Origin of the sequence: Tractidigestivibacter montrealensis (genome assembly GCF_024741235.1) — a bacterium.
GTDB classification, from domain to species: domain Bacteria; phylum Actinomycetota; class Coriobacteriia; order Coriobacteriales; family Atopobiaceae; genus Tractidigestivibacter; species Tractidigestivibacter montrealensis.
Map to the genome: position 1 here is coordinate 1 of NZ_JANSKA010000004.1, position 57045 is coordinate 57045.

53 protein-coding genes and 1 tRNA gene (1 of these 54 only partly in view) are annotated in these 57045 nt (G+C 60.3%); 46 read left to right on the forward strand and 8 right to left on the reverse strand.

Features of this window, described 5'->3' with window-relative positions; all coding sequences use genetic code 11:
* Positions 1-386 precede the first annotated feature (386 nt).
* Genes NVS32_RS06295 through NVS32_RS06305 form a run of 3 tightly spaced genes read right to left on the reverse strand, consistent with a single transcriptional unit; the run spans position 387 to position 3132 of the window.
* A complete protein-coding gene (locus NVS32_RS06295; RefSeq protein ID WP_118100494.1) occupies positions 387-1874 on the reverse strand; it encodes a glycoside hydrolase family 1 protein in 1488 nt (495 codons plus the stop codon).
* Positions 1871-2803, reverse strand: a complete 933-nt coding sequence (murQ, locus tag NVS32_RS06300) for an N-acetylmuramic acid 6-phosphate etherase (RefSeq protein WP_233541028.1) — start codon at positions 2801-2803, stop codon at positions 1871-1873. The genes NVS32_RS06295 and murQ overlap by 4 nt, the downstream gene beginning before the upstream one ends.
* Positions 2800-3132 carry a PTS lactose/cellobiose transporter subunit IIA gene (locus tag NVS32_RS06305; protein ID WP_118100493.1) on the reverse strand — a complete coding sequence of 111 codons (333 nt, stop codon included), beginning with the start codon at positions 3130-3132 and terminating at the stop codon, positions 2800-2802. The genes murQ and NVS32_RS06305 overlap by 4 nt, the downstream gene beginning before the upstream one ends.
* Before the next feature lie 393 nt (positions 3133-3525).
* On the opposite strand from NVS32_RS06305, the gene NVS32_RS06310 reads away from it, so the two are divergent.
* The 28 genes from NVS32_RS06310 (at position 3526) to NVS32_RS06445 (ending at position 30819) form a co-directional block, all read left to right on the forward strand.
* Complete coding sequence (locus NVS32_RS06310) at positions 3526-4371, forward strand: MurR/RpiR family transcriptional regulator (protein ID WP_118110908.1); 846 nt, start codon at positions 3526-3528, stop codon at positions 4369-4371.
* A gap of 46 nt (positions 4372-4417) precedes the next feature.
* A complete protein-coding gene (locus NVS32_RS06315; protein ID WP_118100491.1) occupies positions 4418-4720 on the forward strand; it encodes a PTS sugar transporter subunit IIB in 303 nt (100 codons plus the stop codon).
* A 60-nt stretch (positions 4721-4780) separates the two neighbouring features.
* The gene (locus tag NVS32_RS06320) at positions 4781-6079 is read left to right on the forward strand and encodes a PTS sugar transporter subunit IIC (protein WP_118100490.1); all 1299 of its coding nucleotides are present in this window, start codon (positions 4781-4783) and stop codon (positions 6077-6079) included.
* A 94-nt stretch (positions 6080-6173) separates the two neighbouring features.
* On the forward strand, positions 6174-7274 hold the full coding sequence (locus NVS32_RS06325; protein WP_258499086.1) for a DUF871 domain-containing protein: 1101 nt from the start codon (positions 6174-6176) through the stop codon (positions 7272-7274).
* Positions 7271-8188, forward strand: a complete 918-nt coding sequence (locus NVS32_RS06330; protein WP_158559518.1) for an N-acetylglucosamine kinase — start codon at positions 7271-7273, stop codon at positions 8186-8188. The genes NVS32_RS06325 and NVS32_RS06330 overlap by 4 nt, the downstream gene beginning before the upstream one ends.
* 2 nt (positions 8189-8190) lie before the next feature.
* Entirely contained in the window at positions 8191-9375 is a 1185-nt protein-coding gene (gene anmK, locus NVS32_RS06335) for an anhydro-N-acetylmuramic acid kinase AnmK (RefSeq protein WP_118100487.1), read from the forward strand.
* On the forward strand, positions 9376-9768 hold the full coding sequence (locus NVS32_RS06340) for a hypothetical protein (RefSeq protein WP_118100486.1): 393 nt from the start codon (positions 9376-9378) through the stop codon (positions 9766-9768).
* 148 nt (positions 9769-9916) lie between these two features.
* Positions 9917-10156, forward strand: a complete 240-nt coding sequence (locus NVS32_RS06345; RefSeq protein WP_233519095.1) for an alpha/beta hydrolase family protein — start codon at positions 9917-9919, stop codon at positions 10154-10156.
* Positions 10157-10162: 6 nt separating this feature from the next.
* Positions 10163-10441: an alpha/beta hydrolase family protein gene (locus NVS32_RS06350; RefSeq protein WP_233519094.1), complete on the forward strand. Its 279-nt coding sequence runs from the start codon at positions 10163-10165 to the stop codon at positions 10439-10441.
* A gap of 392 nt (positions 10442-10833) precedes the next feature.
* Positions 10834-11583: an SDR family NAD(P)-dependent oxidoreductase gene (locus NVS32_RS06355; protein ID WP_032111482.1), complete on the forward strand. Its 750-nt coding sequence runs from the start codon at positions 10834-10836 to the stop codon at positions 11581-11583.
* A 163-nt stretch (positions 11584-11746) separates the two neighbouring features.
* A complete protein-coding gene (gene tmk / locus NVS32_RS06360) occupies positions 11747-12421 on the forward strand; it encodes a dTMP kinase (protein WP_032111483.1) in 675 nt (224 codons plus the stop codon).
* A complete protein-coding gene (locus tag NVS32_RS06365; protein ID WP_258499087.1) occupies positions 12408-13571 on the forward strand; it encodes a DNA polymerase III subunit in 1164 nt (387 codons plus the stop codon). Before tmk ends, NVS32_RS06365 begins: the two co-directional genes overlap by 14 nt.
* The gene (locus NVS32_RS06370) at positions 13550-15151 is read left to right on the forward strand and encodes a PSP1 domain-containing protein (RefSeq protein ID WP_032111484.1); all 1602 of its coding nucleotides are present in this window, start codon (positions 13550-13552) and stop codon (positions 15149-15151) included. The genes NVS32_RS06365 and NVS32_RS06370 overlap by 22 nt, the downstream gene beginning before the upstream one ends.
* Before the next feature lie 221 nt (positions 15152-15372).
* Positions 15373-15801, forward strand: coding sequence for a 6-pyruvoyl trahydropterin synthase family protein (locus NVS32_RS06375; protein ID WP_032111485.1), 429 nt, complete (start codon positions 15373-15375; stop codon positions 15799-15801).
* 258 nt (positions 15802-16059) lie between these two features.
* Positions 16060-17121 carry a glycoside hydrolase family 5 protein gene (locus NVS32_RS06380; protein WP_117652066.1) on the forward strand — a complete coding sequence of 354 codons (1062 nt, stop codon included), beginning with the start codon at positions 16060-16062 and terminating at the stop codon, positions 17119-17121.
* Positions 17118-17993 carry a 16S rRNA (cytidine(1402)-2'-O)-methyltransferase gene (gene rsmI / locus NVS32_RS06385; RefSeq protein WP_117652067.1) on the forward strand — a complete coding sequence of 292 codons (876 nt, stop codon included), beginning with the start codon at positions 17118-17120 and terminating at the stop codon, positions 17991-17993. Before NVS32_RS06380 ends, rsmI begins: the two co-directional genes overlap by 4 nt.
* Positions 17994-18112: 119 nt before the next feature.
* Positions 18113-19714 (forward strand): methionine--tRNA ligase, encoded by a 1602-nt coding sequence (gene metG, locus NVS32_RS06390; protein ID WP_117652068.1) that lies wholly within the window; start codon positions 18113-18115, stop codon positions 19712-19714.
* A 5-nt stretch (positions 19715-19719) separates the two neighbouring features.
* Entirely contained in the window at positions 19720-20580 is an 861-nt protein-coding gene (gene rsmA / locus NVS32_RS06395) for a 16S rRNA (adenine(1518)-N(6)/adenine(1519)-N(6))-dimethyltransferase RsmA (protein WP_117652069.1), read from the forward strand.
* The gene (locus NVS32_RS06400) at positions 20573-21586 is read left to right on the forward strand and encodes a TatD family hydrolase (RefSeq protein WP_258499088.1); all 1014 of its coding nucleotides are present in this window, start codon (positions 20573-20575) and stop codon (positions 21584-21586) included. The genes rsmA and NVS32_RS06400 overlap by 8 nt, the downstream gene beginning before the upstream one ends.
* A gap of 557 nt (positions 21587-22143) precedes the next feature.
* Complete coding sequence (locus NVS32_RS06405) at positions 22144-22902, forward strand: ComFC family protein (RefSeq protein WP_117652071.1); 759 nt, start codon at positions 22144-22146, stop codon at positions 22900-22902.
* A gap of 695 nt (positions 22903-23597) precedes the next feature.
* Positions 23598-24188 (forward strand): ribosome hibernation-promoting factor, HPF/YfiA family, encoded by a 591-nt coding sequence (gene hpf / locus NVS32_RS06410; RefSeq protein WP_117652072.1) that lies wholly within the window; start codon positions 23598-23600, stop codon positions 24186-24188.
* Positions 24189-24206: 18 nt separating this feature from the next.
* Positions 24207-25301, forward strand: a complete 1095-nt coding sequence (locus NVS32_RS06415; RefSeq protein WP_258499089.1) for a DegV family protein — start codon at positions 24207-24209, stop codon at positions 25299-25301.
* Between the two features lie 76 nt (positions 25302-25377).
* The gene (locus tag NVS32_RS06420) at positions 25378-26472 is read left to right on the forward strand and encodes an NAD(P)-dependent oxidoreductase (protein WP_258499090.1); all 1095 of its coding nucleotides are present in this window, start codon (positions 25378-25380) and stop codon (positions 26470-26472) included.
* A gap of 6 nt (positions 26473-26478) precedes the next feature.
* Complete coding sequence (locus NVS32_RS06425; protein WP_117652075.1) at positions 26479-26958, forward strand: hypothetical protein; 480 nt, start codon at positions 26479-26481, stop codon at positions 26956-26958.
* Positions 26959-27741 carry an NYN domain-containing protein gene (locus NVS32_RS06430; RefSeq protein WP_117652076.1) on the forward strand — a complete coding sequence of 261 codons (783 nt, stop codon included), beginning with the start codon at positions 26959-26961 and terminating at the stop codon, positions 27739-27741.
* A 27-nt stretch (positions 27742-27768) separates the two neighbouring features.
* Positions 27769-28359 (forward strand): hypothetical protein, encoded by a 591-nt coding sequence (locus tag NVS32_RS06435; protein WP_117652077.1) that lies wholly within the window; start codon positions 27769-27771, stop codon positions 28357-28359.
* 214 nt (positions 28360-28573) lie between these two features.
* On the forward strand, positions 28574-29485 hold the full coding sequence (locus NVS32_RS06440) for a SurA N-terminal domain-containing protein (protein ID WP_258499091.1): 912 nt from the start codon (positions 28574-28576) through the stop codon (positions 29483-29485).
* A 143-nt stretch (positions 29486-29628) separates the two neighbouring features.
* The gene (locus NVS32_RS06445; protein ID WP_117652078.1) at positions 29629-30819 is read left to right on the forward strand and encodes a purine-nucleoside phosphorylase; all 1191 of its coding nucleotides are present in this window, start codon (positions 29629-29631) and stop codon (positions 30817-30819) included.
* A 208-nt stretch (positions 30820-31027) separates the two neighbouring features.
* Here the strand turns inward: NVS32_RS06445 and NVS32_RS06450 are convergent, their stop codons facing one another.
* Positions 31028-31837: a spermidine synthase gene (locus NVS32_RS06450; RefSeq protein WP_042089268.1), complete on the reverse strand. Its 810-nt coding sequence runs from the start codon at positions 31835-31837 to the stop codon at positions 31028-31030.
* A 469-nt stretch (positions 31838-32306) separates the two neighbouring features.
* Between NVS32_RS06450 and NVS32_RS06455 the strand changes: the two genes are divergently transcribed.
* The 13 genes from NVS32_RS06455 to NVS32_RS06510 all read left to right on the forward strand — a co-directional run bounded on the left by NVS32_RS06455 (position 32307) and on the right by NVS32_RS06510 (position 45054).
* Positions 32307-32382, forward strand: a tRNA-Thr gene (locus NVS32_RS06455).
* Between the two features lie 780 nt (positions 32383-33162).
* A complete protein-coding gene (locus NVS32_RS06460; RefSeq protein WP_081920150.1) occupies positions 33163-35274 on the forward strand; it encodes a BglG family transcription antiterminator in 2112 nt (703 codons plus the stop codon).
* Entirely contained in the window at positions 35271-35714 is a 444-nt protein-coding gene (locus NVS32_RS06465; RefSeq protein WP_118078058.1) for a hypothetical protein, read from the forward strand. Before NVS32_RS06460 ends, NVS32_RS06465 begins: the two co-directional genes overlap by 4 nt.
* A gap of 76 nt (positions 35715-35790) precedes the next feature.
* On the forward strand, positions 35791-36252 hold the full coding sequence (locus NVS32_RS06470; protein ID WP_032111496.1) for a PTS sugar transporter subunit IIA: 462 nt from the start codon (positions 35791-35793) through the stop codon (positions 36250-36252).
* Between the two features lie 42 nt (positions 36253-36294).
* Entirely contained in the window at positions 36295-36600 is a 306-nt protein-coding gene (locus tag NVS32_RS06475) for a PTS sugar transporter subunit IIB (RefSeq protein ID WP_032111497.1), read from the forward strand.
* Positions 36601-36637: 37 nt separating this feature from the next.
* The gene (locus tag NVS32_RS06480; RefSeq protein ID WP_032111499.1) at positions 36638-38074 is read left to right on the forward strand and encodes a PTS transporter subunit IIC; all 1437 of its coding nucleotides are present in this window, start codon (positions 36638-36640) and stop codon (positions 38072-38074) included.
* Between the two features lie 104 nt (positions 38075-38178).
* Positions 38179-39231: a 2-hydroxyacid dehydrogenase gene (locus tag NVS32_RS06485; RefSeq protein WP_032111500.1), complete on the forward strand. Its 1053-nt coding sequence runs from the start codon at positions 38179-38181 to the stop codon at positions 39229-39231.
* Between the two features lie 50 nt (positions 39232-39281).
* Positions 39282-39947, forward strand: coding sequence for a class II aldolase/adducin family protein (locus NVS32_RS06490; protein ID WP_032111501.1), 666 nt, complete (start codon positions 39282-39284; stop codon positions 39945-39947).
* A gap of 61 nt (positions 39948-40008) precedes the next feature.
* On the forward strand, positions 40009-41034 hold the full coding sequence (locus NVS32_RS06495; RefSeq protein ID WP_032111917.1) for an alcohol dehydrogenase catalytic domain-containing protein: 1026 nt from the start codon (positions 40009-40011) through the stop codon (positions 41032-41034).
* Between the two features lie 18 nt (positions 41035-41052).
* A complete protein-coding gene (locus tag NVS32_RS06500; protein WP_258499092.1) occupies positions 41053-42210 on the forward strand; it encodes an iron-containing alcohol dehydrogenase in 1158 nt (385 codons plus the stop codon).
* Positions 42211-42254: 44 nt separating this feature from the next.
* Complete coding sequence (locus NVS32_RS06505; RefSeq protein WP_032111503.1) at positions 42255-43454, forward strand: mandelate racemase/muconate lactonizing enzyme family protein; 1200 nt, start codon at positions 42255-42257, stop codon at positions 43452-43454.
* 280 nt (positions 43455-43734) lie between these two features.
* On the forward strand, positions 43735-43929 hold the full coding sequence (locus NVS32_RS11040; protein WP_353615717.1) for a hypothetical protein: 195 nt from the start codon (positions 43735-43737) through the stop codon (positions 43927-43929).
* 474 nt (positions 43930-44403) lie between these two features.
* Positions 44404-45054 (forward strand): cupin domain-containing protein, encoded by a 651-nt coding sequence (locus tag NVS32_RS06510; protein ID WP_258499093.1) that lies wholly within the window; start codon positions 44404-44406, stop codon positions 45052-45054.
* 188 nt (positions 45055-45242) lie between these two features.
* On the opposite strand, the gene NVS32_RS11045 is transcribed toward NVS32_RS06510, so the two are convergent.
* From NVS32_RS11045 to NVS32_RS06525, 3 genes are read right to left on the reverse strand one after another with little or no spacing between them, the layout of a single operon-like run.
* Positions 45243-46592 (reverse strand): ATP-binding protein, encoded by a 1350-nt coding sequence (locus NVS32_RS11045; protein ID WP_258499094.1) that lies wholly within the window; start codon positions 46590-46592, stop codon positions 45243-45245.
* Positions 46589-47917 (reverse strand): ATP-binding protein, encoded by a 1329-nt coding sequence (locus tag NVS32_RS06520; RefSeq protein WP_258499095.1) that lies wholly within the window; start codon positions 47915-47917, stop codon positions 46589-46591. The genes NVS32_RS11045 and NVS32_RS06520 overlap by 4 nt, the downstream gene beginning before the upstream one ends.
* Positions 47917-48627, reverse strand: coding sequence for a LytR/AlgR family response regulator transcription factor (locus tag NVS32_RS06525; protein ID WP_059054830.1), 711 nt, complete (start codon positions 48625-48627; stop codon positions 47917-47919). The genes NVS32_RS06520 and NVS32_RS06525 overlap by 1 nt, the downstream gene beginning before the upstream one ends.
* 364 nt (positions 48628-48991) lie before the next feature.
* On the opposite strand from NVS32_RS06525, the gene NVS32_RS06530 reads away from it, so the two are divergent.
* Together NVS32_RS06530 and NVS32_RS06535 are read left to right on the forward strand one after the other, a co-directional pair.
* Complete coding sequence (locus tag NVS32_RS06530) at positions 48992-51484, forward strand: glycoside hydrolase family 3 C-terminal domain-containing protein (protein ID WP_258499096.1); 2493 nt, start codon at positions 48992-48994, stop codon at positions 51482-51484.
* 95 nt (positions 51485-51579) lie between these two features.
* Positions 51580-52110 carry a GtrA domain-containing protein gene (locus NVS32_RS06535; RefSeq protein ID WP_258499097.1) on the forward strand — a complete coding sequence of 177 codons (531 nt, stop codon included), beginning with the start codon at positions 51580-51582 and terminating at the stop codon, positions 52108-52110.
* 237 nt (positions 52111-52347) lie between these two features.
* Here NVS32_RS06535 and NVS32_RS06540 read toward each other — a convergent pair whose 3' ends face one another.
* Positions 52348-52863 carry a DUF5626 family protein gene (locus tag NVS32_RS06540; protein WP_143712640.1) on the reverse strand — a complete coding sequence of 172 codons (516 nt, stop codon included), beginning with the start codon at positions 52861-52863 and terminating at the stop codon, positions 52348-52350.
* A 600-nt stretch (positions 52864-53463) separates the two neighbouring features.
* Here NVS32_RS06540 and uvrA point away from each other — a divergent pair.
* The 3 genes in view from uvrA to murJ are tightly spaced (at most 2 nt apart) and all read left to right on the forward strand, a layout consistent with a single transcriptional unit that may run on beyond the window.
* The gene (uvrA, locus tag NVS32_RS06545; RefSeq protein WP_258499098.1) at positions 53464-56340 is read left to right on the forward strand and encodes an excinuclease ABC subunit UvrA; all 2877 of its coding nucleotides are present in this window, start codon (positions 53464-53466) and stop codon (positions 56338-56340) included.
* A gap of 2 nt (positions 56341-56342) precedes the next feature.
* On the forward strand, positions 56343-56846 hold the full coding sequence (gene ybaK, locus NVS32_RS06550) for a Cys-tRNA(Pro) deacylase (RefSeq protein ID WP_258499099.1): 504 nt from the start codon (positions 56343-56345) through the stop codon (positions 56844-56846).
* Positions 56843-57045: the 5' portion of a murein biosynthesis integral membrane protein MurJ gene (gene murJ / locus NVS32_RS06555; RefSeq protein ID WP_258499100.1), read on the forward strand. 1501 nt of this gene lie beyond the right edge of the window; only the first 203 of its 1704 coding nucleotides appear in the window; it begins with the start codon at positions 56843-56845; its stop codon lies beyond the right edge, outside the window. The genes ybaK and murJ overlap by 4 nt, the downstream gene beginning before the upstream one ends.

Consider the following 57045-nt stretch of genomic DNA (forward strand, 5'->3'; position numbering starts at 1 on the left):
ATTGTACTGCGGGTAGAGCCCGTGGGAGACCAGGACGCCGCTGGCCGACTGGGGGTGTTTTCGCCACGGGAGGGGCCCCGCGCCGAGCGCGGGGCCCCTCTCCGTTTTTCGAGTGGAAATGCGGAGCCGCAGATTCCTCATTCTGTACAAACGCTGTTCGTTCAGGAAATCAAAGCTTGCTTCTTGGACGTGTCTTTAAGCAGACTTCGCGGCTGGCTTGGTGTGTCAATTGGGTGAGTCGATGGCGCCTGCGCCTTTGTTTCATTGCCTGCTTTCGCGCCCTTGTGCACTTTTTGGTTATCGCGCATTTGCACTGGTAAAAAATAGCGGTTCGGACATCCTTCGTTTCTGCTAGGTGTCCGAGTCGCCTGAGCAAGGCTGAGATATTAGCGCTTTTCAGAGGCAGACTTCTTCTTTCGGTGGTAGTCCTGAATGAAGCTCTTGTACCACCAGAAGCTGTCCTTTCGGGTACGCTCGTAACTTCCGTTGCCTTCGTTATCTGCGTCTACGTAGATGACCCCATAGCGTTTCTCCATTTCACAGCTTCCTGCTGAGACAATGTCGATGATTCCCCAAACGATGTAGCCGAGCACGTCCACGCCATCATTCTGTGCTTTGATTACCTGTTTTAAATGCTGCGAAAGGTAATCAATGCGATATTGGTCATGAATGCGCTTCTCGCCATCTTCTATTTCAATTCTGTCGCGTGCTCCCAGTCCGCCTTCTACTACGAAGACTGGCTTTTCAACGCGGTCATATAGCGTGTTAAGTGCCGTACGAAGACCCACTGGGTCTATCTGCCAACCCCACTCTGATGCCTGAAGGTAGGGGTTTACCGTTGAACACACGAGGTTTCCTGCCGTTTGGGGGCTATTCTCGTCGCAGGACACAACAGAAGACTGATAGTACGAGATACCCACAAAGTCACATGTATTGTTGGCAAGCAGATCGAAGTCCTCGTTTTCCATCATTACGGTGATGCCGTTCTTGTCAAAGAACCGCTTTGCATATGAGGGGTAATAGCCGCGCGCTAGGACGTCTACGGCAAACCACTGGTTTATCTGCTCATCTTGCACCAGCCGGAGGTTGTCTTCCGGCGATGGTGTATTGGCGTAGTAGCAGAAGTCTGCAACCATGCACCCGCTCTTGCATCTAGGCGCTATGCTCCGCTGAAGTTGAATGACGCGGGCGCTTGCCACAAATTGGTTGTGCAGAGACTGAAAGACCTCCGAGAGGTCGTAAGGAGCATTCTCCGGTTTGAGAAGTCCTATGCCGTTCCACGGGCTGAAGTATCCCGCATTGATTTCGTTGAATGGCAGGTAGTAGTTGATGTATTCCCCCCAGCGAGAGAATACGAATTGAGCCAACCTAAGATACGCGTCTATGGTTGCCCTGTTAAGCCAGCCCCCGTCACTGAGCACCAAGTCAATTGGCATGGCATAGTGCGTAAGGGTGAGAAAGACCTGCATGCCTGCCTTGCGTACCAGCTGAAACACCTTGTCATAATAGGCAACGCCTTCGGGGCTTGGGTTGTTCTCGTGACCAGTGGGATAGAGTCGCGCCCAGCTGATAGAGAAGCGATAGATATCAATCCCAAGCTCTTTGAGAAGTCCGATGTCCTCCTCGCAGTGGGAGATGCCCTCTGTCCCCCTCCTGAAGGGGTAGTTTCCGTCGAATCCCGAGCCAAGGGCCTCTTCCACCATTCTTTTGGTGAGAAGGCGCGTTTCCGTCGTTGCCTTGCTGGTTCTTGGCCGAAAAGGACGAACGTCTTGCGTGTCCGGACCCTTGCCGACCATGTCAGGGCCACCCTCATACTGGCTTGCAGATGTTGCCCCTCCCCAGAGAAGGGTTCTCTTTGGGACCTTGAAACTCATGCCAGCTGCCTTTCGATGCTGGCATTCTTTGCCGCCTGACGCACGTGCCCCCTCGCTTTTCGCAAGGCTGCTCGCGCGGACTCTGCATCACAGCCGAGCAGGAGCATGGTAATTGCGAGCTTTGCGTTCCCGTCTGCTTCATCCAGTTTCTCACTCGCAACATCGGGAGTGCAACCGCAGGCCTCGCATACAATGCCCTGGGCCCTCGCACGGAGCTTCTCGTTGTTTTGCTGCACATCGACCATGAGGTTCTCGTATGCCTTGCCTATCCCCACCATGCTTCCAGTAGAGATCATATTCAGGATGAGCTTCTGAGCCGTTCCGGCTTTGAGGCGAGTGGAACCCGTGAGCACCTCTGGACCAGTAACTGCCTCGATTGCCAGATCAGCCTCAGCGGAGATCTTGGAGTTTGGGTTGCAGGCAATGGAGACGGTCTTGCATCCAAGTGAGCGTGCGTATCGGAGCGCTCCGACCACATAGGGCGTGCGTCCGCTTGCGGCTAGGCCAATGACTATGTCCTTGTCGCACAGGCTCTTGTTCTTGAGGTCCTCTTCGCCGGACTTCTCTGAGTCTTCGGCACCTTCGCGGGCCTTTACGAAAGCATTCTTGCCGCCCGCGATGATTCCCACAACTACGTCTGGCGAAACGCCAAATGTCGGCGGGCACTCCACGGCATCCAGCAGGCCGAGCCTTCCACTTGTGCCAGCACCTACGTAGATAATTCTTCCGCCTGCGCTGAGGCTCTTTGTAGACCAGTTAATCGCTTGTGCTACCTGAGGAAGCACCGCGTGAACCGCGTCTACTGCGTGGCGGTCCTCCCGGTTCATTGCCTCCACTATTTGGAGAGGGGAGAAAGTGTCCAGCTCCATGGTGTCTGGGTTCCTCTGCTCCGTCAGAAGGCGACCCAGGTCTGGCAATACCATGCTCATGCTCGCTCCTTCATGTCCTTTGCCCTCAGTGCGTAGAGGTCAATTAGCTCCTGGATAAGTTCAATGGCAAGGATGGAAGTCATCAGATGGTCTTGGGAGTGAATGAGCAGGATGTCGAGAGGCAGCTCCTCGCCACGGGCAGCTCTCGTGATGAGGTCGGTTTGAATGGCGTGCGCCTTGTTCGACGCCTCCTGAGCATCTGCCATCGTTGCTTTGGCCTGGTCGAAATCTCCCTGCTTGGCAAAGTCGAGCGCCTCGTAGGCTTTGCTCCGCGCCTCTCCGGACATGGCAATGATCTCGAATGAGGTCTGCACACTCTTCTCGTCCATAGGCGATATTCCCTCCTAGATATAACTGTCGCCTTTCCTGCTGAGATGAGAATACGCATCGCATTCCCAACGAACAAACTGCCTGTTTGCTCCTGGGGGGCGCTCTCCTTACTCCTTGGACGTATCGGGGAGAATTTGATGACAACGTTGGAGTCATGCAATTAAACCGCAGGTGAACGCTGTATTTCTAGGGCATTGGGCTTCGGATAACGTCGATACCTACCCATCTGACCATACATTTTGCTGACATGTTGAGTCTTGTCTCACGTGCCGTCCATCGGTGCTCAAAAGCCGTCCAGGGGGTGGTACTTTCAAAATTGAAATAAAATATCAGAAATGGACAAAAGTCGTGACATGATAATTCCACATCGGTACAACGTTAGAGGACAGGCGATGGAACAACGCGATGTCATTGCACTCTTAAAAGAGAATAGGGACAGCGCAACAGTCACGGAAAGAAACGCAATTGACTACGTTCTCTCGCATCCAGAGGAAGTTATGGGCATGAGCATCCACGAACTCGCAGATGCTTCGTTCGTGTCATCCTCAACGATTTCTCGTATGTGCAGGCATTTGGGATTGAGCGGTTATCGGCAGTTTCAGCGGTCTTTGGTGTTCGAGCTTGCACGGAGAAGAGACAGCGAGAGGACATCGATAGGGGACATAAGCCCAAAGGATTCGGTCAGGCAGACGATCCTCAAAGTAACCAGGAAGAACATGGAGTCTCTCGCAATCACAGAGAAGCTCAATGATGTAGAGGCCATCGAAACATGCGTTGCTATGATGAGTGACTCGGAGACCATCAACTTGTTTGGGATGGGCTCCTCGCTGCTGAGCGCGCGTGACCTGTATTACAAGCTCATTCGCGCCAACGTTCGCTGCAACATCAACGACGACTGGCATGTTCAACTGGTGAATGCGACAAACATGGGAGAGGGTGACCTTGCGATTGCCTTCAGCTATTCGGGGCTTACGCACGAGGTCATCAGTTGCTCAAGAAGGGCAAAGAAGCGCGGAGCGAGGCTCATCGCCATTACTCGTGCAGGGCATGACTCGGAGCTTGTGCGCCTGGCAGACCAAACCCTTTATGTTGCATCGACGGAGTCGATATTTCGAAGCTCGGCCAGCGCGTCGAGGATTTCTCAGCTGGACATTGTCGACATCCTCTTCACGGCGTATGTGAACAGAAACTATGAGCGATGCTCCGAATGGTTCGAACGCAACTATATCGAGAGGTAGAGCGGTATAGGGTCTCGCGGCTCGCGGGATCCGGAAGGGAACAGAAATGAAGGAATACAAGATCTTGCTGGTCTGCTCGGGTGGAATGTCAACCTCTGTGCTCATGAACAAGATGGAGAAGTACGCCCAGGAGAAGGGCATCTCTCTTGCTGTTGACGCCTGTGGCACCGGTAACTATGAGGACGAGGCGAAAGACTACGACATCATTCTCCTGGGGCCTCAGATTGCATACCGAAAGGCACAGATTGCGGGTACCGTGAATATCCCGGTCGTGCCAATCGCGCCTCAGGACTATGCGTTTGGCAATGTTGAAAACATCCTCAAGGGAGTCGACAAGGTTCTCGGGTAACACCACCTTTAGCACCACCACCAAGCTGAAAAATGAATACATGAACGAACAGGAGGACGTATGGAGAAGTTCCAGAAGTTCTTGGAAGAGAAGCTAGGGCCCGTGATGAGCAAACTCGGGTCAAACAGGTATCTGCTCGCCGTTCGTGACGGCGTCATCGCGGCACTTCCGCTCATTATCGTCGGTTCATTCTTCCTCATCATCGCGAACCCACCCCTTCCCGAGGATTGGGGCGTATACCAGTTCCTCAAGGCCAATGCCGCAACCATTCTTCTCCCATACCGCATGACCATGTACATCATGTCCCTCTATGCGGTCTACGGAATGGGCAATAGCCTTGCAAAGTCGTATGGGCTTGACGGCCTCTCCGGTGGCGTCATGTCCGTCATGGCTTTCCTTCTCACCATCACGCCGGTCAACGTTAGCGCCGATGCCAACGCGGGGATTGCCGGCTTTGTCCTGCCTATGGCTTCTCTCGGAAGCGGCGGCCTCTTCGTTGGCATGATTGTGACGTTCATCGCGATCAACATCTTCCGCCTCACGCAGAACTCAAAGTTCCACATTACGATGCCGGAGCAGGTACCCCCCTCGGTCTCCCGTTCGTTTGAGGCCCTGACGCCGACGCTCCTTGTGATGCTCCTTATCGGCTCCATCACGTACTACCTGGGCTTCAACTGGAACGGTGCCATCACCGCCATCATCACCCCGCTCGTTGCGGCTACTGACACCCTGCCAGGCGTGCTGCTCGTGTGCTTCCTCACCTGCTTCTTCTGGTTCTTCGGCATTCACGGTGTGTCGATTGTGGGTTCCATCGCGCGCCCGCTGTGGCTTGCCCTCCTCGAGCAGAACGCTAATGCCGCGGCTTCCGGAGTCGCCGGAACGGCACTGCCCGCCATTGGCGCCGAGCCCTTCTATCAGTGGTTCATCTGGATTGGCGGCTCCGGCTGCACCATTGGTCTTGCAATCCTGCTGGTCACCGTTTGCAAGTCAAAGTACCTGAAGGATCTTGGGCGCATTGGCATCGCACCCGCGCTCTTCAACATCAACGAGCCCCTCATCTTTGGTGCCCCTGTGGTGCTCAACCTCACCCTTGCCATCCCCTTCGTGGTCACGCCCATGATTTCGGCTACCATCGCATGGGTGGCAACGAGCCTTGGACTGGTCAACCGAGTTGTGATTACGGCTCCTTGGACGCTTCCCGGCCCCGTTGGCGCCTACCTCGCAACCGGCGGCGACTGGCGTGCGGCGGTTCTCTGCTGCATCCTCATCGCCGTGTCCATTGCTTGCTATTTCCCCTTTGTCAAGATGTATGACAAGCAGTTCCTCGACCAGGAGCAGCTTGCGGAGGAAGAGAAGTAGCCAAGGGCATCTGCTGTCCCAGGTATCTGTTGCGGCCCCGGGGCGTAGACTCCGGGGCCGTTGTTGTAATTCAATCTGAGACAAGGAGGGACGCATGAAGCGTCTTGGAATCTCGATTTATCCCGAGAAGAGCGATCGCGAACAGCTGCTGGACTATCTGGAGCGGGCTTCTGCGGCGGGCTTCTCCCGCATCTTCAGCTGCCTGCTCTCGGTGAAGGACAGCCGCGAGAATGTCATGCGCGACTTCTCTGAGATAAATGCGCGTGCGCATGAGCTTGGTTTTGAGGTGGTTCTCGACTGCAACCCCAGGATCTTCGACGAGCTTGGGGTTTCCTACCGGGACCTTTCCTTTTTCAGGCAGATTGGTGCGGACGGCATCCGCCTCGACATGGGGTTTACGGGCAATGAGGAGTCTCTCATGACCTTTAACCCCGAGGGGCTTACTGTTGAGGTAAACATGAGCAATGACGTCCACTACATCGACACCATCATGGACTACCAGCCGGATTCGACGCATCTTGTGGGATGCCACAACTTCTATCCCCATAACTATTCCGGCCTTGGTTTGGACTTCTTCCGGTCCTGCACGAGGCGCTTCAAGTCGTATGGACTGCAGACGGCCGCGTTCGTCACCTCCCAGGCGCCCGATACCTTTGGCCCCTGGCCGGTGACGGACGGGCTGCCAACGCTCGAGATGCATCGGCATCTTCCCCTGCGCCTGCAGGTTGAGCACTACATCTCCATGGGAGGCATCGATGACGTCATCATCTCGAACTGCTATCCCACACAGGAGGAGCTTGATAGCGTGGCAAGGCTTCCAAAGAACCTCGTTTCCTTTGGCGTGGCCCTTGTCGACGGGCTACCAGAGGTCGAGCGCTCCATCGTTCTGGACGAGCTGCACTTCAACAGGGGTGACGTCTCAGAGAACTTCATCAGGTCCACGCAGAGCCGCGTGAAGCATCGAGGACATCACTTTGACGTCCTGAATACGCCCGAGACGATTCGCCGGGGTGACGTTGTCATCGAAAGCAGCGAGTACGGTCACTATGCCGGCGAGCTGCAGATTGCCCGAAACGACATGAAGAACAGCGGCATGAGCAACGTTGTCGGCCATATCCCCGAGGAGGAGCTCTTCTTGATTGACACCATCAAGCCCTGGCAGAAGTTCCGCTTCCATGAGGCGAATGCATCGTGAGATGGCTTGGCATTGATGGCGGCGGCACGAAGACTACCTTCAGCGTGTTTGACGAGCGCATGAACAGGGTCGCCACCACTGAGCTTCCTACCTGCCACATTGGGCAGGTAGGGGAGAAGGGGCTGCGAGACATTCTTCTCGCCGGAATGCGCTGGGCTGAGAAGGACGGTGGCATTGGCGCTGATTGGGGCGTTGGGTTCGGTCTTGCCGGTTACGGCAACGAGCCCATCTCCCGCGCGACGATAGAGTCCGTCTGCGCGGGGGTGGTGCACGGCCACCCCTACGTCCTGATGAGCGACCTCAAGGCTGGGTGCGTTGCGGCCTTGGGCCTTGAGGACGGTGTCGTCATGGTTGCCGGCACCGGATCAGCCGCGCTGGGCATTAGGGGCGACCGCGAGCTTCGCTGCGGAGGCTGGGGCTTCCAAATTGGGGACGAGGGAAGCGGCTGGTGGATGGGCCGTCGCATCCTTGAGGCGTTTAGCAGGGAATCTGATGGAAGGCTGCCCCGAGGGGCGATTTACCGTATTGTGCGGGAGCGCCTTGGCCTCAAGAACGACTACGACCTCATCGCTCTGCGCAGAACAACGCTTTCGGGCCGAACTGAGGTTGCCGCCCTTGCACCCATGGTTTTCGAGGCGGCGGTAGACGGCGATTACGAGGCAAGCCGTATCCTCAGGGATGCTGCCGCCGCAGATGCGGAGATGGCTTCAACAATCGTGTCCAGGCTATTCCCCGCGGCATCTGAGGTGAAGACGTCCTACATAGGGGGCACTTTCAAGGGTGGAAACGGAGCACTTCTCGGGCTGCTTGGAGATGGGATGCTTCCTCAACCATGCAAGCTTGTCCCGCCCGCGTTTGGGCCTGATGCGGGGGCGTGCCTGGTTTTGAGACGATCGATTGTGGGGAGGGGGTAACCGTGCTCGCCGTTGGACTCATGAGCGGCACAAGCCTCGATGGAGTCGATGCCGCGCTGGTCGAGATTTCTGGAGTGGATGAGTCGACTGACGTCAAGCTGAGATCTTTCGTCACCGTTCCCATGCCCGTCGACACGCGAAAGAGGATCGAGGCGGCTTGCGATCCAGAGAGAAGTTCCTCTCGGCTGCTGTGCTCCCTTAACTTTGAGCTGGGCCAGCTGTTCTCCCGCGCGGTCGAGGCAGCGAGCGCTGCTGCTGGCGTCGCGGATTCCGACCTCGCCTTCGTGGCAAGCCATGGGCAGACAGTGTGGCACGAGCCCTATCCCGCCGAGGGTTTATGCGCCGGGACCCTCCAGCTGGGAGAGCCTGCAGTCATTGCTCGCGAGCATGGGGTTTGCGTGGTCTCGGATTTTCGCAAGGCGGATATGGCCGCAGGTGGTCAGGGCGCTCCCCTTGTTCCCTTCTCAGAGAAAATCCTGTACGGAGATGCCAAGAGAAACGTTGTGCTTCTCAACCTGGGCGGAATAGGCAACGTGACGGTGCTTCCGCACGACAATGTGTCTGGGGTCTTTGCCTTTGACACAGGCCCTGGCAACATGATGATCGACGAGGCGTGCAAGCGCCTCTTTGGCAAGCCCTTTGATGCGGGTGGGGCAATAGCGAGACGCGGCGCCGTTAGCGAGGGGCTTCTCGACGAGCTTATGGGAAACCCGTTCCTTGCGAAAGAGCCCCCAAAGAGTACGGGACGAGAGGTGTTTGGTGCAGGGTCGATGGACCGGCTCCTCTCGTCCAATTCGAATCTTGTCCCGGAGGACATCGTGCGTACCCTCACGGAGTTTACTTCGGCCAGCGTTGCAGATGCCTGCACGCGCTATGTAGTGCCGCGGGTGCATGGGAAAATCGACCGCCTTGTCGTGGGTGGAGGCGGGGCGCACAATCCGGTGGTTCTAGAGGGAATTGCCCGCAGATTGCCCCAGACAGAGGTGATGACCCAAGAGGACCTTGGCTTCTCAAGCGATGCGAAAGAGGCCGTTGCCTTCGCAATCCTTGGAAACCAGACTCTTCATGGCAGGCCGTCTAACGTACCCACGGCGACGGGTGCGGCGGGCCCCGCCGTCTTGGGCAACATCACTCTGCCCCCGCAGGGGTGGACCCATTCCGTGTGCGCATGCGTTAAGGAGGCTTAGATGAGCAAAGGTCGTGCTAAGAACAGGAAACGGAATACCAGCGAGCCCGCCCACGTGAAGATGCACGGCGTCATTACCGAGGACCGCGTCCAGGAGCAGGTCGAGAGAACCGGAACGTACCCCTTCACGTTTGCGAGCTCTGCAATCATTGCGGCAGCCGCTCTCCTGGGCTACCTAGTCCTCCCGGCCGCGTTGCTCGAGCTGGGCATTGAGGCGAGAGCGTCGATGCTGGTGCTTGGGCCGCTTCTCATATCGGCGGCGCTCGCCCTCACCCGTTATTTCCTCGACTCAAAGAGGGGCCCTATACGGGGATTCTGGGTGACTCTCGTCACTACCCTGGTGGCGCTTCTCGTGATTACGTACCTTATGGCGTTTCTCGGCATTGCGTTGTAGGCTCCGTCTGCGACACGGGGTGGGCGGGTCTCTCTCGTCCGCCCTACGTTAGAAGCATCTTGCTTTTCAGATGTTGGCCGCCTTTGACCCAGTCTGTGTAACAACGAACAGATACAGTGATATGTGACCAATAGGCCGGAGACATCTCATGGGCTATGGGGAACAAGAGCGCTGGTGTCGGCGCGAGGACAAGAACATCTACGGCAAGCTGTTTCTGCCGGATGGCTGGGATGGCGGCCACCCGCGAGCAACGGCGATCTTCTCGCATGGGCTGAGCACGAACCATGGAGACATGGAGCCCTACGCACGCACTGCGGCTGAGCGTGGCATGGCCTCCTACGTCTTTGACTTTTGTGGCGGTGGCAATTACAGCAGGAGCGACTGGTAGGACAACATGTCGCTTTTCATCGAGCAGCACGACCTCGAGTCCGTTGCCTGGGAGCTCTCCCGCGAACCGTTCGTAGATGAGAAGAACGTGTTTCTCTGCGGTTCGAGCCTTGGGGCGACGGTGACGCTCATGGCCGCCCGTGCGAATGCGGAACTGGTTTGTGGCTGCGTCCTTCTCTACCCGGCGTTTAACCTACACGATGCAGTGCGCCAGACGTGTCCAAACCGCGACTATCTTCCTGATCTCTTTCCCATCATGAGTATGGACGTGAGAGGGGTTTCCTGAGGTCTTGCTACGACTACGACTTCTACGAGCACATCCCGGCTTTTTCACGAGACGTCCTGCTCTTTCACGGTGATGCAGACAATGCCGTGCCCCTGTCCTACTCGCAGCGTGCGGCGAGTCTTTTCCCACCTGCGAGCTGCGCGTTATCCCCGGCGGCCGTCATGGCTTCACGGACGAGCAGTACTGGCAGGCTGTTGACCAGGCTACCGACTGGCTGCGGGCGCACATAGTGCGGTAGCAGGGCCGATTTCCCTTAATATCTCTCTGCTTTGGCAACGCCGCCGATAAAACGTTTTCTCCTGCCGCCTACGGAGGGTGCGCGTTACCCATTGTGGCCATGGGTAGGTGACTTTGTGCATTGGTGGTCAATGTACAACTGTTTGGAGGAACTCATGTTTGAAATCAAGGGCAAGACGGCGGTTGTCACTGGTGGCACCTCGGGCATTGGCCTGGCCACCGCGAAGGCGTTCCTGGAGAAGGGCGCCAAGGTCGTAATCGCCGGCCGCAATGAGGAGCGTGGCGCCAAGGCACTTGAGGAGCTCAAGGCTGTATCTCCCGATGTTGTCTTCCACAAGACCGACACCAGCGATCCTGCGCAGGTCAAGGGCCTTATCGACTTCGCGGTGAAGACATACGGCTCGGTCGACATCATGTACAACAATGCCGGCATCGCCAACTTCCTCCCCGTTGACCAGATGAGTGACGAGGACTTCAACAAGCTCATCTCCATTAACCTCACTGGCGTGTTCTACGGCATTAAGTACGCAGCGCTGCAGATGGAGAAGCAGGGTCACGGCGGCGCCATCGTGAGCACCTCCTCCATCGAGGGCACCATCGGCGACCCCAACCTGCCGTCCTACAACGCCGCAAAGGGCGGCGTGAACCTGCTCACCCAGTCCGCAGCCCTGGCGCTTGCCAAGTACAACATCCGCGTGAACACCGTGAACCCCGGCTATATCTACACCGGCATGATCAATGAGAAGACGATGGGCGCCGATGGCATGAAGCGCCTCGAGTCCCTGCATCCGCTGGGACGTCTTGGCAAGGCTGAGGAGATTGCGCACGGCGTGGTGTTCCTCGTCGAGAACGAGTTCACCACCGGTACGCACCTCTACATCGATGGTGGCTACACTGCGCAGTAGCGTGGGTGCGCCTGCGCAGCCCCTTCGGCCCTCCGGTACCCGCGTGGTGCTGGAGGGCCGCGTCATGAGACAAAGGGACTGTCCCTTTGTCTCACCATCTCCCCACGTTGACCTGCTAAAGTAGTTCGGCTTATGCATGGGCGTGCGCGATTGGGAGGCGAGCATGGCGACAACAGGCGAGGGAAGAGGCCTCTTCCTCACGCTCGAGGGTATTGACGGCTGCGGCAAGACCACGCAGGCAGCCCGTCTTGCGGACGCCCTCGAGGCCGCCGGCTGTGACGTTGTGCGCCTGCGCGAGCCCGGCGGCACGGACATTTCCGAGAAGATCCGCGGCCTGCTGCTTGACCCCTCCAATGCCGAGATGTGCCCCGAGTGCGAGCTCTTGCTCTACGAGGCCAGCCGCGCGCAGCTGGTGCGGCAGGTTATCTCGCCCGCGCTCGAGCGCGGGGCAGTCGTGGTCTGCGACCGCTTCTTCGACTCGACCCTGGCCTACCAGGAGGCCGCGCGAGGCCTCTCGTCCCAGGTGGTGAGAACGGCGAACGGGCTTGGGAGCTGCGGTGTCACACCCCACCGCACGGTTGTCCTGGACCTTGAGCCTGCGCAGGCGCTCTCGCGCGCCACGGCGGGCGGGGCGGATCGCCTCGAGGCGGAGGGCCTTGCCTTCCAGCAGCGCGTTCGCGACGGCTACCTGCGCCTTGTTGGCGAGGAACCCGAGCGCGTGCACCTGGTGGACGCATCGGGCACGCCGGACGAGGTCTACTTCGCGCTTCTCGGCACCCTTGCGGACGTCCTTCCCGCATCGCTTGCAACGGAGGCGGAGCCCCATGGCCGCGGCTAGGGAAGGCGCTGCGCCGGCGCGCCCCGCAGCCGTGTTTGACTCGCTTGGTGACCAGCCGCGTGTTCGCGACCTTCTCGCCTCTGCCGTGCGCGAGGGGCGTCTCTCGCACGCCTACCTCTTTGTGGGCGCGCCTGGCTCCGGCATGGAAGAAGCGGCGCTTGCGCTGGCGCAGTGCGTGGTCTGCCCCAACGACGGCTGCGGCACCTGTGACGACTGCCGCCGCGTGGCGCACCGCACCCATCCGGACGTGCAGTGGCTCACCCCGGGAAGCGTCACCGGCTACCTTGTTGACCAGGTGCGCGACCTTATCGAGGGCGTGAACCGTGCACCCAGCCGCGCTCGCGCGAAGGCATACGTGCTCGAGAACGCCGGTCTTCTCCGCGGTACCTCGGCAAACGCGCTGCTCAAGACCATAGAGGAGCCGCCGGAGGGCGTGATGTTCGTCCTTCTCGCCCGCTCGGTGGCCTCGGTGCTCCCCACCATTGTCTCGCGCTGTCAGGTGGTGCCGTTTCGCACCATTGCGCCGAGCGTGGCCTTGGACGAGGTCATGCACCGCTCCGGTGCCAGTGAGGCCGAGGCCCGCGTGGCGCTCTCGGTTGCCGGCACGCCCTCTCGTGCCTGCGACTTCCTTGCGTCGCCCTCGCGCCGAGAAGTGCGGCGCCTGGTCGTGCGCATTCTGGACGAGCTTGGTCGCGACGACTCGTGGGACGTGCTCTGCTCGGCACGCGATCTTCTGGCGGCCGTGCGCGTGCCCCTGAAGGACGTGCAGGTTGCCCAGGACGAGACCGCTAAGGAGAGCGCGGATTTTCTCACCGCCTCTGCCCTCAAGCAGGTGGCTGACGCCAACAAGCGCGAGCTTACGGCCCGTGAGCGTTCGGGTATCATAGAGGCTCTGGCTGCTGCGGACTCGCTTCTGCGCGACGTGCTGGTGCGCTGTGAGGGCGTGCCGCAGAAGATCGTGAACGAGGACGCGGCTGCCGTGGTCGATCGCCTTGCCGCGTCGACGGGAACGCCTGGCGCCTTGACCGCGCTCGACGCCGTCTCTTCTGCAGGCGACGACCTAGCGCACAACGTATCACCCCAGCTGGCCCTTGAGGTCATGCTTCTTCGTATCAAGGAGGCACTTGCATGCCCACCGTCATTCCGGTGAAGTTTAAATATGCCGCCCGCGACCTGTGGTTTGACGTCGCGGGCATCGAGGCCCTCGAGGGCGACCACGTGATCTGCGCTACCGAGCGCGGCCACGAGATTGGCCTTGCCACCGCCGACCCGCGCGAGATGAGCTCCGAGGACCTTGACCGCGTGACCAACCACGCGCAGCTCAGGCCCGTGCTTCGTGTTGCAAGCGACGAGGATCTGGACCATGCCGAGGAGCTGGCAGAGCTTGGCGAGAAGGCCCTGCCTGTGTTCAGGCGCCTTGTCTCGCAGAGTGGACTCGATATGAAGCCCGTGGGCGTCGAGTACCTCTTCGATGGCGACAAGGTCGTCTGCTACTTCTCGGCCGAGGAGCGCGTGGACTTTCGCCAGCTTGTGCGTGACCTCTCGCGCGAGCTGCACGAGCGCATCGACATGCGTCAGATTGGCGTGCGCGAGGAGGCCGCCGTGGTTGGCGGCTGGGGCCACTGCGGCCAGGAACTGTGCTGCACCCGCTTTGGTCTTGCCTTCGAGCCCGTCTCCATCCGCATGGCTAAGGAGCAGGACCTGCCGCTCAACTCCACCAAGATCTCTGGTGCATGCGGCCGCCTCATGTGCTGCCTGCGCTATGAGTTCGAGGCATACCGCGACTTCAAGGGCCGTGCCCCCAAGCGCAACGCCGTCATCGAGACGCCGCTGGGCAAGGCCAAGATCGTTGAGTACGACACGCCCAAGGAGGAGATCTGCCTGCGCCTTGAGAACGGCAAGCAGGTGCGCGTGCCGCTGGCGGAGATGACCGCCTCAGATGCCGCCGTCAAGAAGTCGAAGGACCTGGGCTGCGCCTGCCGCCCGGACACAGTGACGCGCGACGTCCTCGAGCGCCTGCAGTCGCCCGATGTGCGCATGGCCCTGGCCGAGCTTGACCGCGCCAACGGCGTGACGCCGCCCGAGGGCTTTGATGACGCAGACCTCTTCGTGCAGCCCAAGCGTCGCCGCAGGCGTTCGGGTGACGGTGGAGATGCGGCAGGCGGCGCCGAGAAGCGCCCGGCTGCCGGTGCGCCATCGCCGTATGCCGCTGGCGCGGAGGGCGAGCAGCAGCCCGCAAGGCGTCGCCACCGCAAGGGCCGCACGGCGCGCGTTGAGCTTGCCGCCGAGGAGTTCGAGGTCACGGTGACGAGCGGCGTCGAGCCCGACGCGGACGCTCCCAAGCCCATGCGCCGTCGCAGGCACCACCGCGTTGCCGGTGGTACAAACGCTCCGGCCGGCGCTGAGGGCGGGGAGAGCCAGGGACGTGGCTCGGGTGCCGAGAAGGGCGCCGGTGCCGGGCAGGCACAGGGCGGACAGCAGCGTCGTCGCACACGTCACCCGGGGGACCGCGGTGGTGCTGCGGCGCAGGGCAGTCGTCCTGCTCCCAAGCACATGGCGCCTGCCGAGGGCGCTGCCGGACAGTCTGCAGCCGGGCAGGCCGCTGGTGGTGACGGAGCCGCCCCCAAGAGGCGTCGTCGTCATCGTGGCGGCCGCGGACGTCGCGGCGGCGAGGGTGGAGCCAACGGAGGATCAGCGGGCGGCAGCACGCCTGCGCCGGCGGGGGAGTAGACCTTTGGAGCCGCGGCCTAGGCCGGAGTCGTGGCGGTGGGCTTCTCGGCCTGCCGCCGGGGTTGCGACTGCCTTGCGCTTCTCGGCCCCTCCTTCTGGCGTTGTCGGGCAGTTTTTGGACACATAACAATGTATTTATCGGCCAAAATGTCTGAAAACTGTCCGGATTCACCCTGCAGAGGGTTCCTTCGCTTTGGACGTTCAACAACAGGGGGCTTCGCGTGTACACGCTTTCGACTGAGTACTGGTTTGACTCGGCGCACTTCCTCACCGACTACAACGGCAAGTGCGAGAACCTCCATGGTCACCAGTGGCGCGTGGCTGCCTATGTGCGGGCGGACAAGCTTGCCACCTCTGGCACCGAGAAGGACATGGTGGTGGACTTTGCCACGCTCAAGCGCATCGTGCGCGAGGAGTGCGATGCGCTTGACCACACCTTCCTTGTGGAGGAGGGTTCGCTTGCGCCCTCGACGCTCGAGGCGCTTAAGTCTGAGGGCTTCAGCCTGACCATGCTGCCCTTCCGCACTACGTCGGAGAACCTGGCGCACTACCTCTTCGACCGGCTCTCGGCGCGCGGCCTTCCCGTCTGCCGGGTCGATTGCAACGAGACGCCCAACAACCGGGCGTCGTACGAGCCGGACGTGGAGTAGGACGCCGCGGCTGGTGCGCCGGCGGCCTTCTCGGCAATAGCTGCCACACATTTGCGCCCGAAGTTGTATTCGCTCGCAGGTTGCTACAGATTCGCACGCCGAATGTGTATCGCGCCGCCACGCGTTCGCCCCGTCACACGTTCGCGCTCGAATGTGTGACAGAAGCGTCACGACAATAACGCTGGACAGTGCTCCTGGCGACACAACCTGCGCTACACTCTGAATTAGCGCTGAACTTTGATGGGAGCGAGGTGGCGCATGGCAGAGAACGCCCTTCACGGGGTCAACCTTACTGGCTGGCTTACGCTTGAGCCTTGGGTCACGCCGGAGCTCTTCTCGGGCTCAGGTGCCCTTGACGAGCCCTCGCTCATCACGTCGCTGGGAGCCAAGGGCTACCGCGAGGTGGTCCGTCGCCATCGTGCCCGCTTCCTCACTAAGGATGACTTCTCCCGCATTGCATCACGCGGTTTCAACGCCGTGCGGCTGCCCGTGCCCTGGTACGTCTTTGGCGAGTCAGGTCCCAATCCCGGCCCCTACCTGGGCTGCATTGACGAGGTAGACCAGGCGCTCGAGTGGGCCGAGGAAATCGACCTCAAGGTTGTCTTTGCGCTTGCCGTAAACCCTGGTGTACCCGGCGACGAGGAGACCTGGAACAACTTCACCGACGACCGCGGCATCCGCGAGAACGCACTCTGGGTCCTCTCGCAGCTAAGCTCCAGGTACGCCTCGCGCATGGGATTCTATGGCATCGAGGTGGCGGACGATGCCCGCATCCAAACGCGCCGCGGGCTAGGCGTCACCGATGGCATGCCCGGCCACCTGCTGAGAAACTACTACCGTGCCGCCTACGACCGCGTGCGCGAGGCAGCCGGCCCAGACCCCGTGGTGATCATCCCCGACGCCGGCATGCCTACCGACTGGCGGCGTTTTATGGCGCAGCGCCAGTACCAGAACGTCTGGCTTGACTGCCACCTGGACAAGCCCTCGGCAATCATGGCCGACATGGGCTACGCGCCCGGGGCAAGCACGCTGGGCGTGCGCCACATCATGGCGGCCATCCATCGCCACATTCGCGAGGACCAGCGAAGCGGCCTTCCTGTGATGGTGGGCAAGTGGTCCTCGGCGCTTCCCATTGCCGACGCTGCCATGACGCCCGAGGGGCGGGTGGCGCTCGAGCGCATCTACTCGTCTGAGCAGCTCACGGCATACGAGAAGCTCCCCGCGTGGTTCTTCCAGACCTGGAAGACCACGGGCAGGCTCTCCAGCTGGGACGCCCGCGTGGCACTCTCCTCCTTCGAGCGGGGGCTTATCTGCTCATGACAGGCATTCTCTCTGTGGTGGGCACGCCCATCGGCAACCTTGAGGACGCCTCTCCACGCGTCAGGCGCACGTTGGGCGAGGCGAACGTCATCCTTTGCGAGGACACGCGCGTCACGGCTCGGCTCCTCTCGGCCTTTGACCTGCATGTTCCTCTTGTACGCTGCGACGAGAACGTGATTGCGTCGCGTGTGGCTACTACGCTGGAGCGCGTGGAGGCGGGGGAGCGCGTGGCATTTGTCTCCGATGCGGGCATGCCGGGCGTGAGTGACCCCGGCCAGCGCCTGGTGGACGCCACGCTGGACGCGGGGCTTCCCGTGGAGGTCGTACCGGGCCCGTCGGCTGTGACCTGTGCCGTTGTCGCGTCTGGCCTGGCCTGCGAGCACTTCTTCTTTGAGGGCTTCCTGCCGCGCCGACACTCTGCGCAGGTGGTGCGTCTCGGTGAGCTTGCCCAGGTGCCGGGAGCCATTGTGTGCTACGAGTCGCCACGCCGCGTGGCCGCCACGCTCGCGAGCGTGGCCGAGGTCATGCCGGGCCGTCGCGTGGCCCTGGTGCGCGAGCTCACCAAGCTGCACGAGGAGGTTGTGCGCGATGAGGCTATGGCGCTTGCCGCCCAGATTGCCGCGCGCGACGAGGTCCGTGGGGAGTGCGTGATTGTCATCGCCCCGCCCACGGCCGACGAGCTCGAGGAGCGCCGTCGCGCTGCGACGGGTGCAGGCGCCGCCACGCTTGAGGACGCCATCCGCGACGGCCTTGCCGCGGGTGAGCCCAAGAGCGCGCTGGCAAAGCGGCTGGCAAAGGCCTTCTCGGTGCCCCGTGCGCAGGTCTACGACCTGGTGGTTGCTGCTGCCGAGAAGGGCGCCCCCGGCGCGTGACGCCTCTGCGCAAGCCCACGTGCCCCACTGCGTCGCCGCACCTCCGCCAACGCGCTGGAGTATCATAGCCGCTGCATGCAATCCCGCAGGGCAACGTCCGTCATTAGGAGACCCAACCCATGGCAAAGCCGAGCTTCTTCATTACCACGCCCATCTACTACGTCAATGCCAAGCCGCACCTGGGCACGGCCTACTCGACCGTCCTCTGCGACGTCGAGGCGCGCTACCGCCGCGCGACGGGCTATGACGTCAAGTTCCTCACGGGCATGGACGAGCACGGCGAGAAGGTCGCGGAGGCCGCGGCAGCCCATGGTATGACCCCGCAGGAGTGGTGCGACTCCCAGGCGCCCTTCTTCAAGGACCTCTGGCGCCAGCTCGAGATCTCGAACGACGACTTCATCCGCACCACCGAGCAGCGCCAGCACGACGCCGTGCAGTACCTCTGGGAGCGCATGAAGGAGTCCGGCTACCTCTACAAGGGCTCCTACGACGGCTGGTACTGCGTGCCCGAGGAAACCTACTTCACCGAGACCCAGGTCACGAAGTCCGATGAAGAGCACCACACCGAAGGTCAGCACCTCTGTCCCGACTGCGGCCGCCCGCTCGAGCGCGTGCAGGAGGAGTCCTACTTCTTCAAGCTCTCCGCGTTCCAGGACCGCCTGCTCAAGCTCTATGACGAGCACCCGGACTTTGTCCAGCCCGACTTCCGCATGAACGAGGTCCGCAGCTTCGTGGAGGGGGGCCTCCAGGACCTGTCCGTTTCACGCACGAGCTTTGACTGGGGCATCCCCGTGCCGTTTGACGAGAAGCACGTGACCTACGTGTGGTTCGACGCCCTTCTCAACTACATGACCGCCGTGGGCTACGGCGTGGACACGCCCGAGGCCAAGGCCGAGCTGGCGTATCGCTGGCCCGCGCAGTACCACGTGGTGGGCAAGGACATCATCCGCTTCCACTGCGTGATTTGGCCGGCCATGCTCATGGCCATCGGTGAGGCGCTGCCCGAGCACGTCTTTGCGCACGGCTTCCTCATGGTGCGCAACGAGGAGACCGGCCAGGGCGAGAAGATGTCCAAGAGCCGCGGCAACGCCATTGCGCCACAGGACGTGATTGACCTTCTCGGCGTCGAGGGCTACCGCTACTACTTCATGACCGACGTCGTGCCCGGCGAGGACGGGGCCATCAGCTTCTCTCGCATGGAGCAGGTCTACAACGCCGACCTGGCCAACAGCTGGGGCAACCTGGTGTCTCGCGCACTCAACATGAGCGCGAAGTACTTTGACGGCAAGACGCCCGAGCTTGCCGATGGCTGGGCGGACGAGCAGAACCCCCTGCGTGAGATTGCCCAGGGCATCGAGGGCCGCTACGCCGAGCACATGGACAAGCTTGAGTACGTCCAGGCAAAGGACGTGGTGATGGAGCTCGTCCACGCCGCCAACCACTACGTGGAGGACATGGCGCCGTGGACGGTGGCCAAGGACTTCACGCGCATCGGCGAGCTGGCCCACATCATCGCGAACCTGCTCGAGTCCATCCGCATCTGCGCGCACCTTCTGGCGCCCTTCATGCCCGAGACCTCTGCCGAGGTCCTGCGTCGCATGGGCGCCGGCGACGAGGTGGGCACCACCGACCTCGCGTCCGTGTGCGAGTGGGGCCGGCTCGTCGGCGGCGTCGAGGTGACGAAGGGCGACGCGCTCTTCCCGCGTCTTCAGAAGAAGTAGGCGCCATGCACTCCTGGCTTGCCAACCAGTCTGCAACGCGAGATGTGCTCGACGGGTTTGGGCTTTCTACAAAGCACCGGCTTGGGCAGAACTTCCTGGTGGATGACACCGTGATCGGGAGGATTCTGGACCTGGCGGAGCTTGACCCCTCGGATGTTGTGCTTGAGGTGGGGCCGGGCATTGGCACCCTCACGGTGGCCATGCTGCCGCACGCAGGCGCCGTCTGCGCCGTTGAGGCCGACCGCCAGCTCGAGCCGGTGCTGGCCGAGACCTGCGCGCAGGACTCCGAACGGCTTAACCTGGTGATGGGGGATGCCCTCCGGGTGATTCCGGACGGGCTCCCGCTTGAGCCGGGCAAGTTTGTCTCGAACCTGCCCTACCAGGTGGCGGCGACCCTCATCCTCAAGGTGTTTTCCGAGGTTCCATCGGTGCGGCGTGCCGTGGTGATGGTCCAGGCCGAGGTCGCGGACCGCATCTGTGCTGCCCCTGGGTCCAAGACCTACGGCGCCTACACGGCAAAGCTGGCGCTTCTCGGCCGTGTGACCGGCCGCTTCGAGGTGGGGCCGGGCTCGTTCAACCCGCCGCCGCACGTGAACTCCGCCGTCGTGCGCATCGACCGCGCACCGCTCGAGGGTGTGCCGTCATCTACGCCTGCGGTAATCGATGCCGCGTTCGCGCAGCGCCGCAAGACCATCCGGAACTCCATGGCCTCGAGCGGGTACGAGAAGGCTGTGCTAGACGCGGCGTTTGCCGCGTGCGGCATTGCGCCGAGCGTGCGAGCCGAGACCCTCTCGCCCGGGGACTTCGTGCGGCTGGCGGCTGCGCTGGAGGGCGCGGCTGCGGGGGAGGGCGGTGCGGGTGCCTAGCGCGCTTCTCGGCCTTGATGCCCTCACGCTTGAGGACGGCCACCTCTTCCACGACCGCAAGGGCCGACCGCGGGAGCTGCCGCCGGCGAGCGCGCCTTTGGCCGACACCCACGGCCACCTCACGAGCTTCACGCGGCACGACCCTTCTGTTGCCATCTGCCGGGCAGCGCTGGCGGGCGTGCGTCTGCTGGTGGTGCCGGTCGACCCCGTGGATGAGGTGCCGCGCCTTTTTCCCTCGGCGGCAGCGTACCTCTCGTGGATAGACGAGCAGGTGGAACGTGCCGCGGAGCGCCTGGAGGAGTGCGCTCGACACGGGCTGGTGCCTCCGGAGTACGCGGGGTATCCGGACCTTCCGCCGCTGGTGGAGCGCGTTCGCATTGTGGCTGGGACGCATCCGTACGGCGCGGCGCGGCTGGACAAGGCCGCGCTTGCCTGCCTGGAAGAGCTTCTCGCCAGCCCGCGTTGTGTGGGCGTGGGCGAGATTGGCCTGGACTTTGGACCGTACAACGAGCTGCCGGCAGACGTGCAGGAGACCGCGTTCAGGCGCCAGTTTGCCGTTGCCCGCGAGCACGGGCTACCCGTTGAACTGCACATTCGTGACAGCCAGGATCCCGATGACCACTCCGCCCACGAGCTCGCGGCGCGGGTGCTGGCCGAGGAGGGCATGCCTTCTGCTGGCTGTGACCTGCACTGCTTCACGGACGGTCCCGAGGTCATGGCCCCCTTCGTGGAGCTGGGCTGCCACATTGCCTTTGGCGGGGCGTCCACGTTCAAGCGCTCCGACGACATCCGCGAGGCGGCCGCGACCTGTCCCGAGGGGCTTCTCCTCTCCGAGACGGACTGCCCCTACATGGCGCCCGTGCCGCTGCGAGGCGAGGAGTGCGAGCCTGCCATGGTGGCCTTCTCGGCTGCCTGCGTGGCTGCGGTCCGCGAGGACGTCGGCGTTGCCATGCGGGATCAGACGTACGCTGCGCTTTGGGAGAACGCCTGTCAGCTGCTTGGGTAGACCCCGCTCGGTCAGCGTTGTCTCCTCTCGGCCGCCTTTGCCGCTGCGCTCTGTCCCCGCCGCCCTCGCCCCTCTTGGAAAACCTGCGGGTTAATAGCACCTTTCTGTGCTGAGACAAGCCGTCTGCCTGCGGTTCTTGTCAGCAACACCCTTGAAGAACTGCAATTAAACCGCAGGTTTCTCGGCGACAAAGGACTGCGGGGAGGCTGGCTCTGCGCTCTCACGTTCAATTGCATTCGGCTGCGTTGTGCCGAAATTATCGCGCGATATTTCTAGATTGTCTCAAGCTTAACTGGCCGAATGTATTTCTCGTAAGAAATTTCGTTCAATAATCGGGGAAGTTTTGGGCGAGCCTCTCGACCAGCCCCGGCCGCCGGCCCCGCGACCAGCCTCCTCGACCGTTGGTCCCTCGGCGGTCGCCGGCCCCGCGACCTCTGCTCGTTAATAAGCGGGAGCGCCGCACTTCCGGGGCTTGGACGATCCTGCCCACTAAGGTCTCGCGTGCTACCATCAGTTCAACCGATGCGACCCCCACCCGTGCAAGCGATGGGGGTCGCATGCCAATCGAAGCCAACGGCGCACTGGGCCGCCTCTCCACTGGCGCTTCGCTTCTCGCCTCTGGCGCCGCCGAGCTTCTGTGGCCAACGCGCTGCGTCTCCTGCGAGATGCCCGGTGAGCTCGTCTGCGAGCAGTGCCGAGAAAATCTCCCCTGGATTGCCCAGCGGTGGGCGTGTCCGGACTGCGGAGCTCCGTTTGGCTATCTCACCTGCACGGAGTGCACGCATGAGTGGGAGACGCGCACGACCATCTGCGCACTGAGGTTTGCTGGCACCGCCGCCCGCATGGTCTCGTGCCTGAAGGACGCCCACGAGCTACGGCTGGCTCCCGTCATTGCCGCCGCCATGGCAACGGCGCTGGACGAGGCATCCGCCTGGCCGGCGCGTGATGGCTGCGCGCGCTTTGACCCGCGGGCCATCGATGCCGTGTGCTTTGTGCCTGCTACCTCGGCGGCGTTTGCGCGGCGAGGCTTTGACCACATGGAGCTCGTCTCCCGCGCGCTCTGTCGTGAGGAAGGTCTTTCCCTGGCCGATGTCCTTGTGCGTCCCTACTCTCGTGACCAGCGCACCCTGGGGCGAGAGGAACGTGCGGCCAACCTCGCGGGCACCATCTCAGTGTGTGATGACGTTTCGGGCCTTGACCTGCTGCTGCTTGATGACGTAATCACCACGGGGGCGTCGGTGCGCGAGGCGACGAGGGCGCTTCTTGCACGTGGTGCGGCGTCGGTGACGGCGTGCGCCCTTGCTCGCGTGTGGTGAGGCTGCCTCGGCACAATCTGCCAGTTGCGCTGCTGTTGCTGGCTTTCGCCTGCTACCTGCTATAATTTCCTGCGTTCCACCCAGGTCTGTGGTTGCGGGCGCATGCGTGCGCCCTAGTTCATGGCAGACGAGGCCAAAAGGATCCACGTAAGTCGTGGGGTGCGCCCTGCGGCGAGCACGGCTCGTCCTAGAGGTAAGTCGCACCGCCCGTTAGACAAGAGGCATACGGCCTCGCGGGCGAGAGGGCTGCGAGTGAGGGGCCGTGTAGCCCCAAAGCGGAGGCCCCAGTGCGCGAGTGTGGGGTCGAATACCAGGTCAGCTGGGTGGAACGCTGCTCTTTACTAGTCCGACTTGAGCTTCTCGCCAGATGCTTCCCTTCTCGCGGCTTGCATTTTTCGATCGTTTAGCGGTGGCTAACCAATCGGAATCTGCAGATTCGCTAGCAGCTTGCATATTTCGATTGTTTACCCTCCTCTAACCAATCGAAATTTGCATTGTCGCCGAGAGTGGCTCCTATGCTCTGCTGCGCCCGCCCTGACCTGCCGCGTCCACGCCGCTCTTTGCGTCCACTGCCCATATTCACTCGTCCGCCGCCTTTGCGCGTAACGCGCGGCCGCTTTGGGTACCAAACAAGTACGGCCAGACTCGCGTCGGTGCTTGCGCGGGGATGGCAGGGCAATCGATTGGAGGCACGCATGGTTGACATCAAGATCTCGGGTCGCAAGGTCACCGTTTCCGACGCGCTGCGTGACCGCGTCAACGAGAAAATAGGGGACGCCCTCAAGGTATTCGACATCTCTCCCATGAGCTGCGACGTCGTGCTTCGCGTTGACAAGAATCCTTCGAACCCGGATCGCAAGACCTGCGAGGTTACAGTCTTCGTGCGCAAGAACGTGGTGCGCGTTGTCGCCAGCGCCGACGACATGTACGCCGCCATCGACGAGGCGTCCGACAAGGTCACTCGCCAGCTGCGCAAGTACAAGACCCGCGTCATCGACCGCCGCCAGCGTGCTCAGGTGCCGCCGGCGCCCGTCCCCAGCGCAGACGAGCTTGCCAACCTCATCACGCCGGCGCCGGAGGAGGAAGACGACCAGCTCGTGCGCGAGAAGTACGTTGAGCTCACGCCCATGAGCGAAGAGGAGGCCCTCGTCCAGACTGACCTTCTCGGCCATGATTTCTATGTGTTCACAAACGCCACCACCGGCCTCGTCAACGTCATTTACCATAGGAAAAATGGCGGCTACGGCATCATCAAGCCCAAGGTCGAGGAAAACCCGGACGCGTAAGCGGGAAAGACTGAGCGAATGGCAGAAGAGATAGACCAGAAGACCATAAGCGCCCAGGAGGAAGCTCCCCAATTGTCACAGGCACCGGCCGACGTCGCAGGCGTCGGCCGGCGCTACCATCAGAGGCGCAACGTTACGATCATCGTCGACTCAACCTCCGACTACGCCCCCGGCGTGGCAGAGCAGCTTGGCGTTGAGGTCATCCCCTTCACCTACGTGGACTCCAACGGCGTGGAGCACGTGGATGACATGTGGAAGACCCAGGACCCGCACGAGTTCTACGAGAACATGCGCAAGCACCCCGAGGCCCACTACACCACCAGCGCGGTGACACCCGGCCGCTACCTCGAGGTCTTCGAGAAGGCTGCCGAGGAGGGCCTGCCCATCATCTACATGGGGCTCTCCGAGGGCCTCTCGTCCTCCATCAACGCGGCGCGCCAGGCGGCGGACATGCTCCGCGAGAAGCGCCCCGGGACCGAGATCTACGTCCTGGACAACCGCTGCGACTCCGCGGCCGGCGAGCTTCTCGCCATCGAGGTCGTGCGCCAGGCGTCAAATGGCCTCACGGCGCGCGAGCTCTACGACTGGGTCTCGGACGCGCGCTTCTTCATCCACGGCTACTTCACGCTCGACAGCTTTGACGCGCTTGCCGCGGGTGGCCGCATCCCGCCGGCCGCAGCAAACGTGGGCGGCAAGCTCGACATCAAGCCCGAGCTCTCCTACGACCTCAACGGTGCCCTCACGCTGCGAGGCATGTGCCGCGGCCGCAAGAAGGCGCTGCGGGCCATCATCCAGGACTTCCGCGACAACTACGCGCATGACCCCTCGCTCCCGCTTGCCATCGTCTCGACCGACGCCGAGAAGGACGCGGACTGGCTCGAGCACGAGATCCGCAAGGAGAGGGGCTGCGAGGACGTCACCGTCATCCGCTCCTCGGTCTCGCCCATCCTGGGAACCCACGTAGGACCGGGCATGGTAGCCCTCGTCTTCTGGGGCACAGACCGCCGCGAGAAGCTCTCGCTCACCGACCGCATCGCCAAGCGCGTGCGGGGGCGCGCGAGCAGCGGCGGCGATGCCCAAGACGCGCCCGGGACCCCGGGTGCGCAATCCTAGCCTCGGTACGCAACCGGGCCGTCCTGCGGGCACGCATGCCCCGGGGCGGCCTCCCTCACATGAAAGGACCAAGCATATGCCCACAACCCACAGGACAAAGGTTGCCTTCATCGGCACCGGCATCATGGGTGCCCCTATCGCCGGCCACATCCTGGATGCCGGCTACGACCTCACGGTGAACAATCGCACCAAGTCGAAGGCCGAGGGGCTTCTCGCCAAGGGCGCGCACTGGGCCGACACCCCCGCCCAGGCAGCCGCAAACGCGGACGTCGTCTTCACCATGCTCGGCTACCCCGCGGACGTCGAGGACGTCTACCTCTCGACGGACGGGCTGGTGCGCGCCGCGAAGAAGGGTGCCTACCTGGTTGACCTCACGACCTCCTCGGCACAGCTCGCCAAGGACATCCACGACGCTTGCGAGGTCGAGGACAAGCATGCCTTCGACTGCCCCGTGACCGGTGGCGACACCGGTGCCAAGGCGGGCACGCTCACCCTCATCGTGGGCGCTAAGGAGAGCTACGCCGCACCCGTGCTGCCCATCCTTCAGACCTTCTCGGACAAGATCTACTACATGGGCGGCGCCGGCAAGGGTCAGACGGCCAAGCTCTGCAACCAGGTCTCGCTTGCCGCGTGTATGGTGGGCTACGCGGATGCCATGGCCCTCGCCGAGCAGGGCGGCCTCGACGTTGCTCAGACGCTCGACATGGTGAGCCACGGCATGGGCGGCTCGGTAGCCATGGAGCGCCTGGCTCCCAAGTCACTCGAGGGCGACTTCAAGCCGGGCTTCCTTGTGGAGCACCTGCGCAAGGACCTGGGGCTGGCGCTCGCGCAGGCCGAGGACACAGAAATCACCCTGCCCGGCGCCGAGACTGCCTACACCCTCTACGACATGCTGTACCAGATTGGCGGCGTGCGCCTGGGCACCCAGGCAATAAGCCTCCTCTATCAGGACGAGGCCACCTGCACGGCGGCCGGCCTCGACTGGTCCAAGCTCGACGTGGAAGACCTCGCCGGCGAGGACGAGAAGGAGTGGCACTGCTGCGGTCGCCGCGGCGGCGACGGCTGCTGCGGCGGCCACGGCCACGGCCACGGAGGCGACGGCTGCTGCGGCGGCCACGGCCACGGCCACGAGGACGGCCACTGCTGCCACCACCACGGGGACGGGGAGTAGCCCCGCATGGACGAGAACAGCCTTGGCACAGGCAGCTTCGCTGTTGCCATCTTCGTGATCATGCTCTTTGCCTTTGGCCTTGTCATTGGCGAGCACGTGGGCGAGGAGATGGGCAAGAAGTGCGTCGAGAAGCGCGACTTCCACATCGCCAACCTCAAGATCATCTTGGTGGGCGTCGCAGTCTCTGCCGTGGTGTGGGCTGTCCAGCTGCTCACGCTCGCTGGCCTGGTCCTTGGGCTCATGGCTGGCGCACTTGCCGGGGCAAAGATCGGCTTTGGCGAGTCCGTCGGTCCCTGGAAGTTCGCCGACAAGTACTTCAACGTGAACAAGGACCAGACCAATCGCACCGAGGCCGAGAAGGCCCGCAGACGTGCCGTTCGCAAGGCGCGCAAGCAGGGCGAACCCGAGCCAGAACTCATGAGCGTCCAGATGGACGGGCCAAGCTCGGCGAGCGGCACCAACGCCAAGAAGGGAACCAGACACTAGATGGCAGCAACCGATATGCCGCAGAGCTCCATTGCGGTGTTCATAGACTACGAGAACCTTGCGCTGGGAACCGGAAAGCGCAAGCGGAACGGCCACCAGGAGCCGGGCCCTGCGCCCGACGTCAAGCTCATCCTGGAGCGCCTGGTCGACAAGGGTCGCATCACGGCAAAGCGCGCCTACTGCGACTGGCAGCGCTTCGACACGGCCGTCACGCCCTTGCACGAGCTGGGCATCGAGCTCATCGAGATCCCGGACCGCGCCTACACCGGCAAGAACTCCGCAGACATCCGCTTGGCCGTTGACGCCGTTGAGATGTGCCTCACCAAGGATCACATCGACACCTTTGCGATTCTCTCCGGCGACTCGGACTTCTCGCCGCTCGTCTCCAAGCTCAAGGAGTTTGGCAAGACGGTCATCGGCGTAGGGATGAAGGAGTCCACCAGCTCGCTTCTGGCCGAGGTCTGCGACGAGTTCATCTTCTACGAGGACCTCACTCGCTCGGCGGGCATCCCGGACTTCTCGCAGAAGGTCCCCAAGGAGAAGCAGCCCTGCTACCAGCTGCTCTTCGAGACCATCGACGCCCTGCAGCGCGAGAGCGACTCGTTCATCCTGGCGAGTCGCCTGAAGGACACCATGCGCCGCAAGCGCCCGCAGTTCTCGGAGGGCTCGTTTGGGTACCGTTCCTTCACGGCGCTCATCCGCGAGGCCGCGAAGCTCGGTTTTATCGACATCCACCAGGACCCCAAGAGCGGAACCGTCGTGGTCGACGGCTTCCATGAGTAGCGAGGGGCTAAGAGAGGAGACTTGGCAATGGCAGAGGAGAACAACAAGACGATGAGCGCGGCGGGCGTCGCCGCCCTGGTCGACGGCCTCTCGGCGTCGAGCCGCAGGCATCGCCAGGAGGTGTCGCAGGATATCGCGGCCGTGGCGGCAAAGGATCCGTCGCTGCTCGCCGGCCACATCGACGCTCTGGTCGACGCGCTTGACCGCCCGGAGGCGCAGACGCGCTGGGAGGTGCTCGACGCCCTCTCCACCATGACGGACGCGTACGCCGACCAGGTGAGCGCCGCCTTCGACGGCGCTGAGGCGTCGCTCTTCGACGACGCCTCCGCGACGGTGCGCCTGGCGGCGTTTCTCTTCCTCTGCCGCCTGGGTGCCACCTCGGCCGAGAGCTCAGACGAGGTCTGGCCGCTTCTTGACGAGGCCATCCAGTGCTACCACGGCGACGCCGAGTACCGCGACATGCTCGAGGGGCTTCTTGCCTTTGCCGGCGGTGACATCTCCAAGAAGACGGCAAAGGAGCTGGTCTCGCGCGTGAAGTTTGATGCAGAGAGCGGCAACGGCTACATCAAGCAGTTCTCGGGCGACATCCTTGCAGTTGCGAAGGGCAAGGTAAAGTAGGTCTTCTCGCACGGGGTGTCCCTTGATGGAGCCGCTGCGCATGCATGCTGCCTGCTTTAAGGTTGGCTGTGTGCATGTGCGGACACGGGGGAGTGTTGGCGGGTAAGCCGGCTAGCTGGCCTTGCTGCGTTAGAATGCCAAGCGTATGTATCCGCCGAGTACCAAAAGCAGACTCATGACGCGGGCTTCCCGCGCCGATTCGAGAGGTGAGCACATGGCAGACAGTACCATCGAGAAGAACAGCGCAAAGGGAGGTACCGCCAAGACCTCGGGCGCGCCTAAGGCTCCCAAGGGTTCGAAGCGTTCGCTGGGCACTCCCATTTGGATTGCCATCTGCGTCGTGGCACTTGTCGTGGGCGTCCTTTGTGGCCACTTCCTGCTCTCCAGCGGCTCGGGCAAGGCAACCGGCAGCACGACCATCAGCGAGTCTGACCTTGACTCCACTATTGCCAACTACACCTATAACGGTTCCAGCCACGCCATCACCGCGCGCGAGGTCATTGAGCAGAATGGCTCCATTGAGAACCAGGCCAACGATGACGGCTCGTACAACGTGCCCTCCGCAGATGACGTTCTTAGCTACGCGCGTAACGCCGTGGTGCTTGAGGAGGCCAACGCGCAGGGCATCTCCGTTACCGATGACGACGTGAGCGCCTATGCGCAGAGCACCCTTGGCACCGATGACTACGCAACCATCGGCTCCAACTACGGTCTGGACGAGGATGCCACCAAGTCGCTCCTCCACGACGCTGCGGTCATCAAGAAGCTCCGTGACTCCGTAGTCACCACCACGGTGCCCGACCAGCCCACCGCCCCCACAGCGCCCTCTGACGGCAACGAGGACACCACCTCGGCGGACTACGCGCAGTACATCATCGGCCTTGCCGGCGACGAGTGGGACTCCGCCAACAACACGTGGGCGAGCACGGACGGCACGTACTACTCGGCTCTCTCGACCTACTCCATCTCCAACGACTCTGCAAGCTATGCTGCCGCCGAGCAGGCCTACTACGTGGCGTACTCCAACTACTCCGCTGCGGCCTCCCAGGCGTCGAGCGAGTGGACGACCTACGTCAACACGCTGCTCTCCAAGACTTCCATCCAGATTGGCTCTCTGGCGGTCTAGGGGTCGCGTTACGGGTTACCTGACGGGGACGGGGCATTGCGCCCCGTCCCCTTTTTGGGGACAATTTTTATGAGCTGAGAGGTACGTGACGCGGCCGACGTGGGGCTGCGCTGCCAAACGGCAGCCGCGAGAGGGGAGTGCCAATGCGTGCGATTGTGAGCGCCTGCCTTCTGGGGAGGCCTGTGCGCTATGACGGCGGGGCAAAGCCGTGCCGGGCGGTTCTCGACCTAGCCCAGAAGCTCGAGATGACGCCCGTTTGCCCCGAGACGGCGGCACGCCTGCCCGTGCCGCGTCCGCCTGCCGAGCAGCGCGACGGCCGCGTGTGGCTTCGCGACGGCACCGACGTGACCGAGGCATTTCGGCGCGGGAGCGAGGAGATGCTTGCCGTTGCACGTCGCGCGGGGGCACCGCTCGCCGTCCTCAAGGCAAAAAGCCCGTCATGCGGCGTTCACGTCATCTACGATGGTACATATACCGGAAGTCTTACCGAGGGGGAGGGTGTCTATGCCCGTCTCCTCGAGGAGGAGGGGATCTGCGTGGTTAGCGAGGAGACAGTCGAGTCCTGCAAGCCCTCTGTGGAGCATCCTGTTGCCATTGTGCTGGGGACGGGCCTGGGGCACCTTGCCAAGCTCGTCAAGCCCGTGCGCCGCATCGACTATCACGACATCGAGGGCTTCCCGGAGTCCGCGCGTCCCGTGCGGGGGCACGACTTCGAGGCTACGGTTGGCACCATCGACGACGTTCCCGTGGTGGTCTACCCCGGACGCATCCACCTCTACCAGGGCTACTCTGCCTCTGAGGTCACTTCGCTCGTGCGGCACGCGTTCCGCCTGGGGTGCCGCGACATCATCTTTGCCTGCGCCACCGGCGCGGTCGAGGGCAACGCCAAGGTTGGCCTCGGCATCCTCACCGACCAGATCAACCTTACGGGGAGAAACCCGCTTGCCGAGTGGGACGAGCTGCGCGACGTTGATACGCCGTTTGTGGACATGAGCGAGGCCTTCTCGCCCTACCTGCGCACGATTGCCCAGGGCGTTGCCGACGACGCCGGCATTGGGCTGCAGCAGGGAGTCTACGCCGGCATGCTGGGCCCCTCGTTCGAGACGCCGGCAGAGGTGGCGGCACTTCGCTCGCTGGGGGTCTCCTTTGCGGGCATGTCCACGGTGAACGAGGTCATCATGGCCCGTGCGCTCGACATGAACGTGCTGGGGCTCACGCTGGCAACCAACATGGCGGGTTCGGCCGACACGGACCACGAGTCTGTGCTTGCCTGCGCCGAGCGCTACTCCGAGGACTTCGAGCGGCTGGTGCGCGGCGTGCTTCGGATGCTGTAGGTTGGCGCCGTCGCGTTTCTCGCATTTCTTGGCGCCCGCGCCGTCCCCTCCCGCGTCACACTCCCCGCGCCGTCCTGCGTCGCCGGAGGGCCCCTTTTGGCGGCATTTGCAACACAGACTGCCCTCCGGCGACAAATTGTCTCCGGAGGGCATTGTTTGGCGATAATTGCATCATTTTGCGTCTTTCGGCGACATCGCCGGCTGCTGTCTACAGTGACTCGTCGTGCAGGACGTCGCCGAGGAAGTCCTCGTCAAAGGGGATGGCGTCGGGAAGGTCGAGGGCGGTGTCCGAGGCAAAGACGATGTAGTTCTCGCCGACGTTCTGGTGGTCAATCACCAGGGTGATCGCCACGTTGACGAAGGTTGCCACAAGACCAGCGGCGACGCTTCTTAGAAAGCCGTTGCCTGGATCGTTCTCGTCTGGGACCACGTTGGCGAGAAGGACACCACGTGGAGAAAGTGCCTGGTGTGCAGCTCGAAACGCCTCAACCGTCGCAAGGGTGCGCACGGGAGCGTCGCGGATAAAGGCGTCGAGGACGATCGCGTCGTACGAGGAGTACGTGGCGTTATCGAGCACCTGGCGGCCGTCCGCGCAGATGACGTTGAGCTGGCCACCTGCGCGTCTCTGCAGCTCGCAGGCCTCGTCCAGGTAGAACCAGCGCCGCGCGGCCTCGATGATCGCCGGGTCTATCTCGACCACGTCGGTCACGACGTCGGGGTGCTTCTCGGCAACGTATTTTGGAAACGCAAAGCCACCGCCGCCTATGGCGAGAAGTCGCTGTACGTTGGGCACCAGGTCAAAGACGCGGCAGAAAGCTCTGTGGTAGGCAAACGGCGGGTCCATGCGGTGGGGACCCAGCAAGGTCGCGGACTGCCAGACGCCTCCTGTGCTGAGGATTCGCTGCCAGACGCCATGAACACGCGAGGTGTGAACGAGTGCGAGGCCAGACTGCGTGCGCACCACGTGCGGGAGAAGCTCGGCGGAGGAAGGGAAGTGGCCGTTTGAGTTGTCTTTCATGTCATCCCTCCCGCTGCCTGCTGCCTGCGTAGGCTCACCATCATAGCGGTGAGGGGTGTGCTTGGACGGCGCGGGGCTGGAAGCTGGTCGCTTTAGTGCCGTGCCAGTTGCTTGGGCGCGATTGGGAGGGCAGTAATCGCGCTTGCGAAGGTGGCGTGCACAAAAATCGCGGTTGCCGGTCAAAATTCGTGGTTTCGCTTAGTATCACCCCGCAGGTGCCATTTTTCTACCTGCGGCCCCGTAAAAAGTTAGAGTTTTCGTACTCGGCGATTTGCCGAAAATGGGCCGGCAACCGCGATTTTTGTGCAGGGAGGTGCTCTTCGGCAATCCTGATGGGTGTTATGTGCCGCGTGCGAAACGCTAAGGGGCTCGTGTGCGTCCATCCGGCGAGGGAATCCATGGAGAAATCCGCGCTGACGCTTGCAAAGCAGGGCGCGTCCCCGTATAGTAGTTGGGCGCTCAAGCGCAGGCCAGCATAGCTCAGTTGGTAGAGCACCGCTCTCGTAAAGCGGGGGTCATCAGTTCGAGTCTGATTGCTGGCTCCATTGTTTTCGCAGGTCAGGACACATATTGTCCTGACCTTTTTCGTTGGTAAAAGGACGAATTTCCCCAAAAGGGTAGAATCCAGGGTAGGAATCCGTGCGTTAGCAATATGCGGAATCCCCGTATTCCAGATTTGCCCCCTCATAGACCTTGTCGTGGGCGCCCGTGCGCATGTGTGAGGGCATTGATTTGAGATTCGGTACAAAATCCCCGCTTGCCCTTTGCGGGACTTGGTGCGCAGTCCATGTGGATGAACTGGAGTCCCTTGCGGATGACGGGAAGAACCTGCTCACGGTGGGAGCTGAGCAAAAATTCGCCGCTGGTGAAGAGATTTCATTTGGCCAAGATGAGAGTCTCTTAACGGGCGGTAATCCCCAATCTCCCTCGGAACTCATTTATTGAGCGGGTCCACTCGTTTGCATGTCAGAATTGCACGATTTGGCAGTCTTGCACAGTGCAAATACCGAATAAGGCTGTCAGGGACGCGCCCCTTCTGATCGACCATTTGAACGGCCGTTTTTCAGCCTTAGACGGTTTGCCGAAACAATCTCAAATCAACCATGGCTATTTTAGTTAAACAAAATATGTGGCTAACCGTATGTGACGACTTGGAATTGAGAATGCAATAACACAAACAAAGACAAGGTAAACGATGCTGTCTGCCTTTGTAAACGATGCTCGCGCGTCTCTGAGCACAGTTGTTTGCATGCAGCCCGTGAGAGCACATTTCGTATTTTGGTAATTCTCGCGCATCTCACAAGGCGTGAAAATGAAAACCAGAGATGGCAAAAACTAAGGAGGGGATTGTGGTTCGGGCAAACCTAAACGGTCGCCAACGCAACGAGCTTCATGATCTCTCCAAGGCTGTCGATGGAATTCTCGTTGCTGACATGATGTCCAAGTACAAGATTTCTCGGCGTAGTGTGTATTACGACATTGAGAAGATTCATCAATGGCTCTCGAGTGAAGGACTCGGGCACATCTCTGTTGTAAACCAAGTGATAAGTGCAGACGGTATCTCTTGGAGCCAGCTGGGGCGCTTCTTTGGTGAACACTCGTCTACCCATTTCTCGCTCGAGGAAAGAAGGGCCCTGACAGCGGTTCTGATTGTGTTGTCCATTGACCCAGTTACCATTGCCTCGTTAATGGATTACTTCGGCGTGAGCAGAAACACGACAATTGCCGATATTCGCGAGCTGCGGACAGAGCTCTGTCCGCGAGGCCTTGATCTCGAGAGTTCCCCTACTGGCGGTTACTCTGTCAAGGGCGACGAGATAACGCTGAGAAAGTACATCTGGCTAAAGCTGCAGGAGTTGGCGGCTTCCGGGAGGGCGACGGATGTTAAACGCCACCTACAGGTTACCCTCACAAAGGCGACTAACAACGACATCGATTATTACGAGCTCTGCCGTAGTCTCATCAAGCAGTATGAGTCGGACCTTCAAACACGTTGCTTCCTGGATTCAGCAGGTCTCGAGGGAATGATGATTCAGGTTTCCTGGTTGCGGGGGCTAGCTGGGCATTGGGTTGAGATGGGACGCGAGGAACAGCTGACTCTGATGGGGACGGCGTCCTTCCGCTCTGTCCAAATGAGTGCAGAGAAGCTAAAGAGGGTTGGAATAATACTCCCCTCTGAAGAAGTTCTTTATATCACCTCGTTGCTGCTGGGAATCAAGACTGCAGACTTCATGGCTCACAGCGAAGAAGATCACTATATTTCAAACCTGACCGAGCGCCTAATTGCAAACTTTGAGCGAGTCGGCTGCCTTACCTTCGTGAACAAAGGCTACGTCCACGAACAGCTAACTCACCATATTCGTCCTCTCTACTATCGTCAGAAGTATGGCATCTCTGCCCACAACCCCCTCACAAATGACATTCAGAAGATGTATCCGATGACCTATGAATTTACCCGCAGGGCTGCAACGCTCTCGGGGATGGGACAGCTCTCTGACGATGAGCTTGCGTACCTGACAGTGTACCTATCCTCGGATCTTGACAATAAGATGCTTGAGCAGGGCGACACAAGTGCAACCAAGGTCCTGGTGATTGGCGCCTCGAATATGTCCACGGCAACCCTGGTCAAAGAACAGCTAGTGGATGCCGTGGGTATCCAGTTTGACTTTGACTACGAAGAGCCAGAGAAGCTCAAGCGTTGGACTCTCGACAGCTATGCGTTAGTCCTTACGCTCGTCCAGCTCCCTCCCGATATTTCTGGCGAGAACATCGTCAGCATCACTCCATTTCTCTCTGACGATAACCGTCAGCAGATATATGGAGTCCTTAGGAGAAATAGGATCATCTCTCGCTATGCCTCCCTCATTGACGGAATCATCAAAATTGTAAGCAATAGCCTCCCCGAACACGACGCAACGATTCTCGAGTCCGATAAGCTTCATTTCGAACTATTTCGGTTTTTTGATGAGAGAGACCGGGGACTCATGGGGCCTCCGGTGATTCAAAGCCAGGGCTCTTGCATCCTTCCGGACACGATTGCGGTCTCAGAAGGGTCAACTTGGAAGGAAGCGGTTATCGCTGGGGCGCTCGTTCTGCAAAATGGAGCAACCTCCAGCAGACTCGTTGAGCGGATGGAGAACATCATACGGTCGCGTAGGCTTCTCTACTATCGACCCGAGAAGGACGTCGTTGTTGTCAGATGCCCCATGTATGGAGACGAGGGCGCTCATGTTGCTGCCCAGGTGGTTGTTTCTCCGGACGGGGTTAGATTCCCAGACGGAGAAATTGCACGGGTCGTCATCTGCATCGCGACAATTAATAGGTACTCACACTGGGGAACACTCTACGCGCTGTATGAGTGGCTGTCTGTTCCAGATCATGTTGCCGAGCTTGAAGAAAGTAGTCCTGTTGGGCTGAATAGGGGAGGCAAGCGATGAGCGCGAAGAAAAGGCTCGTTTACAATGGGCGTCACGGCCTTCCCGAGGGAACCAGGTGCTTTTGGTGCGGCTCAGGCGATGCCAATCCCGAGTTCATCCTTAATCCCGGCGGATCCCCGTTGCTAGCCTGCTGCAACCAAGTGGAGTACGAGAAGGCAAAGGCATTCATTAATAAGGACAACAAGGTTCGTGCCCCCTACTATCTCGTGCTCTTCGTTCTTCTCGTGGTAAACCTCTTCTTTATCGGTATGGATATCCATACTTGGTGGTCATATGCTCCGCTCCTAGGAATCTGCCTTACGGTACTCGTATGGCCTGCGGTGTTTACTCACTACGAGTTCTACGTTCGTCTGGGGCTCGTTAAGACCAGACGGGTCATTAGGTTTATCGCCTGCGCTGTTGCCCTTCTCTCGATGCTTGCAGCCTTGAGTGTCCTATAGGCCGCGGGCAAACAACCAGAAAACTGGATAGACGTCGCCAGACGTCTCTGGCTACCCCTGTGAGGAGGTGAGCTGAATGAATAAGCTACTCGATGAGAATCTCGTCTTCATTGACGCCGACGTTGCCACTTCGGAGGATGCAATCAACCTCATGGCATCGAGGCTCAGGGAACTCGGCTATGTAAAAGAGGGCTACGCACAGATGGTCCTTGATAGAGAGAAGGTCTTTCCGACCGGTTTACCTGGCAAATCGATGTGCATTGCAATTCCCCACACGGATCCGACGCTTGTTGTAAAACCGGCTATCGGCGTCATCGTCCCTAAGGAACCGGTCGAGTTCAGCATGATGGGGGAGCCTGATACAAAGCTTCAGGTTAGTCTCATCATGCCGCTTGTGATAAAGGACTCCAACAAGCAGATTGACCTCCTGAGGGCAATGATGCACGTAATCCAGGACGACGATCTTCTCCGTGCCGTTAGGACTTCCGATAGTCCGCAGGAAATTGTCTCGCTCCTTCACGAGCTGGACGAAGCATAAGCAATCTTCCTAGAAATCACATTCAGAACAATGGGGTGAACTATGAGACCGGTACGTATTTTGTGCGTCTGTGGTTCGGGCACCGCCACCTCGGCAATGCTCGCGGCAAAGCTCCAGGATGTCCTTGAGGAGCATGGGTACCAGCTTGACTCTGACGAGACCAATCCTCCCGGCGTGCCCATTGCAATGATGACTAACGATTGGGATTTGATTGCCTTTACTAGCCCCATTGAGGATGACCCCGGAATACCCATGCTCAATGCAACAGGTTTCCTTGTTGGCATCAACGAGGACGAGTTCATCGAGCAACTCATGGATGAGGTTGGCAAGCTTGACCTTTCCGAATAGATAGAGACCTCGCTACCACAGAATTAGGAGGCTTTCGATGGATGTGTTTTTCGCTGGTCTAAAATCATTCTTTGACGCATTTGGCAACTATATTACGGTGCCAATCATCATCTACATCATCTGTCGCATTTTCAAGACACCACGCAAGCGCGCATTTCAGTCTGCAGTTCTCGTCGGCGTTGGCCTTAAGGGCATGGCATTCATTACTTCGGGCTTTGGTGGAGTTCTCACCCCGGTTGTCCAGCAGATGGTCAACAACTCTGGTCTCAATAGGCCCGCGCTGGATATCGGTTGGCAGGCGGTCGCAGCAGTCGCCTACTCGACCCAAATCGGCATGGCCTTTATTGGGATTGGCCTTCTCTTCCAGATAGTATTCTGGCTTTGCAAGGCAACAGACATCTTCATGCCGTCGGATCTTTGGAACAACTACTCCATCTCCGTTTGGGGGTCGATGTTCTTCCTTTTGACCCAGAACATCTGGATGGCATTTCTCCTGATGATCTTCATCAACATGGTCACTCTCTTGATTGCTGAGTCCATTCAGAAGCGATGGTCGACGTATTACCACTATCCCAGCTGCGCGATGACAGCCCCTCACCACAACGGTGACGCTCCGATGTATCTTGTCCTCAACATCCTCTTCTCGAAGATGGGTATGGATAAGATCAAGGCGAATCCCCAGGACATTCGTAAGAAGATCGGATTCATGGGCGAGCCCATGTACATCGGTTTGATTGTGGGCCTCATCCTTGGCGTTGTTGGAAACTTTACGCAGCTCAACTCTTTTGCCGGCTGGGGCTCCATCGCCAACGTCGCAGTTACCTGCGCTGCTGTCATGGCTATCTTCCCTCGCATCGCCGGAATGTTTGCTGCCGGCTTTGGAGCACTGACTGAGTACTCCAGGAAGACCATGGCGAAGACGAAGTATGGTAAGGATCGCGAGTTTATCGTGGCGGTCAATGATGCTCTGGGCTATGGCGAGGCGGCTACTCTCACTACTGGCCTGCTGGTCATTCCGTTCGCCCTGCTTGTTGCCTTTGTCCTTCCTGGCAACCTCGTGATCCCCCTGATGGTCCTGCCTTCTCTGCCCTATATGGTTGAGGTTCCCGTCTCCCTTTCCAATGGCAACATCGTGAAGGCATGGCTGATGGCCATCATCGTCTTTAGTGCCAAGACTCTTATGGCTTCCTACTGGGCAGCAACCTTCACCCAGGTTGCAGCCGAGGTTGGTTTCGAGGCAGCAACCCAGGCAGTGGCCGGCGGAACCTTCATCATTGGCTACATTATGTCCAACTGCACTGCAGGTCTCATTACCATGGCTTTCCTTACCATGAACCCCGTGATTATTGCCCTGACCGTGGCGGTGTATGTTGTCTTCTTTGTCCTTTTCAAGAAGAACAAGGTTCGCTTCCAGGATTACCTCGAGTTCCTTGCAACCGGTAAGAAGCCTGAAGTCGAGAAGGCCGCTGCATAGCCGCTGAAGAGCACCTAACTACCGAAACTTGCCAAGCGTTATTCAACAGTGCCTGCAGGGAAACCCCTGCCCTGCAGGCACCCGAACGAAGGGTGACTGCCACTATGAAGTTCCTTGTGATTGGAGATGTTGTTGTCCCCGTCGACCTTCTGGTCGAGGCGGCTAAGACGCTTGATCCTGACGCGGAGATCGAGACCTCCTATTGGGACACCGGTGCTCGGAGCGAGTTCAACAAGCACTCACTTAACCTTGAGAAGAACGGTCCCTCTGCAGAGCGTCCGCCGGCGGATGCATATGAGAAAATCGCCGATGCAGATGTCCTGCTTGTTCACTTCTGCCCGGTTGCGGAGGAGCTCATTGAAGCCGGCAAGAACCTGAAGCTCATTGGTACCTGCCGCGGAGGCATGGAGCACATTGACGTCCCGGCTGCAACGGCACATGGCATTCCCGTTATTCACTGTATTCGCAATGCCGAATGCACTTCCGACTTTGCGGTCGGGCTCATGTTCGCGGAGACCAGAAACATTGCACGGGCGCACGCTGCGCTCAAGCAGGGTGTTTGGCGCAAGGATTACGTTAACTCGGGCTATACCACGTCGATGTGCGAGATGACGCTGGGTCTTGTTGGACTTGGCCACATTGGAAAGCTTGTCGCAAAGAAGTGTCTCGGTATTGGCATGAAGCGAGTCATTGCATATGACCCGTATTTGAAGCAAGAACAGCTAGATGCAATCGGGCTGGACGTCCAGCTTGTAGACGAGGAGACCTTGTTCAGGGATTCGGACATCGTATCCCTGCATATGCGCCTTACGCCCGAGACTAAGGGATGCATCAACGAAAGGCTCCTTTCGCTTATGAAGCCAACCGCGTATCTCATCAATACCTCGCGCGCGGGGGTGCTAGACAAGGACGCATTTGTTAAAGCACTTCAGACTAGGTCTATCGGAGGTGCCGCTCTCGATGTTTTCTGGGAGGAACCCATTCCAGAGGGGGACCCGCTTCTTGAGCTTGACAACCTTACGATGACGCCGCATACCGCAGGCAACGTAGTCGACGCTCTTCCCAAGAGTCCATTGCTTCTCGCCAAGAAGATTCGCGAGTACTGGGATACCGGTGAGAGCGACATGGTCGTAAATCTGAAGGCTCTTCGCGCTTAGTTCATAGATCGACTTAGCTTTTATTGTTCATCGAATGAAAGGACGCAATCATGATTATGCAGGAAGCCCGAGAGCAAATTGTCGAGTATGGCAAGAAGATGAGCGCAGCAGGGCTGTCTGTTGGTACATCGGGAAATATCTCGATTTATGATAAGGAAACAGGTTACATGGCCATTAGTCCCTCAGGCCTTGGCTATTTTGACACTACTCCTGAGGACGTTGTCGTTATGGACCTTGACGGCAATATCATTGACGGCAAGCGCAAGCCTTCCTCCGAACACGGACTGCATACTATTTTCTATCGAAACCGTCCCGAGGCTGGAGCGGTTGTCCATACCCACTCTCCGTATTGCACTACGCTGGCATGCATGGGGGAGACCATGAAGTCCGTTCACTACGTGATTATGGGAACGGGCGTTGAGGAGGTGCCGCTGACCCCTTACGTTACGTTCGGTACTCCCGAGCTTGCCGAAGCGGTGGGGGAGACTTTGAAGGCTAACCCGAAGACTCGGGCGACGCTTCTTGCCAACCATGGCATTGTCGTCTGCCAGGCCAACCTTCCGAAGGCCTTTGGCTTGGCAGTTAACTGCGAGTTTGTAGCTCAGGTCCAGTACCAGTGCCTGTGCGCTGGGAAGATGAACCACATATCCCACGAGGAAATGGAGAAGGCATTCGAGCGTTCGAAGACCTACGGTCAGGTGCCTGACAAGAAATAGCCACTCTCTGGGCCGGAGGCGATTGTCTCCGGCCCGCTCTGACGAGGACGGAGTGACAAAAATGCATGCTGCTGTTCTGTACGACCAACAGGACATTCGTATTGTCGAGCGGCCCATCCCGGAGCCAGGCGAGGGCGAAGTCGTTATCAAGAATGTCGTCTCCACCACATGCGGGACTGACGTGAAGAACTACAAAAGGGGTTATCCACTTCTGAAACCCCCGCACCCATTCGGTCATGAGTTCTCTGGCGTTATTGCCGCAACGGGTCTAGGAGTGGAGGGCTTTCATGAGGGTGACCGAGTAGCCGTCCACAACAGTGCCCCGTGCGGACGTTGCTATTGGTGCAAGCATGGACAGACATCCATGTGCGAGAATCTTCTGTTCAACCGAGGCTCGTATGCCGAATACGTAAAGGTTCCCCAGCGTATCGTTCAGCTCAATATGTTCCATATGCCAGACGAAATGACTCATAAAACAGCGAGTCTGCTTGAACCATTCTCATGTGCCGTTTACGGAATCCAGAACTGTCCCATTTGTCTAGGGGACCTCGTCGTAATTAACGGAGCGGGTCCAATAGGCCTTATGTTCGCACGCCTTGCCGTGCTTGAGGGAGCTCAAGTACTTGTGACCGATCTTGCCGAGGGGAGATTGAAAGCAGCAAAGGCCATGGGGGCCTGGGGCACGCTCAATCTTACTGACATTGAAGATCCTGCGGCTGCGGTGCGCGAAAGCTTTGGATGTTCCAGAGGCGCTGACGTGGTGATTGAGTGCACGGGAAACTTGACAGTTTGGGAGCAAAGTCTCCGTATGGCAAGGAAGGGCGGCTTTGTTCTTTTATTCGGAGGGACGAAGCCCGGTAGCATTCTCAGCGTGGATGCAACGCTCCTTCATTACTCGCAGCTCACTATTAAAGGCGTGTTTCATACAACTCCGCTCAGCGTCTCTCAAGCCTTCAGACTTCTCGAGATGGGGGTTATCAACGATAAGGACTTTGTCCAGCATGAGTATCCCCTTGCTGAGCTGGAGAAGGCACTTCTCGAGCATGCCTCGGGTTCAGTAATCAAGAACGCGATTGTTTACGACTAGTTGTCCGAAGGGATTACTATGAGACAGATTAAATTGGGAGCAGATAGAATCTATTTTGGCGAAGATGCCGTCAAGGCACTTGCCGAGTTGCCTGCCGTTCGTAAGCGTGCGTATATTGTCATGAGCGGCACCATTCAGGAGGAGCTCGGCCAGCTCAAGGTTGTGACAGATGTCCTGGAATCGGCTGGTTTCGCTTGGAAATCAAACACAAATGTTGAGCCGGAGCCCTGCTGGGAATCGGTACGTCAGGGTGTCGAGGAGATGCGTGAATTCGAACCCGACTGGGTGATTGGCTTCGGTGGCGGATCCGCTATGGATGCCGCAAAGGCCATGTGGGTCTTTTACGAGAATCCCCAATACAAGTCTCTTGAGGAAGTTATGCCCCCGGCGCCATTGGAGCTTCGCAAGAAGGCACGCGTTTGTTGTATCACTACGAGTGCTGGTACTGGCTCAGAGTGTACAAGGGCCGCGCTCATCAAAGATCCTGTTCAAAAGAGAAAGTACTCTGTGCGGGAGTACACGGGGAAACTGATTCCGGACGTTGCGATTCTCGACCCAATCTTCTCGGTCACCATGCCTCGTCGCGGTACCGTGGGATGCGGGATGGATGCTCTCACGCATGCCATCGAATCGTATGTGACTCCGCTTGCCAATCCATTCTCCGATGCTCAGGCAATCGGAGCGTGGATTTATGGCTACCGTGCACTTCCCATCTGCGCGAACGAGCCCGATAATCTGCAAGCACGTGGGGACATGCTCGCAGCGTCATGCTTGGCAGGAATCTCGTTTTCAAACTGTGCGCTTGGAATATGTCATGGGGTGGCGCACACGTTTGGAGCGACGTATGGAATTCCCCACGGCCTTGCGAATGCTGTAGCGCTCCCGTACTCGATTGATTTTAATGCAAACCATGATAGTCATGCGAGGAAGCGCTACGAGGAACTCGCTACGTTTGTCGGCAAAAATGATTTGAAGAAAACAATCATCGATCTCAGGAGGCAGCTCGACGTTCCCGCAACAATGAAGGAGCTTGTTCCTGACGAAGGTACGTTCAATACCGACTTCGATACCCTCGTCCAGAAAGTACTCACGGATGTCGCGACTCCTGCAAACCCAGTAAAGATTACTGAGGAATATGCAAGCGAGATGCTTCGGCGAGTCTACTACGGCGAATAGACAAATCCCATCCATCGTACGTAAGCTTTAGCAAGGAGAGAGCCATGAAGATTACGAGCGTGGACGTCATTCGGACTTTCAAGGAGCCTTCCATCCCAGCTGAGGTTGCCGTGGGCAACGTCCCTTGGCATCCCGTGTTCGTGAGGATTAACACCGACGAGGGGATTTCCGGTCTCGGTGAGGTCGGCGTTGCGTACGGCAACGCTCAAACTGCTGGCTTTGGCATGGCAGTCGATTTTGCAAAGTGCATCGTTGGGCTGAACCCTATGAACAACGAGCAAATATGGGACAGGCTTCACCGACTCACGTTTTGGGGCATGGGCAACGGTGGCGTCATCATGGCAGGCATCTCAGGCATAGATATTGCGCTGTGGGACATTAGGGGAAAGGCCCTCGGAGTTCCCGTCTATCAATTGCTGGGAGGCAAGACCAACACCAAGCTTCGTGCATATGCCTCTCAACTTCAGTTTGACTGGGGAAAGGTGTCAAAATCTCTTGCGAAGCCTGAAGAGTATGCAGAGGCAATGCAGAAAGCAATGGCTGATGGCTTTGATTGTGTAAAGGTTGATCCAGTTGGATTTGACAAGAACGGTGTGTGGATGGGCCGGTCAAGCAGGGGCATCCTTCAGCGCGATCAGATGGATTTGGCAGTCAAGCGCGTTGAAGCGATGCGCGAAGTCGGACCTGATGTGGATATCATTATTGAACTGCATGCACTCACGGATGCCACCACGTCTGTTCAGCTCGGAAGAGAACTCGAAAAACTCGGCTGCTTCTATTACGAGGAGCCAACTCAACCGCTGAATCCCAAGCTCTTCCGCGAAATTCACGATAAGGTAAGCATCCCGATTGCCACGGGTGAGAGGGTCTACACGCGCTGGGGTTACAGACCATTCTTCGAGGACCATTCAATTAATATCATTCAACCTGACCTCTGTAACGTCGGAGGTATCACTGAGGGTAAGAAGATTTGCGACTACGCCCATGTCTACGACATCGGCGTTCAGGTCCACTGCTGTGGCGGGCCAGTCTCTGCAAGTGCTGCACTTCAGCTTGAGGCCGTTATCCCTAACTTCGTGATTCACGAGCTTCATGCATCGGCACTGATTGAAGACAACATCCGGCTTTGCAAGAACGATTACGTTGCAAAGGGTGGGTACTTTGAGGTGCCCGAGGAACCCGGAATCGGTCAAGAGCTTACGGACTATGCGCTGTCTAATGCAGATGTGGTCACGGTTAAATAGGACTACCTGTTAAAAAAATAATTATAGCGGCATGACCTGGGTAACGGACTTTGGTTACGTTGCCCGGGTTACTCATCTGTTCCGCAAGTAGTCTTGAGATAGGAAATAGCCCCAGTTCTTTAGAAGAGGGCCCTTCTCGTACTGACATGCTTAAAGTTGAAACATATTCAGGATAAATGTTCGAGAGAGGGGGTGGCGAGGCAAATGACAATGAAAAATACTCTAAATAGTCCAAAGCAATGGCGGATACCTCTCTTCTAGAGAAGTTACAAAGGCATGGATACCTCGGCGGGAACTCTCAGAAGCTGTCGAGGGTGGGATAATAATCCAAATTGATCGTGGCCTCTACGCTATGCCAGAGACGTGGGAAGATTCCTTGGTTGTGACGCAGTGCCGCTATGCGCGAGGGATTTTTGCCGACAATTCTGCATTGTGGCTTCAGGATCTCTCCGAGCGAGCGCCTCTCTCACTATGACTTTTCTTCGAAGTTGCAACAAGTCGTCGGCAAAGGCTGCGGGCATAATTTGCCATCGTGCGCCACCAAAGTACTCGAACTCGGCATTTGTAGCGCGATTACCCCCCATGGCAACGCCGTGTGTGCGCATGACGCAGAGAAGTCACTATGCGATGTGGTGCGTGGGCAGAGAACCGCGGACCTCCAGATTGTGATTCCGGCAATGCGCATGTACATAGGTAGCGACAGATGCGATCCGCCAAAGCTTATAGCATATTCCAGGCATCTTGGAGTTGGGAGAAAGATTAGCGGGTACTTGGAGGTGCTGCTGTGAGGACCATCAACGTGACTTCTCCCCTAGGAGTTTCCCGTTGCGTCCGTGTCCCCTTTGCCTGAGAACTGACGCCAGGCGGTATTCTTTGTTGCCACGACAACATTCCTTTTCGCCACAGCGGGGCACCATTGCCTTGTCACCGTAAGAGAGGAGTGTCGCGTATGAATGAGACCGCGGGACACACATTTGATATTGCCGCAGACAATCCGCCTGTCGCGGGCTGCACGGTTTCGCATCCGGTTTGGGAGGCCGGTGGAAACGGCCTCTCGTACTTTAGCCTTGGCGCCGGGACCGACATCAGCGCCGAGCTCTACGACTATCACAGGCTGGAGCTCGTTGTTGCCGGCGAGGCGCAGATCACGGGTGCCGCACCTGCCGTTGCCGCTGCGGGCCAGGCAGTGGTCACGCCCACGAATGTCCCCGTGGGCATGCGCGCCGAGAAGGATACCGTTTACGTTGAGCTTTCGCTCGAGAAGGGAACCACCATGAACAACGTCATCAAGCCAGGCGAGGCGTTCACTCTAAAGGACCTCATCCCTTACCAGGACGGGCGCATCGTGAACATGGACCTGGCACACAACGACAGCATGAAGTTCGTGCTCATGAGCTTCGATGCCGGCACCGGCCTCTCCGAGCACGCCGCCCCTGGTGATGCCCTCGTGTTTGCGCTGGACGGCGAGGCAACCATCACCTACGAGGGCGTCGAGAACCTCGTCCGCGCTGGACAGACCTTCAAGTTTGATGCAGGCGGCCGTCACGCCGTGCGCGCTGACAAGCGCTTCAAGATGGCGCTGCTGGTCACGCTGGCGTAGGGCCATACGTCAGGTCACGCTGAGCTAAAATCCAACACATAACAACGTAATATCCGAGAAAAACGTCGAGTTTCGGCCCGTGAGCATCGGTGGGGGAGCCCGTCGGCACCAGCGAGGAGCCCGTCGGCATCTGCGGGGGAGCCCGCTGGCGCCGGTGAGCTCTTCCGCCGCCAGCGGCACCCGCGTCCCTACCCCTCCGGAATCGGTACCAGCACGTTCACGTGGAAGACGTCTCCGTCGCTGCTAAAGGTCACGGTGCCACCGTACTTCTCGGCAACGTCGCGCATGGAGCGCGTCCCCAGGCCGTGCCCGGTGGGGTCGGCGGCCGTGGTCTTTGGCAGCCCGTCGACCATGGTTACGGTGCCGTCGAAGTAGTTGGTCACGTTGAGCGTGAGCATGCCGCCCGTTCGCCTAGCCACCAGGCCAATCGCGCGCTTCTCGGGGTCGTCTACCTTGCGTACGGCGTCCAGAGAGTTGTCGAGGGCATTTCCAACCAGCGAGTAGATGTCGACCGGGTCCATGAATGCCAGCGCGGATCCGTCGGCGATGCACGAGAGCGTGATGCCCTCGCGCTCGCACACCAGCCCCTTCACAAAGAGCAGTGCGTCCAGGGCGTCGTTTCCGGTCCTTAGCCGCAGCTCGGACATGCGCGTTTCGCTCGCCAGCTCTTTGAGCTTTGCCGTGTCCGCCCCACCCTCACGTGCTGCTGCGCGCACGTGCTGACGCATTGCCTCCATGCGCGCGTTCACGGCCTCGACACTCTCGCGCATGAGGGTGTAGTGGGTCTCCTGATCTGCGTCCATGCGCTCCAGGGTGGCAACGTCGGACTCCAGCTGGCGCGAGTAGAGCATCTCAAACTCCAGCACCAGCGAGAAGACGCATATCACGTCGTGCACGGCACGCAGCACCATCACAAACAGCACGGGAATACCGGCGTTGAGCAGGTATTTGTTTTCCATGTCAAAGACAATGGCGATGAGAACCACCAGCGCCAGCACCAGAAGGATCTTCTTGTTTTCTATCTCCACCAGACCGTTCTTGTGAATTGGCCGCACAAACAGCCAGTAGCACACAGGGTAGACCACTGCCATTCCCAACAGGTTAAGGGGCAGGAAGAGCGGGCTTGCCATGTTGGTTCCCGTTCCCTCGGCAAGCAGGAATGCCGAGTAGGTCACGCAGCTTGCCAGGTTCTGGATGATGTAGCCCGCCGTCGCACAAAAGAGTGCCGTCCAGATGGACACCTCAAAGCAGAAGGCCAGCGCCGCAACCATAACTGCCAGCATGGCCACAAAGTCTAGGGCCTCCGCCAAGAAGGAGACCAGCCGCGGCGAGAAGACCGAGACAATCAGCGAGTTCCTATAGAGCGCAAACGACACAAGCGCCAGAGCCGCATACGACGCTACGGCTCGCGCCACAACGTGGCTGCGCGGGGGAAGAATCGTCGTGAACAGCCCTACGGCAATCGCAAGCTGGGCAGATATGGTTACCGCAAGGACGAGGGCCGCCCTTGTCATGACGGCAATAATGGTTGCGCTCACCTACGCCCCACCCCCTTGGCCGGCAGCGGGACAATCACATCGAGGCGAAAGAGGTCGCCCTCGGTGCTGGTGGTGATCGAGCCCCCGTAGCGCTCTACAACAGCGCGCATGTGCCGCGCGCCAAAACCGCGGGCATCCTGGCGCCTCTGCGCAAGCGGTAGCCCGTTCGAGAGCCGCACGTCTCCGCGGAAGTAGTTCTCCACGTGTGCACTCACCATGCCGCCGGTGCTTCTCACCGTGAGGTCGATCACGCGCTTGTCCGGGTCATCAAGCTTCTCGACGGCCTCTATTGCGTTGTCGACGGCATCGCCAAAGAGCGAGTAGATGTCCGCCGGTGCCATAAAGGAGAGCGCGTCCCCGTCGGCCACGCAGCCAAGGGCAATGCCCTCGCGCTCGCATATCAGGCCCTTCTCGGTGAGCACCGTGTCTAGGGCAACGTTTCCGGTCTTCACAGCGGCGTCATAGACGCTCAGCTGGCGCTCGAGGTCATCGAGCGCATCGGCGCCAACAAAGTCCAGTGCCTCCAGATCGCGCAGCTGGTGGCGGATGTCGTGCATGCGCACGTTGATTGCCTGCACGTTGGAGCGCGAAGCTTCCAGCCCCTTGGCATCGTCGGCGCGGGCGCGCTCCATGGCGGCAACGTTTGTGCGCAGACTCCTCGTGTAGAGCAGCTCAAACTCGACGGTAAGCATGAACACGCAGGATATGCCGTGAATCACCCGCAGAAGCACCACGTCGCCGGTGCTTGCGCCGAGGGCAGGCAGGGACTTGTTCACAAGGTCAAAAGCAATCACCACGAGAAGAACCGCGGCAACCACAACAAGCATCGCGTGATCCTCGACATCCGCAAGTCCGTGGCGCCGTACCGGGAGCGCAAATGCTAGGTAGCCCAGGAGGTACACAATGCAGGTAACTGCCGCCGTCTCCGCAAGCTCCAGCGGGATGGTTCTCTCGCCCAAGGTGAAGACCAGAAGGCCCTCTGCGCCACTTGCGAGGTTCTGGAGCGTATAGCCCGCCGTGGCAAAGAAGAGCGCCACCCACACCGAGGTGTCGAAGAGGACGAGCAAAACCGGCACAGCCAGCACGAGCACCATCGAGAAGAGAACAAACTCCGCGAGCACACGCGCAGGCCCCACCGTGGTAGATATGCCGGTGGCTCCCGCCACGGCAACCCCCACAAGGGTTAGGGCAACCCCTGTCGCAACCAGCCCGACCAAGCGCGCCCAGAAGTGGGAGCGGCGGGGGAGCGACCACGCAAAGATGAGCATGGCAAAGGCAATCTGGGCCACGGTCGCCACCGCGCTAGCAGCGAGCTTGGCGTCCATCAGATGCTTCCGCCCAGGTACTTGGCTATCTCGTCCACTGCGGCGCGGCGACGCGAGCGGCTAAAGAAGTACGTCTCGCCTGTGGTGGTGCGCACCTCCGAGCCAGTCACGGTGCGCACGTATGCCATGTTAAGCAGGCAGCTGTTCGAGATGCGCACGAAGGGCGCCTGAGAGAGGTCCTCCTCGGTCTTCGAGAGGCTGCCACGCACCACATAGGTGTTGCCGTCTGCAAGGTGGTAGACCAGGCTGTGGTTGGAGACCTCGACGGCCACAAGCTCTGCTGCCGGAATCACACGCAGGCCGTCGTGGGAGGTTACCACCACGTTCATGCCGGAGTTGCGCTTCAAGATGCGCATCGCCTTGTCCATGCGCATCTTGAAGTTGTAGTACGAGACGGGTTTCACCACAAAGTCCAGGGCGTCGACCTCGTAACCGCGTACCGCATACTGCGCGAGGTTGGTCACAAAGATGATGGGCGTCTCGGAGTCGTAGGTGCGGATGAGCGTAGCCGCCTCCATGCCGTTGATTCCGGGAAGCCCAATGTCCATGAAGATGAGATCGAACTTCGCGTCTCCCGAGGTTGCGCCCAATGCCGAGCGCTCCCAGCTCACCTGGAACTCCAGGTTATTCTCGCGCGCATAGCGCTCCAGGCTGTGGCGAAGCGTCTCGGCCTCGCGTTCGTCGTCCTCGACCATGAGTATGCGATACATGCCACCCCTCCATTCCCCCAGAACATGGTACGCGAAGGAGGGGATTTGCGCGACTCGAGCGGGCGGGCAGCGGGCGCAGAGTTGGGCACGCGTCGGCGCGGGCAAAGTGCAGACCGCGACCCAGTTTTGACGGATTACGACCTTTGGGGCGCGGGCTTGTTTGGCGCCCCTACTGTTACGACTGGAAGGGGTTCTCCCGTCACGTTGGAGGCCAGGCCGCAGCTGGCGCTCACCCTTTGGGTGGGCCATTCGTGGCACGTGGCAGACCGAATGTGCCACTTTTCCCCGGCGTGACGGGTGGGGCAATAGAGTTGAGGCAGTTGAGGGCGCACAGCGGCGCCATGAATACGAGGGAGCGGGTTCGATGAAGCACGCGGATCTTATCGGAAAGATGACGCTGGAGGAGAAGTGCGCGCTTCTCCAGGGGGCTACGACCTTTGGGAGCTGGGGCTCCGAGCGCCTCGGCATCCCCGTCATGGAGTTCTCCGACGGCCCCAACGGCCTACGCCACCAGCTTGGCGCGGCAGACCACCTGGGCATCGCGGGCTCCGAGCCCGCCACTTGCTTCCCTACAGCGGTCACGGTTGCCAACACCTGGGATGAGGCGCTGGGCGAGAGGATCGGCGAGGCGCTGGGCGAGGAGGCCGCAGCGCAGGGCGTAGGCACGCTTCTGGGGCCCGGCCTCTGCATGAAGCGCTCGCCGCTCTGCGGGCGCAACTTTGAGTACTTCTCCGAGGACCCCTATCTTGCGGGCAAGATGGCCGCCTCCTATGTGCGCGGCATTCAGTCCAAGGGCGTCGCGGCCTGCCCCAAGCACTTTGCCGCCAACAGCCAGGAGACGCGCCGCCAGGCGTCCAACTCGGTGGTCGACGAGCGCACCTTGCGCGAGAACTACCTCACTGCCTTCGAGATCGTGGTGCGCGAGTCCCACCCCAAGTCGATCATGAGCTCCTACAACCTGATCAACGGTACTTACGCCAACGAGAACCGCCACCTTCTTCGTGACATTCTGCGCGGCGAGTGGGGCTTCGACGGCGCGGTGATCACGGACTGGGGTGGATCGAACGACCACGTTGCCGGCGTGGAGGCGGGCTCCACCTTCGAGATGCCCGCGCCCGGCATGGACTCGGTACGTCAGCTGGTTGCCGCAGTGCACTCCGGCCGCCTCTCCGAGGAGGTGCTGGACGGCTGCGTGGACGATGCGCTTGAGCTGGTGCTTTCCACGCATCCGGCTGTCGAGGGCGCCGCGGGCGAGTTTGACAAGGCCGCCCACCATGCGCTTGCGCGCAAGGCTGCGGCCGAGGGTGCCGTGCTTCTCAAGAACGAGGGATCGCTGCTGCCGCTTGCCGCCGGGACCAAGGTGGCCCTCGTGGGCGACTTTGCCCGCGAGCCGCGCTACCAGGGAGCCGGCTCCTCTGCCGTCAACTGCACACAGGTCGACGACATTCTCGACATGGTGGGGGAGAGCGGCCTCACGCTGGTTGGGTACGAGCAGGGCTTCCTTCGCCACGGCGGCGAAGACGCCGCCAAGCGCGACGCCGCCGTCGAGCTGGCGCAGCACGCCGACGTTGTCATTGCGTGCCTGGCGCTTGACGAGATTGCGGAGTCCGAGGGCGCGGACCGTCGCAACATGCGCCTGAACGACAACCAGATCGAGCTCCTTCACGCAATCTCGCAGGTGAACCCCAATGTGGTCGTGCTCCTCTCGGCCGGCTCCTGCGTCGAGACCGACTGGGTGGCAGACGCCCGCGCGGTGCTCTACCTTGCGCTTGGCGGCCAGGCCGGCGCTGGCGCGGCACTTGACCTGGTGTCCGGTCGCGTGAACCCCTCCGGCAAGCTCACCGAGACCTGGCCCAAGCGTCTGGCCGACACGCCCACGGCGGACCGCTTCCCGGCGCAGGGCATGAGCGCCGAGTACCGCGAGGGCATCTACGTGGGCTACCGCTACTACCAGACGGCGGGCGTCGAGGTTGCCTACCCGTTTGGCTATGGCCTCTCGTACACGAGCTTCTCGTACAGCGACCTCACGGTGACATCCGAAAGCGTGACCTTCACGCTTACCAACGACGGTGACCGTGCGGGCACCGAGGTCTGCCAGCTCTATGTGTCCAAGCCCAAGCACCAGGTGTTCCGTGCAGCCCAGGAGCTCAAGGGCTTTGCCCGCGTGGAGCTTGCCGCGCATGAGAGCAAGCAGGTGAGCATTGCCCTGGATGACAAGGCGTTCCGTTACTTCAACGTTGCCACCGACGCCTGGGAGGTCGAGGGCGGCACATACGAGCTGCGCGTTGGCGCTTCGAGCGAGGATATTCGCCTTGCTGGGACCGTCGAGGTAGAGGGCACCGATGCAGCCAACCCCTACGCCGGCGTCGACGTGACGCCCTACGAGACGGGCAAGGTGCAGAGCATAGACGACGCGCACTTCGCGGCGCTTCTCGGCCATCCCATCCCCAGCCCCGAGGTGCGCATCGACCGCAACATGTGCTTCTGCGACCTCAACCACGGTCGCTCGCCCATCTTCTGGATTGTGTGGCTGGTGCTTGCGGCCATGAAGCGCGCGGCCGACGCCTCGGGCAAGCCAAACCTCAACGTGCTGTTCATCTGGAACATGCCGCTGCGCGCGCTGGCCAAGATGACCAACGGCATGGTCTCGGTGGGCATGGTTGACGCCATCGTGCGCGAGGTCAAGTGGTGGGGCCTCGCAGGGATCGTGCCGGCGCTTCTCGTCAAGCTTGCGACCGGTGAGGGCTTCATCCTGGTGTGGTTCCTCTGGTTTGTCGTGCCGATTCTTCTCGCCTTTGTCGCTAACCTTATCGGCAACGCGCGTACTAACGGGGCGCTTGCCTCGGCAAGCAAGTAGCTCCTGTGTGTTGACCGTGCCGTCGGGTGGGGCGGCGCGGCCGCGTGTGGAAGTAGGTTGATCGGCCGGGTGGCCGGGAAGGAAGGGACAAGTCAATGAGCTTCAAGACCTGGACCGAGGAGCACAAGACGCTCTGGCAGTTCATCAAGTTCAACGTGCTGTCGAACATCTCCACCATCACGCGCTTTGTATGCACGTGGGTGGGCACGGCAATCTTCATCAACGGCATGCAGCTCAACAGCCCGTTCAAGTTCTGGCTGTTTGACTACACCACCGCCGGCTCGAACTACCTGGGTGGCTTCATCACGTTCCTCATCGCCGAGGTGCTGGCGCAGGTCGTGAACTTCTTCGTGCAGATGTTCTGGGTGTTTGACTCCGAGACCTCGTTTAAGGACGCCGCCTGGAAGTACGCGCTGCTTGCCGTGCTCATTGTGGTGGTCAACCTGATCCTGCCGAGCTACGTGACGGCCTTCTGCCAGGGCACCTTTGGCTGGGACGCGGGTCTTTCCGGCACCGTGGCGTCCTTTGTGAACACGCTGGCAGCCGTCGTCGTGAGCTTCCCGCTGCTCAAGTTCTGGATCATGCCGGACTCCAAGGACAAGAAGGCCGAGGCCAAGGAGGCGTAGCGGATTCCGTAGTGTCGCGGCGTTACGACGGCTTATCAAGGTGGCCCGCCCTGATTATTACGGGGCGGGCCACCTTCTTTGGGGAAAATGGCGAGTTACGTCCTTCTTGGGTACTAACCTATCGCTTCTTGGTGATTGAACGTACGACAAGCAGGAGAGCCACAACCACTATGGCAACGCACGCAATAATCAGTGGCTCAGGCGCACCCAGGCCTGCGTATTTCATAGCCTCGCCTCCTAGTTGGCATACGTGTGCAGGGTTGTGCCTTCCATCAGTGCCTGGAGAACTGCTACTGTCGATCCCATTCCGCCCACAGTGTCAACATTCAACCGATAAGTTGCGTGGGTACTCCCCCAATTGAAGCTCTCTCCCGAAACTGTGCAGAGGAAAGTGGTATAGGAAGGGCTATGAGCGTTAGTAATTGCGTGGTTACTAATAGTGATATAAAAATGGCGGTAGATTATAGGGGAGTTGTAGTAAATCTCCCAGTTGCCAGATGCGTTGTCATAGTATGAATCCCACAACGGGCGAATCGCCGATGCTGGGCGAATACCGATTTCTGCCGTCCTGCCATCAGAGAGATAAACAGTCTCTGACTGTGGCTGATTCAGCTCGAGATCAAAGGTTGCTTCGACTGTCTCTCGACCATCGGGCTCACTTGCATTTGCAACGGCTGGCCCACACATGCCGCCAAGAAAAACTGTCAGAGCCAGAGTGAAAAGAATGCAATACCTACGTCTGTATTGATTCATCCGTGCCTCCTGACATAAGAGATTGCCTGCGTCATGACAAATGGTGCAAGTAACAGAGGGGCTTCCCGGCTAGTTTGTCTTGTGTAGCGCCTGGCCCCATTGGCCAGGTGCTTGTATTTGGGGTTCATCACCTCCTGCAACGATTGTAATGTCTGCCGTTCTCGTGCTCGACGCGCTCTCGGTTAGCGTTTGATGCTGGACTCCTTGCGGCGTAGGTATCACTAATTCAGCAGGGCGGGGCCTTTCCTCCTCACTTCTCCGCCTCCGCCCCCACCCCCGCCCCTCTCCACCGTTCCATTCTTTATCGGTATCTGAGAGTTGGCGCTCTCGCCAACTGGGCAAACGTGGCTCCTCTTGCACAGAAACCGATAAAGAACGAAGGGCGGAAATGAGAGGGGAGGAGAGGAGGCTAGGGGAAGGCGGCGGCTGACCGTACGAATTGTTGCCGCGACGTGTGCGAGAAGGTCTCGGCTGTGCTCCGGGGCATCGCTTAGCTAAACTCAAAGGCTGGCTAAAATTGTCTGCGAGAAACGGCATCTACTGCTTGCCCGCAGAGTCGGCCACCAAATACGCAAGCAACAACGAGGGGAGCCACCTCACATGGCATCCAACTCCATAGTCATACGCGGCGCCCGCGAGCACAACCTGCAGAACGTCGACGTGCGCATCCCGCGCGACAAGCTCACGGTTATCACGGGCCTCTCTGGCTCGGGCAAGTCGAGCCTCGCGTTCGACACCATCTACGCCGAGGGCCAGCGTCGCTACGTCGAGAGCCTCTCGAGCTACGCCCGCCAGTTCCTGGGCAAGATGGACAAGCCCGACCTTGACTCTATCGATGGCCTCTCGCCGGCGGTCTCCATCGATCAGAAGACGACGTCGAGAAACCCGCGCTCCACGGTGGGCACTGTCACCGAGATCTACGACTACCTGCGCCTACTCTTTGCGCGCGTGGGTGTGCCCCACTGCCCGGAGTGCGGACGCGTGATCGAGCGCCAGACAACCGACCAGGTTGCCGACAAGGTCCTGGCGCAGGGGCAGGGTCGTCGTGCGCTGGTGCTTGCGCCTGTGGTCCTCGGCCGCAAGGGCGAGTACACCAAGCTCTTCGAGGACCTGCGCCGCGAGGGCTTTAGCCGCGTGCGCATCGACGGCGAGGTCCGCGAGCTCGACGGCGAGGTCCGTCTCGAGAAGAAGCTCAAGCACACGGTCGAGGTCGTAGTGGATCGCATCGTGATTCGCGAGAACTCCCTCAACCGTATTGTTGAGGCCATCGAGCAGGCGACCAAGCTGGCCGCCGGCAAGGTGGGCGTCTACCTCCTGCCCGACCGTGATGACCCCGAGGCCATGCCCGGGGAGCTGTTGCAGTACTCGCTGGCCCTGGCCTGCCCCATCCACGGGCACTCGATCGACGACCTGCAGCCGCGCGACTTCTCGTTCAACGCGCCCTATGGCGCCTGCCCCGACTGCGACGGCCTGGGGTTCCGCAAGGTCGTGGACGCCGAGGCCCTTATCGACGACCCCTCGCTCTCCGTTGCCGGTGGCGTCTTTGGGTCGATTTTCGGGCACTCCAACTACTACCCGCAGATTCTCTCCGCCGTCTGCGCGCACCTTGGCGCCTCGGACCAAACGCCCTGGAAGGACCTGCCAAAGAAGGTGCAGAAGGCACTTCTCGACGGTCTGGGCACCACCAAGATTCGCGTGGACTACCGCACCCGCGATGGCCGCAACACGCACTGGTTCACCACGTACTCCGGCGTGCGCAAGATTCTCTTCGACAAGTACCAGGAGACCACCTCGGAGACCATGAAGACGCACCTCGAGCGCTTCATCCACGAGGTGCCCTGCCCCACGTGCCACGGAGCGCGCCTGAAGCCCGAAATCCTGGCCGTTACGGTGGGCGACAAGAACATCAACGAGGTCTGCGACCTCTCATGCCGTGACTGCCTGGCCTTCTTCGAGGCGCTCGAGATTCCCGAGCGCCAGCAGGCAATCGCCGGTCCCATCGTGAAGGAGGTCAAGGCGCGCCTGCGTTTCATGGTGAACGTGGGCCTCGACTACCTCACGCTCAGCCGTGCCGCGGCGACGCTTTCTGGCGGAGAAGCGCAGCGCATCCGCCTTGCCACCCAGATTGGCGCCGGTCTCATGGGTGTGCTCTACATCCTGGACGAGCCGTCGATCGGCCTTCACCAGCGCGACAACGACCGCCTCATCGCAACTCTCAAGAGCCTGCGTGACATGGGCAACACGGTGATTGTGGTCGAGCACGACGAGGACACCATCCTCGCCGCGGATTACGTGATCGACATGGGTCCCGGCGCAGGCGAGCTGGGCGGACACGTGGTAGCCGCCGGAACGCCACAGCAGATCGAGGCGAACCCGGACTCCCTTACCGGCGCATACCTCACAGGGCGACACCAGATCCGTCTTCCGGAGGAGCGCCGCAACCCCGGACGCGGTGCGATCAAGATTACGGGTGCCAGCGCGAACAACCTCAAGAACGTAACCGCCAAGGTCGAGCTGGGCACGCTCACCGTGGTCACAGGCGTCTCGGGCTCGGGCAAGAGCTCGCTCGTCACCGACACGCTGGCGCCGGCGCTCACCAACGCGGTCCAGCGCTCCAAGCGTCCCGTTGGCCCGTACAAGAAGCTTGAGGGCGTCGAGCTCGTCGACAAGGTCATCGATATTGACCAGAGCCCTATCGGTCGCACGCCGCGCTCCAACCCCGCAACCTACATCGGTCTCTGGGATGACCTTCGCGCCCTCTTTGCCTCCACGCCCGAGAGCCGCGCGCGCGGCTACAGTCCCGGTCGCTTCTCGTTCAACGTGCCTGGCGGCCGATGCGAGGCGTGCAAGGGCGACGGACAGATCAAGATCGAAATGAACTTCCTGCCCGACGTCTACGTGCCCTGCGAGGTCTGCCACGGCAAGCGCTACAACAGGGAGACGCTCGAGGTCACCTACCACGGTAAGTCCATCTCTGACGTGCTGGTCATGACGGTGAACGAGGCCCTGGCCTTCTTCACCAACATCCCGCGCATTAAGAACAAGCTGCAGACCCTGCACGATGTGGGGCTGGGTTACATCCACCTGGGTCAGAGTGCTACCACGCTCTCCGGCGGGGAGGCTCAGCGGGTGAAGTTGGCCAAGGAGCTCCACCGCCAGCAGACGGGCAAGACCTTCTACATCCTCGACGAGCCCACGACGGGCCTACACTTCGAGGACGTCCGCCAGCTCATCGACGTGCTCGAGCGCCTGGTGGACGCCGGCAACACCGTCCTTGTCATCGAGCACAACCTCGACGTGATCAAGATGGCCGACCGTGTGCTCGATCTTGGTCCCGAGGGCGGAGATGGCGGCGGTACCATCGTGGCCTACGGCACGCCCGAGGAGGTCGCCAAGGTCCCCCAGAGCTACACGGGCCGCTACCTGGCCCGCATTCTCGAGCGCGACCGCGCACGACTGGCGGCGGGGGAGGAGTAGCCATGGCAAAGCGCGAGAAGTTCCAGAAGACCAACGCCATGCGCGAGCTTGAGCGCGCGGGCGTCTCCTTCACGTACCAGGAGCTCGAGGAGGACGACCTCACGCGAGGTCTGGGCCTGCGCATGGCGCTCGAGGCCGGCGTCGACCCGGCGTCCTCGTTCAAGACGCTGATCACGGTGGCGTCCTCCGGCACCTACGTGGTGTGCTGCATTCCCGTGGGCGAGGAGCTCGACTTCAAGAAGGCAGCGGCTGCGGCTGGCGAGAAGAGCCTCTCGATGCTTCCCACCAAGGAGCTCGAAGGTCTCACGGGCTACGTGCGCGGGGGCTGCTCGCCCGTGGGCATGAAGAAGCGTTTTCCCACGCTCATTGACGAGACGGCCCAGCTCTTCGACACGATTGGCATCTCGGGCGGCAGGCGTGGGCTCTCCCTGCGCCTTGCCCCCGATGACCTTCTCGCCTTCTGCGACGCCAAGTACGCTGACATCTGCCGAGAGGAGACCAGGTGAGCGACACGCAAGGCTGGACGCCGAAGCACATGGCTACCGGCGAGAAGCGACCTGCGCCTAGCGTGACGGGTGAGACTTCCACGGGCAGCAAGGCGGCCGAGTCCACCAAGAACCAGGTTGGCCGCAACGCCGCCCTCATGAGCTTCCTCGTTATCGTAAGCCGCATCACGGGCTTCTTCCGTACCTGGGGCCAGAGCTT

Excerpts from the sequence above, each read along its gene's own strand:
- NVS32_RS06295 (WP_118100494.1), bottom strand. The coding sequence starts at position 1,874 with ATGAGTTTCAAGGTCCCAAAGAGAACCCTTCTCTGGGGAGGGGCAACA.
- murQ (WP_233541028.1), bottom strand. The coding sequence starts at position 2,803 with ATGAGCATGGTATTGCCAGACCTGGGTCGCCTTCTGACGGAGCAGAGG.
- NVS32_RS06305 (WP_118100493.1), bottom strand. The coding sequence starts at position 3,132 with ATGGACGAGAAGAGTGTGCAGACCTCATTCGAGATCATTGCCATGTCC.
- NVS32_RS06310 (WP_118110908.1), top strand. The coding sequence starts at position 3,526 with ATGGAACAACGCGATGTCATTGCACTCTTAAAAGAGAATAGGGACAGC.
- NVS32_RS06315 (WP_118100491.1), top strand. The coding sequence starts at position 4,418 with ATGAAGGAATACAAGATCTTGCTGGTCTGCTCGGGTGGAATGTCAACC.
- NVS32_RS06320 (WP_118100490.1), top strand. The coding sequence starts at position 4,781 with ATGGAGAAGTTCCAGAAGTTCTTGGAAGAGAAGCTAGGGCCCGTGATG.
- NVS32_RS06325 (WP_258499086.1), top strand. The coding sequence starts at position 6,174 with ATGAAGCGTCTTGGAATCTCGATTTATCCCGAGAAGAGCGATCGCGAA.
- NVS32_RS06340 (WP_118100486.1), top strand. The coding sequence starts at position 9,376 with ATGAGCAAAGGTCGTGCTAAGAACAGGAAACGGAATACCAGCGAGCCC.
- NVS32_RS06345 (WP_233519095.1), top strand. The coding sequence starts at position 9,917 with ATGGGCTATGGGGAACAAGAGCGCTGGTGTCGGCGCGAGGACAAGAAC.
- NVS32_RS06350 (WP_233519094.1), top strand. The coding sequence starts at position 10,163 with ATGTCGCTTTTCATCGAGCAGCACGACCTCGAGTCCGTTGCCTGGGAG.
- NVS32_RS06355 (WP_032111482.1), top strand. The coding sequence starts at position 10,834 with ATGTTTGAAATCAAGGGCAAGACGGCGGTTGTCACTGGTGGCACCTCG.
- tmk (WP_032111483.1), top strand. The coding sequence starts at position 11,747 with ATGGCGACAACAGGCGAGGGAAGAGGCCTCTTCCTCACGCTCGAGGGT.
- NVS32_RS06365 (WP_258499087.1), top strand. The coding sequence starts at position 12,408 with ATGGCCGCGGCTAGGGAAGGCGCTGCGCCGGCGCGCCCCGCAGCCGTG.
- NVS32_RS06370 (WP_032111484.1), top strand. The coding sequence starts at position 13,550 with ATGCCCACCGTCATTCCGGTGAAGTTTAAATATGCCGCCCGCGACCTG.
- NVS32_RS06380 (WP_117652066.1), top strand. The coding sequence starts at position 16,060 with ATGGCAGAGAACGCCCTTCACGGGGTCAACCTTACTGGCTGGCTTACG.
- rsmI (WP_117652067.1), top strand. The coding sequence starts at position 17,118 with ATGACAGGCATTCTCTCTGTGGTGGGCACGCCCATCGGCAACCTTGAG.
- metG (WP_117652068.1), top strand. The coding sequence starts at position 18,113 with ATGGCAAAGCCGAGCTTCTTCATTACCACGCCCATCTACTACGTCAAT.
- rsmA (WP_117652069.1), top strand. The coding sequence starts at position 19,720 with ATGCACTCCTGGCTTGCCAACCAGTCTGCAACGCGAGATGTGCTCGAC.
- NVS32_RS06405 (WP_117652071.1), top strand. The coding sequence starts at position 22,144 with ATGCCAATCGAAGCCAACGGCGCACTGGGCCGCCTCTCCACTGGCGCT.
- hpf (WP_117652072.1), top strand. The coding sequence starts at position 23,598 with ATGGTTGACATCAAGATCTCGGGTCGCAAGGTCACCGTTTCCGACGCG.
- NVS32_RS06415 (WP_258499089.1), top strand. The coding sequence starts at position 24,207 with ATGGCAGAAGAGATAGACCAGAAGACCATAAGCGCCCAGGAGGAAGCT.
- NVS32_RS06420 (WP_258499090.1), top strand. The coding sequence starts at position 25,378 with ATGCCCACAACCCACAGGACAAAGGTTGCCTTCATCGGCACCGGCATC.
- NVS32_RS06425 (WP_117652075.1), top strand. The coding sequence starts at position 26,479 with ATGGACGAGAACAGCCTTGGCACAGGCAGCTTCGCTGTTGCCATCTTC.
- NVS32_RS06430 (WP_117652076.1), top strand. The coding sequence starts at position 26,959 with ATGGCAGCAACCGATATGCCGCAGAGCTCCATTGCGGTGTTCATAGAC.
- NVS32_RS06435 (WP_117652077.1), top strand. The coding sequence starts at position 27,769 with ATGGCAGAGGAGAACAACAAGACGATGAGCGCGGCGGGCGTCGCCGCC.
- NVS32_RS06440 (WP_258499091.1), top strand. The coding sequence starts at position 28,574 with ATGGCAGACAGTACCATCGAGAAGAACAGCGCAAAGGGAGGTACCGCC.
- NVS32_RS06445 (WP_117652078.1), top strand. The coding sequence starts at position 29,629 with ATGCGTGCGATTGTGAGCGCCTGCCTTCTGGGGAGGCCTGTGCGCTAT.
- NVS32_RS06450 (WP_042089268.1), bottom strand. The coding sequence starts at position 31,837 with ATGAAAGACAACTCAAACGGCCACTTCCCTTCCTCCGCCGAGCTTCTC.
- NVS32_RS06460 (WP_081920150.1), top strand. The coding sequence starts at position 33,163 with ATGGCAAAAACTAAGGAGGGGATTGTGGTTCGGGCAAACCTAAACGGT.
- NVS32_RS06465 (WP_118078058.1), top strand. The coding sequence starts at position 35,271 with ATGAGCGCGAAGAAAAGGCTCGTTTACAATGGGCGTCACGGCCTTCCC.
- NVS32_RS06470 (WP_032111496.1), top strand. The coding sequence starts at position 35,791 with ATGAATAAGCTACTCGATGAGAATCTCGTCTTCATTGACGCCGACGTT.
- NVS32_RS06475 (WP_032111497.1), top strand. The coding sequence starts at position 36,295 with ATGAGACCGGTACGTATTTTGTGCGTCTGTGGTTCGGGCACCGCCACC.
- NVS32_RS06480 (WP_032111499.1), top strand. The coding sequence starts at position 36,638 with ATGGATGTGTTTTTCGCTGGTCTAAAATCATTCTTTGACGCATTTGGC.
- NVS32_RS06485 (WP_032111500.1), top strand. The coding sequence starts at position 38,179 with ATGAAGTTCCTTGTGATTGGAGATGTTGTTGTCCCCGTCGACCTTCTG.
- NVS32_RS06490 (WP_032111501.1), top strand. The coding sequence starts at position 39,282 with ATGATTATGCAGGAAGCCCGAGAGCAAATTGTCGAGTATGGCAAGAAG.
- NVS32_RS06495 (WP_032111917.1), top strand. The coding sequence starts at position 40,009 with ATGCATGCTGCTGTTCTGTACGACCAACAGGACATTCGTATTGTCGAG.
- NVS32_RS06500 (WP_258499092.1), top strand. The coding sequence starts at position 41,053 with ATGAGACAGATTAAATTGGGAGCAGATAGAATCTATTTTGGCGAAGAT.
- NVS32_RS06505 (WP_032111503.1), top strand. The coding sequence starts at position 42,255 with ATGAAGATTACGAGCGTGGACGTCATTCGGACTTTCAAGGAGCCTTCC.
- NVS32_RS06510 (WP_258499093.1), top strand. The coding sequence starts at position 44,404 with ATGAATGAGACCGCGGGACACACATTTGATATTGCCGCAGACAATCCG.
- NVS32_RS06520 (WP_258499095.1), bottom strand. The coding sequence starts at position 47,917 with ATGGACGCCAAGCTCGCTGCTAGCGCGGTGGCGACCGTGGCCCAGATT.
- NVS32_RS06525 (WP_059054830.1), bottom strand. The coding sequence starts at position 48,627 with ATGTATCGCATACTCATGGTCGAGGACGACGAACGCGAGGCCGAGACG.
- NVS32_RS06530 (WP_258499096.1), top strand. The coding sequence starts at position 48,992 with ATGAAGCACGCGGATCTTATCGGAAAGATGACGCTGGAGGAGAAGTGC.
- NVS32_RS06535 (WP_258499097.1), top strand. The coding sequence starts at position 51,580 with ATGAGCTTCAAGACCTGGACCGAGGAGCACAAGACGCTCTGGCAGTTC.
- NVS32_RS06540 (WP_143712640.1), bottom strand. The coding sequence starts at position 52,863 with ATGAATCAATACAGACGTAGGTATTGCATTCTTTTCACTCTGGCTCTG.
- uvrA (WP_258499098.1), top strand. The coding sequence starts at position 53,464 with ATGGCATCCAACTCCATAGTCATACGCGGCGCCCGCGAGCACAACCTG.
- ybaK (WP_258499099.1), top strand. The coding sequence starts at position 56,343 with ATGGCAAAGCGCGAGAAGTTCCAGAAGACCAACGCCATGCGCGAGCTT.